Source organism: Paenibacillus gyeongsangnamensis, from assembly GCF_027533625.1.
GTDB classification, from domain to species: Bacteria; Bacillota; Bacilli; order Paenibacillales; family NBRC-103111; genus Paenibacillus_G; species Paenibacillus_G gyeongsangnamensis.
Genome location: NZ_JAQAGZ010000010.1, coordinates 115,344 through 170,834, shown reverse-complemented (window position 1 = coordinate 170,834; position 55,491 = coordinate 115,344). Strand labels below are relative to the sequence as shown.

The following is a 55,491-nucleotide window of genomic DNA, read 5'->3' as shown; positions in this document are numbered from 1 at the left end:
ACCTTGCTTCCCGCTTTTCGAAAAGTGTTGAGCTTCGCGATGATCGCGTCCGCTTTTCGGATGCCGATGCCGTGCCCGTAATAATTACCCTGCGGCAGCTTGATGACGTTCTCGCCCTGCCACTGCGGGTATCTGGGATCGATGTCCGGGTTTTTAAAATATTGCGCATCCCCCGGGAACGCCTCCTGCTTGCCGTACTCGGTTATCAGCTGCAGGTCGTTATCGTGATTCCAGGAATGCAGATACAGGTTGCCGAACACCCGGCTGAAGCTGGCCGAACCGATCGTCTCCAGCACCCCTTTATACAGCACGATAATGATGGCCGTCGCGCACTCGAACGCGTACAGCCTGCCGTTCCGGTAAATATCGTAGATCGCCGCGGACGACTCCACGCCGGGCAGAAGCATGAAGCCGCCTTCGTCCGTCCGCTTCCAGTAGCGCGGATTGCATCTGGAACTCTTGAACGACGCGAACATTACCGGTGTCCGGCTCAAATCAATGGCTGCCTCTACGATGGCCGCTCTAAGCTTCAGCTCGAACCGGAGAGCGTCCGCCGATTCATATTGATAAGGCTTGACGCTATGCATCTTCTGTTCATACACCTCACGCTCGACCGCAGACCAGGCGCTCGGATCGACCGATTCGCTGCCTTCCGGCAAGATGATCATCGCCGTAACCCCCTCCTTCGGCTGCAGCGGGCTGAACGGTTCCAGTCTAATAAGCCCTCTGCCTCCTAGGCATTATATGCGGGGGAAAAGCCTGCGCAGACCATCAATCCATTTCATAGATCGAGCCGGATTTGCTCGCGAACAGCTCGGCATAGACCTTTTCCGCATAAGCGTCCGTCATTCCGGAGATGTAATCGGCCACGAAGCGCGGCCACGTCCACTTCGTCTTATGCTGCTCGTAGCTCTCGATCCAGTCGGGCGGAAGAATCAGTCTCCCCTTGTCCTGCAGCTTGAAGCTATCCCACAGCCGCTGGATCATGATCTCGCTTCGCTTCTGCAGCCGTTGGACGCGGAAGTCCTTGATCAGCGTAACCCATGCGAGCTTCTTCAAAATTTCCATCGTGCGGAGCAGCTCTACGTCCCGCTCGCCGCCCTGGACGAAGGTGACCCGCTTCCAGCCCTTCCTATCGTCGTCGATGATGCCGACCCGCCCGGCGAACGTGCTGACCCAGCGGGCTTTCATCTCCCGGCGCGTCCGGGACGCCTCCTTACCGCATTCGGCATAGATCGTCTCCCACTGCTCGAGATAGTCCGCAAGCACCCGTTCCACCATCGCCCGGATATCGACCTGATCCCAGCCGACCTCGAGGTTGCCGTCGTCGCTGTCGATCTCATGAACAAGATTCTCCAGCAGCCGGCCGTCCTCGAAGAAGGTGCGGTTCATTTGGATTTTGCCCGCGCGGATGCCGTCTTCAATGTCGTGGGTAGAGTAGGCGATGTCATCGCAGAGGTCCATCAGCTGCGCCTCCAGCGTCGAGCAGCCTTCCGGCATGTCCCACTTGGCTCGAAGCTGCTCGATCCACTCCCACTCCATGCCGTATACGCCCTTGATCCGGCCCGGTTCGTCCAGGCAGTACGGATATTTATTTACCGCGAGCAAGGTAGCGGCCGTCAAATCCAGTCCGCTGCCGCTGCCGGCGCGTTTCTCCAGAAACATCAGAATGCGGAAATTTTGCGCATTCCCTTCATATTTAAGCCCGTGCTCATCCGCCAGGATCCGGTTCAGCACTTCCTCGCCCTTGTGCCCGAACGGCGGATGCCCGAGGTCATGCGCCAGCGAGGCGCACTCCACCACCTGCGGCACCAGCATGAGTCCGGGGTGCTCCCTCCGCCCGAGGAAGCGGTACTGCCGCCCGATGCGGCGTGCCACCTCGCGGGCGATCTGCGACACCTCCAGCGAGTGGGTCAGCCGCGTCCGGTAATAATCGCCTGTGCCGGCTCCGAACACCTGCGATTTGCCCTGCAGCCGCCGGAAGGCCGGCGACTGGATGAGCCGCGCGTAATCGCGCTCGTATTCGTCCCGCTCCGCGCCGGGCGCCGCGAGCGGTGTTTCGTTGAAGCGAAGCTTTCGCAAGTCCATGTCAGTTCCTCCCGCTCACATGCTGTCGTTGGTCATGGCGGCGGCTCATTCGCAATGAAACGGATGAAAACCGCCGGAATTTGAACCACATTGTAGCATAACCGCAGCGGGAAGAACAATGTCAATTTGTCATTTATGTAAGGAAAATTTACATGTACGTTCGATGTGCTGTCAGCGATTGGGGGGAGGTAGGATTGTATAGTTGGATATCCTTATGGGACTTAGAGCGACACCAACCACTTACTAGCGCCCCAAGTTCACTATGAGTATTACGCCTAATTCGCATTCTTTCCGGCGCAGAAATGAACCTGCTCGCATGCTTCCAAGCTCCGTAATGAACCTACGCTCACTTGTAATGAACTCCAGTTCGCTAAATGGCGCTTCCCTCTCACTTCTATGGCTGTAATGAACCTGAGCGCTCTTGCAGCGAACTTTGGTTCCTTACTAGCGTCTCCAAGTTCACTATACGCCTACTTCTCACGCTATCCAGCTCCGTAATGAACCTACGCTCACTAACATTGAACTTCAGTTCGCTAAATAGCGCTTTCCCACAGCTGCTCTTGCACTGCTCTTGTCCTGCTCTTGCCCTGCTCTTGCCCTGCCCGCACTCCTTGCCCGCACTCCCCCCATTCCTTCATTCCGCTGCGACCAGGCTCCCAGGCTTGATGCACGAAACAGCCCGGTCCCAATGACCAGGCTGTGCGCGTTCCATCTAATGCTCGCTCTAATGCTCGCTCGCGTTAAGCACCGTGTCCGCATCCGCGGGCGGCTGCTCGGCGAACTCCTGATTGTAGTTCGGCATCACATTTTGCTTCAAATACTCCGTATCGATATATTTCGCAAGGTACTGCTTGCCGAACAGTTCGTCGTACTGCATCTCCCGGTATTTCTCCACATCGCCCTTCAGCGGCGCCGGAACGGACGGATACAGCTTGCCGCTCGCGTCGACGACGAGATTGCGCAGCATTCCCGGCATCTTCTGAGCCAGCTCGCGGTTGTAGGCTAACGTAGCCGGCAGCGGCAGGCCGATCCGGTTCAACACATAAGAGCCGAGGAAAGAGTTGCTGATCGTCGGCACCTGTTCCTTCGACAGGCCGATGTTCGACCAGGTGACAAATGGAACGCTGTGCATCCGCTGCAGCTCCTCGAGCGACCACTGCTCGGATTTGGCCGTATGAATGAAGCCTGCCTGCGTATATACGTCGTAGTCGTACCCCAGCATCGGGAGATGGTCCCCGTAAAAGATGATCACTGTCGGCTTACCCGTCTGTGTGAAATGATCGATCAGCTTCTGGAGGCTCGCATCCGCATCATGCGCCCCTTGCGTGTACGTCTCCAGCGTGCTCTTCGCGTCAGGCGTAAGCGGGCCTTCGGCTTTGATCGGATTGGTCCCGTAACGGTTGTCGTCGTACGGGCCGTGATTTTGCATCGTGACCGTGTAAATAAACATCGGCCGGTCCGAGCTGTCCACTTGCTTGATAATGCTGTTCGCCACTTCATCATCCGAGATAAAATCGCCCTTGTACTGCGGATTCGTAAACTGATCCTTGCTCATAAAGCTCTCGAAGCCCATTTGCTTATACACGTTCTCCCTGTTCCAGAACCACCCCTCATAGGAGTGGATGGCCATGCTTTTGTACCCCTGCCCTTCAAAATACCCCGCAAGGCTCGAAATCGGCCTGGAGATATATTGCTGATAAGGGATTGAGCCGGCCGGGAGGAAGCTCATCGACTGGCCGGTCAGCACCTCATACTCGACGTTGCTCGTGCCGCCTCCGAACTGGGGCGAGAGCAGGTAGCCCGACGTCGATTCCTGCTGCAGCCGGTGAACGGTCGGCACCGGATCCTCGCTGAACTTCACGTTCGGCAGCAACGTCGGGTCCCAGAACGCTTCGTTCATAATGAAGATGACGTTCGGCTTCTGGCCGCCGGCGGAATCCATGTTCAGCGAAGCCGTCTGAATCCCGCTCTGCTGCGCCGTCTTCAGCGTCTCCGCGAGACTCGCCATGGCCGCTTCGTCATAGCCGGCAGGCTTCGGCACGATCGCATTTTTCACATTCATCGTAAAAGCCAGCGCCATCCCGTTACTGCCGTAGTTCTCCGATTGATTCCACGCGATTTCGCTTGCGCCCATCCGGTCCATGACATAGCTGCTCCACGGCGCATTCACGCCGAAGGAATACAGCGCGAAGATAGCCGCCAGCCCAACCCCGATCTGGGTCAAGGGCCGGAGCCGCAGCCGAGGTACGAAGAACGACAGCACAAACAAAGCCAGCACGGAGACGACCATCGTTCCGATCCGCATCAGGGCGGATTTGTTCGCGACGAGCGGCATAATGTTCATGCTTTCCTTGTTCAGGAAAATATCCCACGGAAAGAACGGCTCGCCGATCAGCTTCACCTTGAAATAGCTGACGAACGACATCGTACACAGCAGCAATAAGGCTAATGCAAAGGATGGCAGCAGCGTACCGGTTAACCCGAAAATAAGTAAAAATACGAATAAATCCAGTATGCCGTTCATAATAAACAGCTTGGGGTTATGACTCATCCATGCCCACGTTTCGTACAGGTTGCCGCGCTGGATAAACTCCACGCCAAAAACCAGCACAAGAGGCACCGCGATACATGCGAGCACAATCCAGAAGGAGCTCCGCGCACGGCTCCGTTCCACCCCTGCATGCTTCCGTCTTTTTAAGAAAAAGGGACGCACGGTCTTTCTCACACTCCTATCCCGCGTTTTCTCTTTTTATCAATGCGGATTTTCTTTTTTATTTATTAAGCTATTGTAAACACGAAATCTTAAAGAAACATGAAAAAACGGTTGAAAGGAACAAATTGGTACGATTGTCGCAGGCTCAGCCCCATTTCTGACTCGGGATTTGGGTTGATTTCACCCCATTCGAAGCCCTTCAACGATCTTTTTGTCGAAAAATGTCTCGCAGACCCTGCCGGGTCGGCTTCCACTGGTCTGCGGATTCCGGTGAATTCTCGCGAGGCGCACCTGCCGCGGCGTTCGGGGGATGAAGCCCCCATTCGGCGGCTTGAAGGGTAGGTTGGAGCGTAGGGAAGAAGCTGTTCGAGGCATTTCCGGGAGACGATACCGCAGGCAGAGCGAACGGCTGCCGGTGGAACGAGGAACCGGACCATCCGGTGGTTGGGGTGCACATCGGGGAAGGGAAAACCCCGGCGACGATGATGCTCCCGGCGGCGGGGCTATGGAGAATGGACGTCAAGGATGGACGAGGGTTGGTTCGGGAGCGTCTGCACCGGGGTACAGGACTAGGCGAGCTCCGCCTCCTTGCCCTGCACCGGACGGCGCCAGGCGAACAAGCCGCCGAGGCTGAACAGCATGAAGGCGGCGGCGAACAGACCCGCCGCAAGCCAGCCCACCGCGGCGAAGCGGCCGAAGGCGGCATACAGCAAGCCGCCCGCGTAGGAGCCGACCGCAGCCCCTGCATACATGAGCGCGTTCGACAAGCTGGCAATGGTGCCCCGGGAATCCGGAGCCAGACTCTGCAGCGTGCTCATAATCAGCGGGAACAGGACGCCTCCGGCAAAGGAGCACAGCGTGAACAGCAGCTGCGCCCCGAGGAGCACTTGAACGGCAGGGACCGCGAGGTAGACGGCAAAGACCGTCAGGAAAGCGCCACGGAATACGCGGGCCGCCCCCCAGCGCTGCACAAGGATCCCCCCGGTCAGGCTGCCCGCCAGATTGCCGGCCCCAAGCCAAATCATCGTCTGGCCGATGCCCCCGAGATCCAGCCCGTGCTCCCTGCTCAGGAAAGTGCCGATGAAGGAGAAGGCTCCGAAGCTTCCGGTATGAAACAAGAAGTAGGCGAAGAAAGATCTTGCAGTCGAAGGAACCGCAAGAACGCTGCGGTAACGATCAGCGAGGGCCGTCCTTCCTGCAGCCGCGCGGTTCTGCGCATTAAGCGGCGGCACCGTCAGGCCGATCGCCATGGTGAGGAGAAGCGAGAGTCCGCCCAAGCAGTAGAACGGCACGGGCCAGCTTACCGCTGCCAAGAAACTGCCTAGCAGCACACCGAGCAGCTGAGACACGGACAAGCCCGCCATGGCTACGCCCATCGCCTTCACGATCTGCTGCGGCTTTCCAAGCGCCGGAATGGCGGCCCATACCTGGGGAGAGACGAATGCGGCGCTGATGCCTGCCGCCGCCCGGAACAGCAGCATGCTCCAGAAGCTGTCGGCCAGCCCACAGAGCACCGTGCTGACCGAGAAAGCCAGCATACCCCATACCATGACCCGCTTGAGGTCCAGCCGTCCGAGAGCGGCCCTGCGGCCAAGGCCGTACCGGCATATCCGAGCGCGTAGGCGCCCACAAGCCACCCCAACCACGTCGCCGGGATCTGAAAACGCTCCGTCAAGGTGGGCAGCAGCGGCGAAATGATAAACGTGTCGGTTCCGATGCCGAACATTACGAGGAAAAACAAGAAGAGAATGCGCTTCATAGCTTTAGCTCCTTTCTACTTTTTTTCGTTATGTAGTTTGTTAGTTCAATAACAATTGAACTAAAGGACAAAAAAATTCGCCCTCTCCTCTTTCAGAGGGCTCCCGGCATCCCGGCAAGACCCGCGGCGGCATGACAACCGGGCGTCTTCAATTATTCAGCGTTTCCAGGAAACCGGGCAAATACCGGCTGAATGTCTCATCGTCAATCGTAATCCATTTCGTCTGAGCGTCCTTGCGGACCCGGATCAGCCCCGCCTCCCGCAGCGTCCGAAAGTGGTAAGACGCATTGGACTTGGAGGCTTCGCACTTCTCTCCTACCTCCCCGCAGTTCATTTCGATCTTGCTTCCTTGCAGCGTGCGGATAATCTCGATCCGTGTCGGATCCGCCAGCGCCTTGAAAATTTTCACGAGCTGCTCGTCATGGGCTTTAAGTTCAATAGTCATAGAACTATGATATTTCACCAGGATATTTTTGGAAATCCCCATTTTTCTTAATGGGCTTATACAATGCTGTTCTTGTTCGGAACATTATCCAGAACGTCAGAATCCAATATGATGTCCATCGGAACAAAAATCGGCGACAAGTCTCCGTTATTCTCGCCAAAGCCCATATTCTGCTTGCTCGATATGAAGACATCGATTTTCTGGCTCGGCCCGAAGCTGAGCGTGCTGTCCCGGTCCAAGACGTTAACCTTAAAGCCTAATAAATTGACCGACATTGGAGCGAATATCATCGCGGTTCCTCCCCCGGAAGCAAGAATGCGGATCGTTTCAGTGCCGGGAAATCGACTAGATCCTTGTCGTCCACGTAATGGCTGTTGCCGACGAAATCGGAATCGTCTCCGTAATTTTGGCCGTAGCCCTGGATGCGTTTATCCGAATTCGACCATTCCGCCAAAAAATTTTGGCCGACATTGATCGCCGAAGCATTTTCGATGGAATTAATTTTGAGAATAAAAATATTATTGATTACTGTAGAATGTCCCATCGGTGTCCATCACCTCTGAAGAATTGATAATTATGTATACGCCGAGGACACTGAATTATAACCTGGCGGGACCGAAAGCAGGTGGGCGGGGTTGAATAGCGATAAGATCGGCAAATGGCTGGAGATTGCCAAGCATTTCTCCGGCAGCGAGTTCTGGAACGAGATCTTTGACCAGCCCGGAGCGAAGCAAATGATGGAGACGCACCCGTACTTCCAGGGAAGCGGCGGAGACAAGCCGGCGCTGCTGCCGCTTGTGGACTTGCTTCAGGGAGACGGAGAGCTGATTGTTTTGGTCGATTTGCCCGGCGTCGCCAAGGAGGATGTGGAGCTATCCGCAGGGCCGGGGGCGCTTTACGTGAAAGGCGAGGCCAAGCCTTTGTTTCCGGGGGCGGCATTCCTGTCCAAGGAGCGGCTGAACGGTCCGTTCACGCGGACCATTCCGCTGCCCGCGGAGGCAAGCAGCCCGGCCAGCCGGATCACCGCCGCCTATCATGAAGGGGTGCTGATCGTTCGGATTACGACACCGGCTCCTCCGAAGCGAAGCATCCCAATCGATTGAGGCCGGAACACGAGGGCGCGTCGATGACATCCCGGTCGTCAATGAGGGCCTTATGTCCGACCACGGCGCAGCCATCCCCATAGTGTTGGCCGAAGCCCTGGTTCAGCCTGATTCCGGCTTGCACGCCGATTCGGACGTTGCTCCCGAAGCCTATGGCCGTTGATTTTGACAGCTGGTTTACCTTAATGAAACCGAAATTCGCTTGTGCTGGATGAAACATATGAAGGTCCCTCCTGTACGGGATGTTCGATCTAGACCAGTCTATGTGAAAAGGGGTGCGGGAATGCCGTCATTCGCAGCATGGATTCGCGGGAAGCTCGGATCTGCGCCATCCCCGGCCTTGGAACGGCGGATCGCCGAGCTGGAGGCGAGACTCCGGACTTTAACGGCAGACAAGCCCGCGGAAGCCGCTCCGGCCATCGTGATCGAGCATCTCTCCATTGAGAAGCTGGTCGTAGAGAAGCTGGAGCACAGCAACAACTTTGGGGCCTTGGGAATCAAGGAACTGAAGGGCAAGCTGAACATCGGCGTCAATCATACGGGACCGATTGCGGCGGAGACGCTGGAGGCTTTTCTTGAAGGGGCGGAAGACTTGACCGGCAAAGGCTGCGGAGGCGCAGCCGCCGGAGGAGCGCCCCGTCCGGCTGCGAAATCCGGCGTGACGGGGAACGGACCAAGCTGTCATATCCGGCCCAAAGCTCTGTAAGCCCGTACAATGTGCCGAACAAGGCCCGCGGTCCGGTCCGGTGATCGGCTTGCTTCGCCACCCTATTTGTGGTACAACGTCCATACAAAGACTGCGATGCCAAAGAGAGGAGTAAAGCCGCATGAGAAAATTCATGGTCCCCGGCGTCCTGATCGCTCTGGCCCTTTTCTTAAGCGTTTGGAGCTACCCTCATCTCCCGGATACGCTGACCATCCATTGGGGAGCCAAGGGAGAACCCAACGGATTCGCTCCGAAGAGCTCGGCCCTGCTCATCGCCCCCATTCTGATGGTTGTTCTGACCTTTCTGTTCCGGAGTCTGGCGGCCGCCGGACCTCAAAGCCAGGAAGCCGCTCACCGCCATGCCATGCAGGCGATCGAGACGATGACCTTGCTGCTGCTGCTGGCGGTGCACGCGCTGATGATCGTCCACGGGCTCGGCCATCCTCTCAACATGAGCCGTGCCGCTCTGCTGCTCGTCGGACTGATGATGATCGGCCTCGGAAGCGTCCTTCCGAAGCTCGGTCCGAACGTCTACGCGGGCATCCGTACGCCCTGGACGCTGGCGGACAAGACCGTGTGGCGCAGAACCCACCGCGCCGCCGGTCCGATCTTCACCTCGGGCGGAGCCGCCATGATCGCCGGGCTGCTCTGGCTGCCCGCCGGGACGGCCCGCTATGTGCTGTTCGGCATACTTGCCGCCACGATTCTTCTCGTCCTCGGCTTATCGTATTACTTTGCGAAGAAGCCGTAACCTGGGGCAGCAGCGCCAAGGGACCGGCTTCCGCTGACGGAAACCGGTCCCTTGGGAGATTCGACCATTTATTGCCTGGATTGTTGAATGATCACGCCGTCTTTTTTCTTATAGCGTTCATTCGCTTCTTTCAAGATTTCGTTGCCGCCTTTGGACTTATATTCCTCGATGACCTTCGGCCAGTCGGAGATCGGCTCCTTGCCGTAAATCATCTTGACCATATGGTCGATGATCAGCTTCGGACCCACGTCATCGGCTTGAGGAGCGAGGTCAGGATATTTCGCGAACGACGGCAGCGCCGGAACGAAGCGAACGCTGCCCAGTCCTTCTTTGGACAGAATCGTATCGAAATTTTTGATCATGTCCCTGCCGTCCTGGGTCTGCTCGGAACGAAGCTTGTTGTACACCACGTCGTGCACGAACCACAGGTTGCTGCGGAAGCCTTCTTCGTCGATGCCGTCCTGGTTCGTCGGGCGCTTATAGTTGATGCTGCCGTTCTCCACCGTATAGTTTTCCCCCTCGATACCGAAGCTGAAAAATTTCTCCATCTCGGGGCTCAGCATGGAATCAAAGAACTTCACGATCTGGATTGCCTTGTCCTTGCTGACGTTCTTGTTAATGTAGTAGGAGTTCACAATGCTGGAATACAGCAGATGTCCGCCCTTGTTTTCCGGCCCGCGAGGCGACGGAATGACGTCAACCTTCGCCGACGGCATCACATCCTTGAGCTTGCCGCGGAAGTTGATCAGCCCTTCGGCATTGGCCGACCAGCTGCCTGCCTTGCCGCTCTCGATATTTTTGCTGTAGTCCGTTGACGAGATCGTCGCAAAATCCTTCGGCACGAGACCTTCATCATACATCGTTTTGTATACCTGAAGCGCCTTGGTCATATTCTCGACATCAAAAAACTTCGGCACGATCTGGTCGCCCTGCACCTCGAACTGCGCCGGAAGCACGTCATAGGCGCCAAGGAACGTATCGGCGTACTTGAAATTCTCGCGCAGCTGGTACGTGTTGTCGATGCCCAGCTTCTTGAAGGCGAGGAGCATATTCAGAAACTCCTCGACGGTCTTGGGCTGTGGAAGTCCCGTCTTCTCCAGCAAATCCGTTCGGATGAATGTGGCGCGGCGCGACGTGTTGGACAGCCAGTTCGGAATGCCATAAATTTTCCCCTGGTAGGTGGTCTCGTCCCACGCTTCCTTCGGCACCGCTTTCATTAAATTCGGAGCATACTGCTTCAGCAGATCGTCCAGCGGCATGAACACACCGGCCTCCACCGAGCCCGACATTCCCTTCGACGTCGCTCCACCCACGTTCTGAACCACATCCGGTATATCGTTGCCGGCGAACATGACCGCCATCTTGGCGTCGAAATCCTTCAGCGGAATCATGCGCAGATCGATGTTCGAATTCGTCTTCTCCTCCAGCTTCTTAACCCATTTATCCTGGTTAATGTCGGGAGATTTCTCAGCATATTTGTTGCCGCTCGTCGAAATGAGCATGGAGAATTTCAGCTTGCCCCCCGGAGCCGCCGCTTCCTGCTTCTTGTCCGCACCGCCGCAGCCCGCTAAAGAGCCAAGCGCCAAAGTGCCGGCCAACGCCGTAACCACTACCTTGTTCATGCTGTCCCTCTTTTCTCTACGGAAAATTGTTAATAAACTTATCCTAGCCTGTTCTTTCCCATTCGGGGATGCAGTAATTTATTGTCGGATTGTGTTTTTTTACGATTGCCTGGGACCAGGATAAACGGCTTCGCCGTCCAGGCTGTGGAGAAACCCATGAAAAAGAAAAACAGCCATGGTACACCGGTGGGGTATCCCCCTCCGGCCGCTGTTGTTAGCCGTAAAATTTTCAATTTATTCGCTATGCAGCACCTACGGGGGATACCCCGCCTACCACCTTTTGCATTTTTCATTATATCCGGTTTTCCCATCAATCTGAACGGCAACTCCGTCCTTGTCTTACCCAAGATAAACGGCTATGCCGTCTTTGTCTTACAAGGACCAGCGCGTTATCAAAGTTGATGCGAAGCTGTAAGTTGTGAAAACTTATAAATTCTTATAAACAAAAAAACCGTAGTCCGATGGACTACGGCTGCCGACGCGAGATTAACCTTTCAGAATGGCTTCGATCTCGGCCAGCTCTTCCTGCGACAGCTCGCTGTTACCCAGCGCGCCTACTGCATCCTCGATCTGGCTTACCTTGCTTGCGCCGATCAGGGCGGAGGTTACGCGGCCTCCCCGGAGAACCCAAACCAGCGCCATCTGGGACAGCTTCTGTCCGCGGCGGTCGGCCAGCTCCTGCAGCCGCCGGGTCTTTCCGAGCAGCTCCTCGGTCAGCTCCTCCGGCTTCAAGAACTGGCTCGGGCCGGCGGCCCGGGAATCGGCCGGAATGCCGTTCAGGTAGCGGTTCGTCAGCATCCCCTTTGCCAAAGGCGAGAAAGCTATGGAGCCGATGCCTTCCTCCTGCAGCACATCCAGGAGCCGCTCTTCCGGACTGCGCACGAGCATCGAATACCTCGGCTGATGGATCAGGCAGGGCGTTCCGAGCCTCTTCAGAATCTTGGAAGCCGCCTCGGTTTGTTCCGCATTGTAGTTGGAAATGCCGACGTAAAGCGCCTTTCCTTGACGGACGATATGGTCCAAGGCACCCATCGTCTCTTCGAGAGGCGTGTTAGGATCCGGCCGGTGATGGTAATAAATATCAACATAATCAAGGCCCATCCGCTTGAGGCTTTGATCCAGACTAGCGATCATATTCTTCCTCGAGCCCCATTCGCCGTAAGGCCCCGGCCACATGTAAAAGCCTGCCTTGGTGGATACGATGATCTCATCCCGATATGGAGCGAGGTCATCCTTCAGGATACGGCCGAAGGTTTCCTCCGCGGAGCCTGGAGGCGGTCCGTAGTTGTTCGCGAGGTCGAAGTGCGTAATGCCCAGGTCAAAGGCGCGGCGTACCATCGCCCGCCCGTTCTCATAGGTGTCGATGCCTCCGAAATTGTGCCAAAGTCCCAAGGAAATTGTGGAAAGCTTCAGACCGCTGTTGCCGCAGCGGCGGTACTCCATCTCGGTATAACGATTAGCGTCTGCTGTATAAGGCATTACCCTTGTCCTCCTGTACGCTTATTTCATCCATGTCCATTGTACTCAAAGTTCCGGATCCGGCCTATATCAGCATGGCCGCAATATATGGTATAATGTCGCCAATTTAAACACTGCCATCATTCCCGGGAGGCTCCGATGTCCAGAAGCAAATACCAGTACACGGAACAATCAATTGATACAAGCACGGACTTGAGGCTGTATTACTGCGGCTCCGAGGAATGCTGCCCCGGACATGCCTGGGGACCCGGCATCAAAGACCATTACAAGATTCACTACGTGCTGGAAGGCCGGGGGCAATTCAAAATTGCCGGGAAGGAATACCGGCTCGGCGCAGGACACGGCTTCCTGATCGAGCCGGACCAGCTGGCCTGGTACCAAGCCGACAAGGAGATACCTTGGTCGTACGCCTGGGTGGCGTTCAACGGAACCGCCGCCGAGGGCTACCTGCAGCGGGCCGGCTTAACCGCAGACCGGCCTGTGTTCCGGTGCAAAGTGCCCGGACCGATGGAGGAGAGCTTCCGGCGGCTTCTGGAAGCGAGCCGCTGCCAAGACAGCCGCGACTTGATGCTGCTGAGTGCGCTGTACGGCCTCTTCGCGGTGCTGATCGGGAAGAACTCCGATCGTCCGCCCGGCGGTACGGGGCCGGCCCGCCTTTCTCTTGACCGTTACGTGCAGAAGGCGCTGGAATATATCGAAACAAACTATTCCCACAGCATGACCGTGGAAGGTATGGCCGAGCAGCTGGGTCTGAGCCGCAAATATATGGCCAAGCGCTTCAAGGAGACGGTCGGCCGGTCCCCGCAGGACTATCTGGTGGACTACCGGCTCGGCAAAGCCGCGAGGCTGCTCGGCGACGCCTCGTTATCCGTGAGCGAGATAGCCCGTTCCGTGGGCTACGATGATCCGCTCTTGTTCTCGCGCATGTTCAAGAAGCGTCAGGGAATGTCGCCGCAGCAGTTCCGCAAGGACCTCTCCCTTCCCCGCTAAACTAACTTCTCAAGCGGGTAAATGCCGGGTCCTATGTGAACGCCCGCTGCGGGATCGCCGGCTCCGGGCTTAACCCTCTTTTCCAAATCCGGAAAAAAATAAAAAGCCGCCCTTCCGGCGAAACGCCTCCGGAAGATCGGCTTGGTCTATTGTTTTATGCTATATCGGCGAGGGGGAATCCGCTGACAGCAGGATCAGGCTTCTGTCTCCTGTTGCATTTGAATAAAGCCGTTCACGTCCCGGTCCGCCTTGCTCTGGTTGCAGGCATAGCAGGAGCAGACGCAGTTCACCGGGGTCGTATGACCCCCTTTGGATTTCGGCAGGATATGGTCGATCGTATCCCCGTAACCGCCGCAGTAGTAACAAGTATGGCGATCCCGTTCCATGATCATCCGGCGGAAGTCGTCATTGCTGTACAGCCTGCGGATCAGATGGGGATTGATGATGACGGCGGCATGTTCCTCCACAAGCAGCCGCGCAAGCTCCCAGTCGATTTCTTGGATCCACCGTTTGCCGTTGTTGCTCTTCCCCTTCATCCGCACCATTCCGTCTTTATTCGGACGCAGTGCGGTGCGTCGCACGTCCTTGCGTACGGGGAACCGGGTATCGGTTTCCATCCGTACGGGCTTAGTTGCAGGATTCAAGACGACAGGCGCCGCCGGTGCCCGAAGCGGTGACTTTTCCGCAGCCGGAGGCGACTTACGGCGCTTGCGATCACAGGAGCGGCAGCAGCCTTTGCGCGAGCCCGCGCCGGAACGTCTCCCGCGGCGGGTAGGGAATTGCCGGTAATATTTCTGCTCGCCGCACAGGGCGCATTCTTTATATAAGCGGCAATGTGCCCCGATCTCAACCGTCGCCATGGTTCACCACGCATCCCGTCTGCTGTTATTCTCCTTTCCAGTATATCAAAAATTTCATGTTCATTTCATTCTTTCATGCTAAGATCGGCGACAACAAGCATCCCCCATATCATTATATGGAAAGGAAGTCCGATCGCATGAGTTACATTTTGCAAAATTTGCATTTCATCTTTATTCACTTTCCCATTGCCCTGCTTCTCGTCAGCTTTCTGTTCGATCTCCTCGGAAGCCTGCTTCGCAAGTCAGACTGGCACACCGCAGGCCTGCTCTGCCTGATCCTGGGGACGCTCGGCGCGATTGCCGCGGTCGCAACCGGGCCGGAGGACAGGAATCCGCTCCTTCCTACCCATGAGCTGTTCGGGAAGCTGACCATGATTCTATTCATTCTGCTCACCCTGGCCCGCCTGTTCTACCGGTTCCGGAAGTCCGCCGATATCGGGGGAGCGCCGGTATATTTGGCGGCGGCGCTGATCGGCATCTGTCTCGTTTCGTATACAGGCCACCTCGGCGGCCAAATGGTGCATAAACAGCGTCCCGCCGTGCCCGGCAAGCCCGGCTCCGGTCCGGTTCGCCCTCCCGGCGGCTCGCCGAGCGGGAATCCGGCTCCGAATGCGCCTGCGGTCAAGAGCTCTACATAAGTCCTTTCCGGCTGCGGCACGCATCCCTGGCGCCGGCATTTCCGGCCACTCATCCCCATAGATGAACAAGCGTTTTCCCAAAGTCGGCAAACATCTGAACAAAAGCGTATCGACCTTCTGGTCCTAGTAAGGTATGATGGGCTGAAGAAAGAGGATTTCGGATAGGAGGAATCGACATGCAGCATCTTCAACCGCCTAGAACGATAGTATACATCGGCGACAGCGTGACCGACTGCGAAAGAAACAGGGAAGACGGCAGAGACCTCGGGAACGGATATGCGCGGATCGCAGCGGAGGCCTTATCCTCCCGTCATCCCGAATTTGCGATTACCTGCTATAACCGCGGGATCAGCGGAGACCGCCTGGAATCGTTAACGGAACGGTGGGAGGACGATTGCCTCCGGCTGAAGCCGGACGTCATCTCCTTATTGATCGGCGTCAATCATACGGTACACCGGTTCAAGAGAGACCGTACTACGGATACGGACACATTCGAGGCGCTGTACCGCCGTCTGCTGGAGAAGACGGTGCCTGTAACCGATGCGAAGCTGATCCTGCTGGAGCCGTTCGTGCTGCCGGTGGAAAGAAGCGATACCCCGGAATTCGTTCCGATGCTAAGCCGGTATACGGAATGGAGAGAAGATCTCGAGCCGAAGCAAGCCGTCATCCGGAAACTGGCCAAGGAATTCGGCGCCCTGCACGTGCCGCTCGACGCGCGGTTCGCCCGCGCCGCAGACACCCGCCCCCCGGCTTACTGGATTCCGGACGGCGTACATCCATCCGCCGCCGGGCATGCTCTCATCGCCGAGGCATGGCTGGAAGACGTTCAAATCTCATAGGCCAGGATAAACGGCTACGCCGTCTTTGTCTTGCAAGGACCAGCGCGTTTATCAAGGTTGATGCGAAGCTATAAGCCCACGAAACTTATAAATTCTTATCAACCGAAAAAAAAGCACCGGTCTCCCCAAGCCGAGGAGATCGGTGCTTTCTTTATGCAGCTGCGGCTTAGCCGCGGCCTTCGTTGTTTTCCATCCCATACGTTGGGTCGAGCGGCTCGCTCATCGCGATGATCTCGTCCAGCTCCGTATACTCCTCATTCGCTAGTGCAAGAATCTCCTGATCGGTTTCATTCCTGCCCTGAATCTGTTCGGCGGCTTGCGCTTGGCGGTTCAGCTGTCTTTCGACCTGTCCGATTCCGTGAGCACCTTGATGATTGCGGCTACTTGCCATAAGTAACAGCCTCCTCCGAAGGAATGATGGATGATGGATCACTCCGTTAGAATTCGCAGCCGAAGACCGGTTTATGCTTGGCCGCCTTCCGCTCAGAAGGGGCCATATCTTTTTTTAGGTAGCGGCGCTCAAAACAAACCTTTTTGCTTCTCGCGGTGTATATGTCGGTAGAATGGAAAATCGAAGGCGGTGTTATTCATGGACGCTTCGTCCAAAATCGGCATCCTCAAAGCCCTTGAGGTGGAATGCTACAGCATTTGCTATTATGTATTACAGCAGGAGACCTTGGCGACCCAAGCGTCCAAAGAGACGATGCAGGAGCTGTGGAGCTCCGAAAGCTTCTACCTGCAGGATGCCGATCATCGGTTGAAAGCCTTGAAGCAGCTGGCGCTCCGAAGGTCTATGGGAATATACCGGACCCATCTGGCCGAGCGTATCCAAGTCCTCGTAGCCAATTAAGATGAGCGTGAGATTCCAAACGAAAGGAGTGGGCTGCGAATGGAAGACCTCCTACAGCGCTGCAAAGAAAATATGGATGCTTTCGGGGAGCTGTATCGGCTGTACAGCGCTGATGTTTTCCGAACCGCCTACTTACTCGTCCGGAATCGAAGCATGGCGGAGGATATTACCCAAGAAACGTTTATTTTGCTTTTTTCCAAAATACCTTTGTATACGAAGAACGCGGGGTCCTTCAGGAATTGGTTGTACAGCGTCACCATGAATACGACCAAGAACAGCCTGCGGAAGCAGTTGTCGCAGAGATCCTCTGTGATAGCTGCTTTTTTGGTAATCTACCTTACAGAACATTTTTCTTTTCTCCGGTAACATGAATCTAAAGCCGGAACTGAAGGGATCATTTTTTGTATGATTACCCGAATTCCGGTAATAATAATTCAAAACTTTGGAGGGAATCAAAATGAGTAAAGTAGCTATATTTTTACATGCAACAGAGAATGAAATCGGCAGAGCCATCCATTCCTTGGTTTATACACAAGAGCTGCACGAAGCAGGTCATGAAGTTAAATTGATTTTTGACGGTCAAGGTGTACTATGGATTAATAAATTGGAAGATCCAAGCCACATGGCTAATCCGCTCTTTAAGGCGGTAAAAAAGCTTGGTGTTATTGAAGCATGCGGACACTGCGCAAGTTCCTTCAACGTAACCGAGAACGTTAAACAAGCCGATGTCTCCTTCTCCAAAGATATAGACACGGAAGGTCATACTAATATTGCAACGTTAGTTACTGACGGTTGGCAAATTATTACTTTATAATTAGGAAGCCGCACCTGTTGAGAGCTAAGATTCGGATTTATGTTGCCTCGGATTGTCCTTCTTGCAAAGAAGTAATAGGTTATTTGAAACGGAAAAACACTCCTTATGAATTGTTTGATGTTTCTTTTAGTAAACAATATTTTAAAGAGATGATGCGATTGGGCGGGTTCGCAACCCCCTTTATCGTGATGGATGAACGCAGGCTTTATTATTTCGACCCCAGGGTTCTAGACCGGTTTCTTGAGGAACAGCATGGATAAATTATGGTATTTATCGCGCATTAGCCTTTTCGAGTCACTATCAACCGAGGATTTAAAGCAAATTGACCAAATGGCCCCCATGACGCATTTCAATAAACTTCCTAAGAACACAATTATTCAGCGGCCTGATCTAGCAATTGAAGGGTTGTTCATCGTTAAGGAAGGAAAAGTAAGACTGTACAAGTTGAATGATGAAGGAAAACAGTTTACGTTAGGCATATTAGGTTCAGGGAATATGTTTGGAGAAGTTCATTTTATCTCTCTCGGTACGAAAGGCGTTTACATCGAAACGGTAGAAGAAACGCTTATATGCTCTTTAACGAAAAATCAGTTCGAAAATTTTTTGCTGAAAAGACCCATGCTGGCAATTAAATTACTGCAAGTATTGAGCAAAAGGCTTCAAGAGCAGGAGGAGCTGCTTGAGATCATCGCGCTCGGCAATTTAAAGGATCAAGTGCTCTTTTTGCTGATAAAGCTAGCCGATCAATTCGGTATTGCTGCAGAAGATGGCATGATAAAAATCGATATGCCCCTTACGCATCAAGAATTAGCCAACATGCTTGGTGCTACACGTGAATCTGTTACTATTGTTTTGAATGATCTTGTTAAAGAAAATATCGTTATTACCGGCAGAAAAAGCATTTTATTGCGAGAAAATATTGTAACAGGAAAGCTCAAAGGGATGAAGGTTGAAAATACCCCGTAAAATTTGCAGTCAACTACAAAAGAGGCGCCGGCTCTTCAGCCTGCGCCTCCCGCTTTATACCGTCGTCTCCTCGAACGAGCATTCCTCCGGCTTCAACACCTTCGTCTTATACTTCCACTTATAGCCCAGCCAAAGCGCCAGGAAGAGCGGAATGCCCACATAGGAGGCGATCAAATACGCCCAGTCCACTTGGCCGTCCTTGGACGCGCCCATGCACTGCCCTATGATGACGACCGTACACAAGATCCCGGCCAAGATCGGACCGATCGGGAACAAGCGCGCGCGGTAAGGCAGCTCCCTCAGCGATTTCCCCTGCGCAATGAATACCTTGCGGAACCGGTAATGGCTGATCGCGATGCCGAGCCAAGCGATGAACCCGGACATGCCGGAGGCGTTCAGAAGCCAGGTATACACGACCCCGTCCCCGAAGAAGGAGGACAGGAACGCGAACAAGCCGAGCGCTCCGGTCACGAGCAGCGCCCATGCAGGCACGCCCCACGAGGTCAGGCGGGAAAGGAACTTTGGAGCCTTGCCTTCCTTAGCGAGCACCCACAGCATGCGCGTGGACGCATACATCCCGGAATTGCCCGCCGACAGCACGGAGGTAAGAATGACCGCGTTCATGACCGAAGCCGCGATGCTGAGCCCCGCCTTCTCGAACACCATGGTGAACGGGCTCATCATGACGCTGTCGCTGGACAAGTTCTCGTTCGTATACGGAATAAGCAGTCCGATCACCGCAATGGCAAACAAATAAAAGAGCAGAATGCGCCAGAAGACGCTACGAATCGCCTTCGGCACGTTGACGCGCGGATTCTCGCTCTCCCCGGCCGCAACGCCGACCAGCTCCGTCCCTTGGAACGAGAAGCCGGCGGCCATGAAGACGCCGAGCGCGCTCAGGAAGCCGCCGTGGAACGGGGCGTCGCCGATGCGAAGGTTGCGGAAGCCGACCGCTTCGCCGCCCCAGATGCCGACGATCATCAGAATGCCGACGGCGATAAAGACGATGACGGTGATGACCTTGATGAGAGCGAACCAATACTCCGTCTCGCCGTAGCCTTTGACCGAGAGGAGGTTCAGCCCCAGCATCAGCAGCAGGAAAAGCGCGCTCCAGAGAAACGATGAGCTGTTCGGGAACCAGAACTTCATAATCAAGGTAGCGGCGGACAGCTCGGCGGCGATCGTAATCGCCCAGTTGTACCAATAGTTCCAGCCCAGCGCGAACCCGAGGGACGGGTCGACGAAACGCGTGGCGTACGTGCTGAATGTGCCGGACACCGGCATATAGGCCGCCATTTCGCCCAAGCTAGTTACAAGAAAGTAAACCATAATGCCGATCGTTAAATAGGCCAGGAACGCCCCGCCCGGCCCGGCGGACGATATGGCGCCGCCGCTCGCGAGGAACAGCCCCGTTCCGATGGAGCCACCCAGCGAGATCATGGTCATATGACGGGCACTAAGCCCTCGTTTCAATTTGCCTTCTGTCACTTCTACAAACACTCCTTACGAGTTATGTGAGTCATGGATGCAGCGGAGCACAGCCCTGTCTCTGCCTATTCTAACCAGCCGTTCTTCTCCGCAATGCCGATCGCATCGATCCGGTTCTTGGCCTCCAGCTTCTGCAGCGCTTCCGAAATATAATTGCGGACCGTTCCGCCGGAGAGAAACAGCTGCTTCGCGATGTCGTTCACGGACAAGCCCTGAGCCACCAAGCGCAGCACCTCCCGCTCCCTCTCGGTCAGCGGATTCTCCGCTTCCCAGATCGACAGAGACAGCTCGGGGCTGATCGCCCGTCCGCCTGCCTGCACCTTCCGCAGAGCGCTGCTGAGCTCGTCAATGGGGGAATCCTTGAGCAGGAAGCCGAATACGCCCGCCCGCATAGCCCGCTGGAAGTAGCCGGCCCGCGAGAACGTCGTGAGGATCACAACGCGGCACGGGCTCCCGAGCGCCTTGAGCCGCTCCGCCACATCAAGCCCGGACAAGAGCGGCATCTCGATATCGAGCAGGCATAGGTCCGGCTCAAGCTCAAGGATCAGCTTAAGCGCCTGCTCTCCGTTCTCCGCCTGGCCGACCACCTCGATGTCATCCTCCAAGCCGAGCAGCGTGCTCAGCGCGCCGCGCAGCATGCCCTGGTCTTCCGCAATGATCACCTTCATGCTAAGCGCCTCCCCTTACCGTCTGCTTTATGACGCTTGGCACCGACAGGGTAAGTCTGGCGCCCTCCCCCGGCCGGGCTTGAAACGACAGCTTGCCTTCGACAAGCTCCAGTCGCTCCTTCATCCCGAGCAGCCCCCGCCCGGTGGAGCCGGCGTCGCATGCCGACTCGTCAAAGCCGCGGCCGTTGTCCTCCACCGTAAGGCTCAGCAGGCTGGCCTCTTCCGCGAGCACGATGCGGCACCGGGTGGCTTTGCTGTGCTTGACGACGTTCGTAACCGCTTCACGGAGACAGAGGCCGAGCAGGTTCTGGACGAGCGGGGAAGCCTTCATCTGCTCGAACGGTCCGCTCGTCTCCAGCTCCATATCGGCCGCGGCCAGAATTTGCCCCGCATGACGGATTTCATCCCGCAGCGTCACGGCATGCATACCCGATACGAGCTCGCGCACCTGCTTCAGCGCGGTCCGCGCCGTCGTCTGAATATCGTTCACTCGACCAGAGACCAAGCGCCCTGCCCGAACCGGTAAGAAGGCAGCCACTGGGCAAGCTCGCGCATCCCCTTCGGCATGGCTTCGACCGGCATCCACAATCCGCCGAGCAGCGACATGCCCATGAACAGCACTTGAGATACGACCTGTACCAGCTCGACGCTGCGGATCGTACCGAGCAGCGTGCCGAGTGCCAGGAAGGGAATCGCGCCGAGCCAAATCCAGAGGCCGCAGTAAACCCAAACCGTGAACGGCAGCGCCACGCCCTTGCCCAGCGCTCCGATAAGGAACATCAAAACGATCGTACCGAGGTTCAGCATCGATTGAGAGGCGATTTTGGAGAAAATATAAGCTCCGTCGGGTAAGGGTGTAATCCGGAGCAAGCGTACCCAGCCTTGGGAACGTTCCTGGGCGAAGCGGATGCTGACCGTACTAAGGCTTCCCCCGACCACGCCGAAGATCGTCATGGACATCAGATAATACGACTTCCAGTTGACGTTCCCGACCTGTATGTTATCTCCATAGATCCCGGTGAAGATAAAATAAAAGGCAGCCGGCATGATGACCGATGCGAACAAAAACCGCCGGTTCCGGAGCGTCCTTATAATTTCCGCTTTGCACTGCGCCATCATCGCTCTCATCGCGAATTCCCCCTTGCTTCTTCGGCTGCCGCCGATTCGTCCTGAACCAAATGCTGGAACGCTTCTTCCAGTCCGCCGCCGTGCACTTCAATATCCTTCATGTCGGCCTGTCTGCCTACCAGCTCGAACAGCAGCCGGTCCGTGTCCGCGCTGTGTAGCCTCACTCTTCTGCCGCTCCAGCTCGCCTGCGTAACGCCGGGCAGCGAATCGATCAGCTCCCGCGGGAACGAGGCGCCCGCCGTAAACGTCAGAATTCTCCCGCCCGCGGCCGACTTGATTTTCTCCGGCGTTCCGTCCGCCGCCAGCCGCCCCCGGTTGATGACGACGACCCGATCCGCGATGCTGTCCGCTTCATCGAGATAGTGCGTCGTCAGAATGATCGTCCGCCCGCTTCCCGCCAGCGCCCGCACCGTATCCCAGAACAGCAGCCGCGAGGTAATGTCCATCCCGACCGTCGGCTCGTCGAGGAACAGGACAGACGGATCGCCCGCCAACGCCAAGGCAAAATCGAGCCGGCGCTTCTGTCCGCCGGACAGCGACGTCGCCATTTTCTCCTTCTCGGCGTCGAGGCCGGAAATCTTGAGGAGCCGCTCCAGCGGCATCGGCTTGTCGTAGTAGCTGCGGAACAGGTCGATGATTTCCCGTACCTTCAGCCGGTCGATCACGTTGACCTCCTGCAGCATCGCTCCGATGCGCGCCCGGATGCTCCGGTCGCCGGGATCTCCGCTGAGCAGGCGGACCGTGCCGGACGTCGGCTTTTGCAGTCCGAGCATCATCGTGACGCTGGTCGTCTTCCCCGCGCCGTTCGGTCCGAGCAGCGCTACGACGCTGCCCTCCGCGATGTCCAGCGTCAGGTCGTCTACCGCCCGTTTTCCTTTAAACTCTTTGCTTACGCGATTCAGGGCTATCGCTGCTTTCATCATCGTTCACCTCGGATTGGATTGTTCGATGCCTTTATCGTACCTCGTTCGGCTTTGGTGCGGTATGCATGAATATCACCTTGTGCGGATGACATTTGTCATATCAGGCCGGGAAAACGAACAAGACCCCTCTTGCCGATGGCGAGAGGGGCCTTTTGTGTTTCTATTAGGTATGTAGAGGAAAACAAATGGCGAACGTGGTTCCTTTCCCCGTCTCGCTCGTTATGGACAAGCTGCCGTGATGGTTCAGGATGATCTCCTTGCTTACGGTCAACCCAAGCCCGGTCCCTTTCTCCTTGGTCGTAAAAAAAGGCTGCCCCAGCTTCCGGATGACCTCTTCGGGGATGCCGCAGCCGTTATCCGCCACTTGAATCGCGACATAGTCGCCCGACCGGGTGATATGAATGCGGACTCGGCCCGCTTGTCCCGGAGGAATCGCTTCAAACGCGTTCTTGATCAGATTGATAAAGACCTGCTTGATCTGATTCTCGTCGCAGTTAATGAGAAGCTCCTCTTCCGGCCCCTGATTTACGATTTCAATATCGTTCATCATCGCTTGGGGGGAAAGGAACAGCAGCACCTGCTCCAGAATATGACCGATGCTGCGGGGAACGAGGGTGCTTTGCTTCGGGCGGGCGATCATGAGCAGCTCGGTGATGATGTTCTCGATCCGGTTAATTTCCTCGAATACGACATCCCATAGCTCCCGCCGGTCCTGGCTGCGGGCCCGGAACAATTGAAGGAAGCCCTTCACCGAAGTCAGCGGATTGCGGATTTCGTGGGCAATGCCCGCCGCCATTTGACCAACGGACGATAGTTTCTCGGAAAATTGCAGCGCCTGCTCCGTACGAGTCTGCTCGGTGATATCGCGAATGATGATATGCTGGTAAGGAACGCGGTTGTAGATGTATAAGGGGATAATCGTTACCTCCGCGTGCTTGGACTCCCCGTCGAGAGCCGTAAACTCGCATTTGAGCTTCTCCGCAGGCCCGGCGAAGCGATGCATAGGTCCGTAAGCAGGCGCAGTCGGGAAGAAATCGGTCCAAGTGCATCCGGACAGCTCGTCCCTGGAAGAGGCTCCGAATAACTGCACGGCGGCGGCGTTGCAATAAAACCACCGGCCGCTCTTCGCAATAACGATCGCTTCCCGGGAATGCTCCAGGAGCAAGTGATACTGCATTTCGACAAACTTATAATTTTTCAGCAAATAATAACCCAGGATCCCAATAATACAAATCATGAAGAGATCCAAAATGAACTCGAACATGCGAAGATATTGCAGAAAAAATCCGAAGATGACGATCTAGTCCCCTAAAAGAACTAGCAACGCAAAAAGGATGAAAATGACGATGGCCTTTTTCCTGGACAACGTCCACAAATCATTCGTCTTCACCTAGGTTCCTCCCTGTTGGATTATCCATTATGGGGTCATCGAGTTCACCTATCCTGATCATAGCATCGGGCCGATCGGAAAAAAAGGATTTATTGCGCCAAATTCCGCGCATTTCGATAATCTTATTGTAAAAAAGCGACGATACGTTCGAATGGGTCTCCCGCCGCCCTTAGAAATAACCGTTGATTTTTAAACGGCATTATGTTTAACTTGAACTGACAACCGAATAACACGGGAGCTTGGTAAAGCCAGGCTGAGAGGGTAGCCCGATGCTATCGACCGTATAACCTGATCTGGGTAATGCCAGCGGAGGAAAAGCCTTAGCCTTTGTGTACCTGCAAAGACCGCTTCTTTTCGTTGCGGTCTTTTTTTGTTGGGCGCTAAAGGAGACTCCGCTTGATCACATTCATTCTTAGGAGGAATTGAAATGACAAGCGAAAGCAAACTGCAAACGATCCCCGATGTATCCTCTTTCCCCGGAAGCAAAAAAGTATACGTTCAAGGCTCGCGTGAGGATCTGAAGGTCCCTATGCGCGAAATCACCCTCACCCCTACGGTAAGCAGCGACGGCGAACAGATGAACCCTCCGGTTCGGGTCTATGACAGCAGCGGTCCCTATACGGATGCCGAATACGTGACCGATATCCGCCATGGCTTGCCGCTAAACCGCCGTCCTTGGATTTTGGAACGCGGCGATGTGGAAGAATACGCGGGCCGGGAAGTGAAGCCGGAGGATAACGGCTACAGCACATCTGCCGAAGTGTTCCCGCTAGACGACCGCCGGCCCTTGCGTGCGAAGGCCGGACACAATGTGACGCAAATGCATTATGCCAGGAAGGGCATCATTACGCCCGAGATGGAGTATATCGCGCTGCGCGAGAACGTCGCTCCCGAATTCGTGCGCTCGGAAGTGGCCTGCGGCCGGGCGATTATACCGTCCAATATCAACCATCCGGAAAGCGAGCCCATGATTATCGGCCGGAACTTCCTGGTCAAGATCAACGCCAACATCGGCAATTCCGCCGTCGCTTCCTCCATCGACGAAGAGGTAGAGAAGATGCGGTGGGCGACGCGATGGGGATCGGATACCATCATGGACCTATCTACAGGAAAAAATATCCATACTACCCGCGAATGGATTATCCGTAATTCTCCCGTTCCTCTCGGAACCGTACCTCTGTACCAGGCGCTCGAGAAGGTCGGCGGCCGGGCGGAGGAGCTGACTTGGGAGATTTACCGCGATACGCTGATCGAGCAGGCCGAGCAGGGCGTCGATTACTTTACGATTCATGCCGGCGTGCTCCTGCGCTATATTCCGATGACCGCTAAGCGCGTGACCGGCATCGTCTCACGCGGCGGCTCGATTATGGCCGCTTGGTGTCTGGCCCACCATCAGGAAAATTTCCTTTATACGCATTTTGAAGAAATTTGCGAGATCATGAAAGCCTATGACGTGGCCTTCTCGCTCGGCGACGGGCTGCGCCCGGGCTCGATCGCGGATGCCAACGACGAGGCTCAGTTCGCGGAGCTGGATACGCTTGGCGAGCTGACGCAAATCGCCTGGAAGCACGATGTGCAGGTGATGATTGAAGGACCCGGACATGTGCCCATGCACCTGATCAAAGAAAATGTGGACCGGCAGATGGAAGTTTGCGGGGAGGCCCCTTTTTATACCTTGGGTCCCTTAACAACGGATATCGCTCCGGGTTATGATCATATTACCTCCGCCATCGGAGCCGCCATGATCGGCTGGTTCGGCACGGCGATGCTGTGCTATGTGACGCCCAAGGAGCATCTGGGGCTGCCGAACAAGAACGACGTGCGCGAAGGGGTTATCGCTTACAAAATCGCGGCCCACGCCGCCGACCTCGCCAAAGGCCACCCGGGAGCTCAGGAGAGGGACAATGCCTTGTCGAAGGCCCGTTTTGAATTCCGCTGGCGGGATCAATTCCATCTGTCCCTGGACCCTGAACGGGCTTTGGAGTATCATGATGAGACCTTGCCCGCCGAGGGCGCCAAGACGGCTCACTTCTGCTCGATGTGCGGTCCCAAGTTCTGCAGCATGAGAATTACGCAGGACATCCGGGAATACGCGAAGCAGCACGGCCTGAATGAAGCGCAGGCGCTTGAGCAAGGAATGAAGGATAAGGCCAACCAATTTAAAGAGGCGGGTCACGCGATTTATAATTAATGATGAGGCTCGGGACCCGGCCTCGACGATAAGTTCAGAGGAGGCGGGGGAGCACATGTTTAATGAACAGGAGAAGGAAGCCCTGTACCGCATCATCCATACCCGAAGGGACGTTAGAACCTTCTTGCCGGATCCGATCCCGGAAGAAGCCGTCATGCGGCTGCTGGAGGCGGCGCATCACGGTCCGTCGGTCGGCTTCATGCAGCCCTGGAATTTCATCCTCATTACGCAGGGTGAGGTGAAGGCTCGCCTTGCCTGGGCGGCGGACAAGGAACGGCGGGCGCTGGCCATTCACTATGAAGGCAAGCGGCAGGACCAATTTCTGCAGCTGAAAGTGGAAGGCATCCAGCAGGCTCCCCTGACGATCTGCGTTACCTGCGATCCGACGCGTGGCGGCTCTCATGTACTGGGGCGCAATTCCATTCCCGAGACGGATTTGATGTCCACCGCCTGCGCCATCCAGAATATGTGGCTGGCCGCTACGGCCGAGGGCCTTGCCATGGGCTGGGTTAGCTTTTATAAAAAGAACGATGTCAGAGACATCCTCGGCATCCCGCCCCATATCGAACCGGCTGCTTTGCTGTCGGTGGGATATACGGAGCATTATCCGTCCATGCCGATTCTCGAATCGGCGAAGTGGGAGAAACGAAGAGCTCTGGACGGCCTGATTTTTAAAGAAGCATGGGGAACCAGGCCGGATATAACTCCTTGAGCTTGCTCAGGGCAGCCTGCCTTCGCCCTCTTAACAAAATCTCCATACGAGTAGGAGCAACTTTCGGGGGGCTTCCGCCGTTTAAGGTAGTGGTTTCCAAATTTACCGCTATTATGGAGGCAAACATCTATGAACCGATGGCGACAATGGCAGACGGCCTGCGCTATGCTGCTCCTGACCTTCACCCTTGCGCCGACGCTGGCCTTTGGTCAATCGAAGCAGGTACAGGCCGAGATACCCCCATTTCCGGTAAAGGTGAACGGTACCTTGGTGGATAATATCCACTCGCCGTATCCCCTGCTTCTGTATAAAAATATTACGTATTTTCCGCTGACCTGGGACATGGCTCAGGCGCTGCAGTGGCAAGTGAACTGGAGCGAGGCCGAGGGGCTGAAGGTTTATTCGGCGGTGACGACAAGAGGCGGGGGTGCGTACGGATACTCGAAGTCCCCTCTTCATCAGGACCTTACGGTCGTAAACCGGTTAAGCGTGCTCTACCGGGCTCAGCTACCCGAGTTTCCGGTATGGATCGGCAGCGATTATATCGACAATGCGAATGAGCCGTATCCGCTGCTTACGTTTCGGGACATTACGTACTTTCCGCTGACCTGGCGGTTCGCCCACGATCTGCTGCACATCGACCTGCAGTGGGACCAGGCGGAAGGCCTGAGCGTACGCTCTCCGCAGCAGCCCGTACTGGGCCGGCTCTTGTTCGACGATGCGGATTACTTGTATTTTAATCCGGCACTGGTTACCAAACCGGAGTATGCTCTGCTCAAAGTAAATAAATCGCTTGAAGAAACGCCGGCATGGGTTACGAAAGATGAGGTCAAGGCAGCATTTCCGAACCTGGACTTGAACCACTATCTCAGGCCGAACGGCGGCAGCGACGCCACAGCGGAGCTCCGGACCGAAGGAGATACGGTATATTACAAAAGCATGAAGCTGGATACCGAACCCTATCCGGCGCAGCAGCCCGTACGTAACGCCACGTGGATCCCTTTAGGAGACCAGGATAGACTGCTGTCTCTTACGACTAGAGATCCGATCATCGGCGTTCCGCTGCGCACCCCTCCTTATCGCGCGGAGCTCTTCCATGTGAAGGGAGATTCGGCGGCGAAGCTTCCGGGCTTCAAGGATGTACCGCAGGGCATCGTCTCCAATGCCGACGGGTCGCGCTGGATTTATGCCAACATCGACCGGAAAGGCGATATCCGGGACAATTACTACCGTTCCGCCCAACTCGCGCTGCTGGATAAGGACGGGAGCTTCCACCTGATTAACGATCAGGTCTCCGCGAAGTTCATCAATGTTCTTGGGGCGGATAATGTTGCATCCAACCGGCCTGTGCAGTCCGACGGTACGATCGTCTTCGAGACGGCCCAGCCCAATCCGAGCCTTGGCTTATATCTCAAGCCCGGCGGGACGATCTACTCCATCGACACGAAACGTCAAGTGAAACAGATGATCACCTACGAACAGGGGATCTCATTCTTGGACCGAAGCGGGCGCATCTTCGTGTATGATCCCGACAAGAACGCCGTCACCTCGCTCAGCGACAATAAAACGGCGTTCTGGTGGGACTATGAATTGATCGGACCTTAAGGCGGTACGATGCCAAATGAAAAACCAGTTCAACACGAAAATCAAGTGTTGAACTGGTTTTTTTGCGGATTGGGCTATAATGGAACGCCTCCTACATCGCTGTGTTGCCGAGTTGAAATTAGTTCTCCATAATGTATTTATTTAAGAAGTCGTTGCGGAATTTTCCTTGGGGGTCATAGTGAAGGAGCAGTTGTTGAAAGTCGGGCAGCTTCTCGTAGAGCGATTGCAGCCGGGCGGGCGACATGGCAAACAGCTTGCCCCAATGTGGACGAGCATGGAAGGGCTCAAGCTGCTTTTCGATGATCGGCAACACTTGCCCAACTGCCTCCCAATTAGCTTTCCACGTAAAGTGGATAGCAACCGACTCCTGCTTGTAACAGGGGCTCATCCACAGATTATCTTCTGCAATCGTGCGAACCTCGGAAACATGAAGGAGTGGCGATATGTACTCTCTTAGCCGGTCAATCGCACACAATGCATCATATGCATCTTGGCGCGTCACGAAATACTCGCTTTGCAGCTCCTCTCCGGCGCTTGGAGTGAAATCCATGCGAAAGTGCGGCAGCCGTTCGTACCATGGTCCCGGTATGCCCATCTGTTCACTACAATTCTCCGACGTGTGACCTGGCACCGGGTGCCGATGCGAGGCTGCTCGTGTCGCACCGAAAAACTCAGGTTCCACCCGATCGGAGGCTTGATCTGTTATTCTCCGTTTTAGCCAGACTTGATTGAACGTCGCATTCTTCCAATCCGTGAACAGACTGACACTATAAGCGCTGGAGAAAATATCGTCAAAGTGCTCTTTAAGATACGCCAGTGGCAGGTTATCGTATACATACTGACTCATCTGAAATGCCGGGATCACATCCAGTGTGATTTTCGTGACTACGCCCAATCCCCCAAGTCCGACGACCGCTCCGGCGAAGACCCCATCTTGTTGTTCACGGGAGAATACGACCGCCTCCCCATCCGCTTTGATGACCTCCATGGAATGAACCGCTGTAGCAAGATTGCCGTTCAGATCACCGGAACCATGCGTTGCCGTTGCGCATGCACCTGCAACGGTAATGTGCGGCAGCGATGCCAAATTGTGCAACGCATAGCCATTACTGTGGAGATATTGACACAGCTCTCCATACCGGATTCCGGCTTCGACCGTTACTTTATTGCGCGAATGGTCTAATGCTGTCACTCGGTTAAGCTTCTGAAGCGAGAGAAGGCTTTCAGTAGAATCGGCGATTCCATTAAACGAGTGGCGCGTACCAAGCACCTTCATTCGACTGCTGCGAGCCACCAATTCTTGTACTTGTCCCACGTTTTCAGGAACATACAATTCCGAAGCGCTATACCTGTAGTTACCTGCCCAGTTTCGATCATTTTCCACAATCTTCACACTCCTTATAGGACTAGTTTGGATAGAGCTTCCTACTTACGTTTTCCGTGAAGTACCCTATTAAACTCTTAATAAACCGCACTTCTTGCAGAAGCAACCACTAAATTACTAAACTCTTTCAGGTAATCAATAAAAGTGCTTACCCGAAGCGTTTTCACTTGCACCGGACTGCCCCTATTCAGTTGCGAACAAGGATTGACGGAGAGAATATTCAGTAATAACATAAAAGAATTGTAAAAATTCATACACAGCTTTGTATTTATTCGACTACGCAAGTATGGAATTACAACGAAACGGAAGGAGACCTCGCAATGTCTGAGAATCGCGAATATACAGGACCTTTCCATAGCAGCAGCCGCCTCGATCTGCAAGCGGACTGCGAGAGCTGCTTCGGCTTGTGCTGCGTTGCGCTGCCCTTCGCTGCTTCGGCGGACTTTGCGATGGACAAAACAGCCGGGCAGCCATGCCAAAACCTGCAACCGGACTTCCGCTGCGGCGTACACAACAGCCTCAGGCAGCTGGGCTTTCGGGGCTGCACGGTTTATGACTGCTTCGGCGCAGGGCAAAAGGTTTCGCGTGTTACCTTCGGCGGACGCGACTGGCGGCAAGCCCCAGGATCCGCGAAACTCATGTTTGAGGTGTTCCCGATCATGCGGCAGCTTCATGAGCTCCTCTGGTATTTAACTGAAGCGTTAACGTTTCAACCTGCCAATACAATCCATAATGAGCTCAGCTCGGCGCTCGACGAGACGGAACGCCTCACTTGCCTCGATCCCGACTCCATACTGAAGCTGGACGTGGCGGCACACCGGGCAAATGTCAATGCTCTGCTCCTCCGGGCCAGCGAACTTGTTCGAGCCGAAGCTCTTCGCTCGCAGAAGGGCCCCTCAGGCCGTCGAAAGACCTACGGGCGAGGTGCCGACCTGATCGGGGCCAAGCTGAGAGGTGCCGACCTGAGAGGCGCTAATTTGAGAGGGGCCTACTTGATTGCCGCCGACCTCAGAGGCGCCGATTTGAGAGGGGCTGACCTGATCGGAGCCGATTTCCGGGACGCCGACATCAGAGGTGCTGACCTCACCGATAGTATTTTCCTCACCCAAGCCCAGATCAACTCGGCGAAGGGAGATGCCGCTACAAAACTGCCGTCGGCTCTTACCCGCCCAACGCATTGGTCCGCCTCCGGAGCATAAAACGGGCAGGCGCGGGAACTTGAACGCAGCTTGGGGAAGATGATCAAGCACCGGTCGTCGCAAGACGCGTCCGTTCCTCCGGCAACATACAATTCGATACCGTTCCACGAAACGACCTTGCCGCTCTCGGGATCAACTCCGAGAGTGGTTCTTTTTTATCCCCGTTGATGGGATAACATCCTTTTATAAAGTTTAATGACGTTCAAATGCATCCCTTCATGGTATAAATTGAAGCTGAGGAATTGCTCCGGCGTTTCCAAAGTCATTCCGGAAGACGTGGTATAAGGGGGAGCGATCTTTTCGTTCAGTCGGTTTGCAAGCGCTTCTTGAATCCGCTCCGGCTGTTCTTTCAGCAGCGTCACTAATTCCTGCAAGGTCGGGATGCGCAATGAGTCGGCAGCGTTTAACGGCGAGGTACCGTATTCAAATTGTTCCTTGAACCCTTCAGGCAAGTACTGCGGAAGACCTATGTATTGAAAAGCGAACCGTTCCAAGACGACATAGATGTGTCCCAGGTTCCAGCGGATCGTATTTCGGAAGCCTTCGGGAATTTGGTCCGCGATTTCCTCCGTAACGCCTTCCATCAATTTTAAGGTTTGGCCCCGTACAAATCCCAGCTGCTTGAATAAAAAATGTTCCATCATCCTCAGCTCCCTATGTTTTTTCATTATTTTACCATATCATCTACGGCCTCGTCCCCGCATTTTTTAACAGAATCAGCTCCGCGGAGAACAGCAGTAAAAAATGGATAGCTGCATTGGTTCCATTTTTTTCACGAGACATATGATGTTATGAACTCATAGAAAGAAGAATGACGATTCTATGCCTGTTACTTTTAAGAGAGTGGGAAATAGAGCTATTCTATCGGTTTGTACCCAATCAGGAAAGGCGAAACGTTCTATAATGAATGCAAAGGAGATTGTTGATGCGCACGTACTATTGAGAGGTCAACCGTTTTTACCGGTTGATCTCTTTTCGTCTCTAGGGGTTCGGAGCAATCGTTTATCCGCCGGGCGTCCAGCCTAAGACCGTTTCCAGCATCCGTTTCAAATGCTTGGCCCGATCCAAATCCGGCTTGGCCCTCACCTGCTTGTACTCCTCCTCGATACGCCGGATATAATCGCTACGCAGCCGCTCCACCTGTTCCTCCGTTAATGCGTACAGCACGTTCTGCACCTCTTCGTAAGAAAAATACGATTCCTTGCTCTCCAAAAAAGGCTGCGGCGGCTGCCGGTACCACGCCTTGGCAAAAGCCTTCAAGGCGTCCGTGACCGTATCGTCATCCCCTGACATCGCATGCAGCCGGTCCGCCGAGATAAGGCTCCGGAAGCTGAAGGCATTCCCCTCCGGGTATGTATTCGGCAGAGCATAAAATTGCAGGAGCTTATCCAGGATGCCGACATACGGCTCCGGGTCTGCGAGCCTGGCATGAAACTGGCATCTCACCGCGGCATGCGCGATATCCTTCAGCAATTGAAGAGCTTCCGCCGCTTCCTTTTTGCCGGGTGTCCCTTCAAAAAACACCCCCTGCTTTCCCGTGCGAATCTCCGCCCGGTCTATCGCATCGTGGAGCTCATCCTCAAACTGATCTTTGCTGTAAGGCGCCCACCGGTCAAAGCGATCCATCAGTGCCCCTCTTATGCCGAACTCCCTGCGGAGGATGGGATGGAGGTGAATCCCGCCGCTGCCGCTGACTTGCATAACGATTTCGTGCAGCAGCTTTTCGAGTCCTTTGGCTTTTTTTACAGCCTTCATCACCTCGTCCGGGACAATATAGACGGCCGCAGCCTCTTTTTGCTCGAGCTCGGCTACAAACCGCTTCAATTCGGACAGCAGCGTTTCATGCATATTCCCTCATCCTTTCTTTCCTTATCGTCCCGCAATATAAGCGAAGCCAAGGTACATGCACAAAGAAATGCCTGCGCACATCAGCGCCGCTTTTAATTTGTAGCGGGCATAATCCACCAGCCCCATTTCCATCACCGAAGCGGTGGTGATCGTCGTATCTCCGATAGGAGACGCGAAAGCGCCGAAGGTGCCGCTTGCAAAAACAGCCCCCACGGTCATGGACAACGGCGCTCCCGTTGCAACAGCCAGCACGACGCCGAGCGGCATCATAAGCCCCCATGTCCCCCATGAGGTCCCGATAAAATAAGATACCAGCGAGCCGGCAAGAAATATAACGGCCGGTATCGTGAATCCCGGCAGCACCCCACCGAAGACGGACGAAACGAAGGCGGAAAACCCCAGATCCTTGGCTGCCATGGATAACGCCCAGACCAGGACAAGAAGGATGACCGGGGTCATCATCTCGTTCCCTCCTTGGAAAAAGTGATACATCAGCTCCCGCAACGGCTGGCGGCGCAGCAAATAGTACCCGATCGTGAGCAGCAAGGAAATAAAGACGGATAGAAGCATCACCAAAGTCGCGTCCGCATGAGACAGCGCGCTGAGTACCCCGACGGCCCCTCTCTCCCTGCCGTCCTCCCAGAGCAATAACAGCGTAAGCACGAGTAGCGCGAACAAAGGCAGAATGAAATGCCACAGCTCAGGCTGCACGAGAGACAGCTCTTTCTTGATGCCCAGTCCGTGAAGATCGTTGCCTTCCTCCTGCTTCCTTTCATCCCTATGAACCTCCGATCTGCGGCCCGGGTTCCGGAAGGTGGAGAAGAGCCCGTAAGCGAGCGCCGTCCATGCAAAGAAGTTGAAAGGAAGACTGGATAAAAACAACCGATAGGGCGCTGCGCCCAATTGGTTTTGTTCGGTCGCCCCGGCGACAACCGACGTCATGAAGCCTACAAAAGCCGTCGCGATCGGCATCAGGACGATGACCGGCTCGGTCGAGATATCCAGAATATAGGCCACTCTTTCTTTAGGCAGGCTCATTTTTTCCAGAATCGATTTCATGACGGGGGCAATAATCATAATCCGGAACATGGGAGTAAAAAAAGTAAACGGAATCGTGAGCCAAATAAACGTCATCAGAGCCCGGTTCGATTTCACGCGTTCTCCGACCCATTCTACAAATCCCTTGATGCCGCCTGAAATTTGCATGATCCCGACCAAAGCGCCGAACAAGTACAGGAAGCTCATAATTTTTACGTTATCCGGATGGGTTAAGGTTTTTAAAATATACTGGATGGACTGCTGAAGTCCGCCGAGCAGCGACGGCTGAACCGAAAAGGAGCCGACCAACAAGCCGAGCACCAGGCCGGGCATAATCTCTTTCAAGAAGATTGCCGCCGGAATCACAATCGCGAACGGCAATAACGACAGCCAAGAGCTTACCAATTCTGTCACCACCTCCCTGTTACGATATCCATCATGCCCGCAAAACATCCACAGGCAGGAGTATTCGCACGATCCCGAACAAAGAAAAATAGAGCCCCGACAAATAAAATTAGGCAATTTATCAAAAGATAGGAATTGTTAGAAAGGAGGTTGTTGCGGGATGGGAAGCTTTTCACGGATCATGAAGAACATATTCGATCGTACTCCTTCCAGCCGGCCTGTCCAACAGAATAAACCGAAACCTCTTTTAACGTTCAGCTTACAAGATAATCTCCGGACCATCACCGATGCTATGGGGCATAGCGATGACATCGTTACGAAAGAAATCCCAATCGGCAAAACCGGAAGCATCCAAGCAGGATTGATCTATACGGAAGGGTTAGCGGATACGCAAGACATATTGGAAGCCTTGATGCTGCGAATCAGAGAGGCCGATCTGGCCCCGGATATCCATTCGGGTCTGAACCCCGTGGATCTCCTAAAGGATTTCGTCATCGCCGTCGGCGACGTCAAGGATGTAACGGACTTTGATATGGTTTATATCGCGGTTTTATCCGGAGATACCGTGATCCTGATTGACGGTCATGCCAAGGGGATCATTGCCAGCCGAAGAGGCTGGAAGGACCGGGGCGTAACCGAGCCGTCCGCGCAGACCGTCGTTCGCGGTCCGAGAGAAGGGTTTACGGAAACGTTACGGACCAATACCTCGTTAATTCGGCGAAGAATCAAGGATCCGAACCTTTGGCTTGAAACCAAGCCCATCGGCCGCATTACAAGAACCGACGTGGCCGTTATGTATATCCATGGCATTGTGAGTGAATCGGTATTACAGGAAGTGAGGAACCGGCTGGCCCGGATTGACATCGACGGGATCTTGGAAAGCGGATATATCGAAGAGCTGATTCAGGATGAGACTTTCACTCCTTTCCCTACCGTTTTCAATACGGAACGTCCCGATGCGGTGGCAGCGGGGTTATTGGAAGGACGCGTAGCTATCCTCGTTGACGGTACGCCGTTCGTTCTGCTGGTGCCTGCTTTGTTCACGCAATTTTTTCAAGCAAGCGAGGATTATTATCAGCGGTGGGACTTTGCCACCCTGCTGCGCGTACTTCGTTTTTTGTCCTTATTTATCGCTTTGCTTGCGCCTTCCTTATACATAGCGGTGACCACTTTCCATCAAGAGCTGCTTCCTCCCCCGCTGCTGATCGGCCTCGCGGCCCAGCGGGAAGGCGTTCCCGTTCCCGCTTTCGTTGAAGCGGTCATGATGGAGATTACGTTTGAAATTTTGCGTGAAGCCGGAGTGCGAATGCCGAGAGCGATCGGACAATCCGTTTCCATCGTCGGAACCTTAGTCATCGGCCAAGCGGCGGTGGAAGCCGGATTGGTTTCGCCTGCAATGGTCATTGTCGTAGCCATTACGGCTATCTCTAACTTTGTGTTCCCTTCGTTTAATATGGGAATCTCAATCCGGATCATCCGTTTCGGATTAATGGGCCTGGCGGCTTCCTTCGGACTGTTCGGGATTACCATCGGACTCGTTGCCATTGTGCTTCACTTGTGCAGCCTCCGTTCCTTCGGTATCCCGTACCTTGCTCCTTTCGCACCCTTTATCGTCGAAGACCACAAGGACACGATATTTCGTTTGCCCCATTGGAGATTGTTCTCTCGTCCTCATCTAATCAGCCCAAACAACAGGATACGGGAGAAGCCGAGTCCGCCCTCCGAATCGGAAACGAGAAAGTAAGTCAAAGGAGTTTCAATTATGCTGAGAAAGGTTGCCGTGAGATTATTGCCGGCGCTCTTCCTATGCGCGGTCACTGGTTGTTGGAGCCGGACGGAATTAAACGATATCGCGATCACTTTAGCGATCGGGCTCGACAAAAAAGGGGATCAATATATGATTTCCACCCAAATGGTGAATCCCAGCGAGGTCGCAGCGAAAAAAGGGGGCGGCGGAAAAGGAGCGCCGGTGGTTACTTTTAGCGAAACGGGGGACACCGTCTTTGAAGCTTTTCGGAAAATAACGACCAAGGCGCCCAGAAGGCTGTATTTCTCCCATCTGCGCATGCTGATTATTAGCGAACCTCTAGCTAAAGAGGGTATTGCCAAGGCGTTGGATTTGCTCTTGAGAAACCATGAATTTCGATCGGATTTTTATATAGTGATTGCCAGAGGCTTGTCCGCCCAGAAAGTACTCGAAATTTATACGATGCCGCAAGAGCTCATCCCTGCCAACAACATTTATAAGACGCTTCAACATTCTAGCAAGAGCTGGGCGACCGCCGGAAAAGTCACGTTGGATGAGCTTATTAACGATATAACCGCTGAAGGAAAGCACCCTGCGTTAACCGGTATCGATGTTTTGGACGATCCGTCCGGTGAACAAGCCGGAACTCAAAAAAATGCGGCAAGCATCAAGCCGATCTCCGTTTTACGCGTTTCGGGTCTGGCGGTGTTTTACAAAGATCGATTAAAGGGCTGGCTCAATGAGCAGGAAAGCAAGGCCTATAACTATATCAAGGGGAATGTTAAAAATACGGTGGATACCGTGGCTTGCCCCAAGGGAGGAAAATTATCGGTAGAGGTCATCCGCACCAAGTCCGAAATTATAGGGAAAATTCCGAATGGGAAACCGGAAGTAAGCGTCGAACTCTACGTCGAGGGGAACGTGGCGGATGTGGAATGCAATATCGATCTGACTCAAACCGATACGATCGACGAACTGGAGAAGAGAATGGAAACGGAGATCAAAGATCACATGAAAGCAGCCATCCATAAAGCGCAAAAAACGTACCGATCGGATATTTTCGGCTTCGGCGAAGCCATCCACCGCGCCGACCCGAAGGTTTGGAATCGGCTTAAAGATCATTGGGTACAAGAATTTGTCGATCTTCCCGTAAATCTAAGAATCCATGTCAAGCTTCGCCGGGTGGGAACGATCAACAAGCCATTTTTTAAACAACTCGAGGAGTAAGCTTCTTATGTGGGCCATCATGGGAATATTGGCGGGTTCCGCGATCATTCTATGGATTGAGGTTCCCCGCTTGTTAAAAACAAAGATGATCAGGGAATTATGGGTCTTCTCGGCCCTCTTGCTCCTCGGAACGGCGTTAAGCGCGGCCCGGAGCATGAGGGTGCAGCTTTCCAATCCTTTGGACTGGATTGCAGCGGTTTATAAGCCTGTGAGCGACATTCTATTTTCTTTATTGAAATGAAAGAGGTGAGGCCGTTGAATGAGACCACAAAAATATCGGTACGCCAATTTACGGTATTGGTTATGTTTTATACCATCGGTTCAACCATATTGATCATTCCGGCCGGGCTTGCCGCCGATGCGAAGCAGGACGCATGGATTGCGGCTATTGCCGGCGTTGGCCTCGGTTTGCTTCTCGTGCTGTTATACAACCGCATAGGAAATCTTTTCCCCGATATGACTCTGGTCCAATATCATGAAAGGCTGTTAGGCAAATGGGCGGGTAAAGCTTTATCGCTGCTTTACATTTTCTTCTCGTTTATCGGTGCCGCAACCCTGTTGTTTTATATGGGGAACTTTATCACCACGCAGGTCATGCCGGATACGCCGATTCAATTCGTTAATATGCTTTTTGCTTTAATTGTCGTGATGGGACTGCGGCTCGGAATCGAAACTTTGGCCCGCGCGGCGGAGATCTTCTTCCCTTGGTTCATTCTGCTCTTCCTTGTCATGGTCATTTTGATCGTTCCCCAAATCCATGTCCAGAACATCCAGCCTGTATTCGAAACAGGAATAAAGCCTTTGTTTAAAGCGGCTTTATCCTTGGCCGGCACCGCTTCCTTAACCTATATCGTTTTTTTCATGATTTTTCCTTCCCGCGTGAGTAAACCGGAAAAAGCTGCGAAGGCCTTTATTATCGCTACACTGCTTGGGGGCATCGTTATCATCGTCATTACCTTATTAACGATTCTGGTCCTGGGTTCGGACGCCACTTCAAGACATGCTTTTCCCAGCTATGTATTGGCTCGAAAAATAAGCTTGGGCAATTTCGTGGAACGGATCGAGTCGATTATGGCCGGCATGTGGTTCTTTTCCATCTATTTCAAGACAACGCTGTACTTTTACGCCTGCGTGGTCGGACTGGCGCATATGCTGAAGCTGAAGGATTATCGTCCTTTGACCTTACCAATGGGGATGATCCTGGTTGTTTACTCGCTTGTCGTTTATCCTAACGCGGTTTATATGGCACAGTGGGACTCCACCGTGTTCATCCCGTATGTGCTGTCCTTCGGCCTGTTGATCCCGCTGTTCTTATGGGGTACGGCCCTCTTCCGAAGAAAAAAGATAAAATGATGGCTTTCCCCGGCAGTACAAAAATCGGCTCAACTCAAAAGGGAGCCTTCCGGCTCCCTTGATTCCATGCTACGTATGAGTGCTGACTTGCTGTATCCGATAGTCATAGTTGTCCTTGCACAGCTGAAGCAGATCGTATTTCAGCCCGCGCTTCGGCTGGGTAATCTTGAGCGGCTTGGCGCCTCGGACACGCAAGGCCGCCCGGACCCTGTTCGGGTCGCCGACCTTGTTGACAATGAGCTCATCAGGGCGCTCGGTCCGGTACCGGCTGATAAGGAACCGGTCGCAGGCCGTTTCCCCGCCGCTCGCATCCAGCTCCGCGAGCTGGAAGTCCCTCAGCATCCCCTCCTGTTCCTTCGCGATCATGACGCGATCTTCTCCGAAGAACAGCACATCCTGTATCAAGACGCCTTCCCGGTCCACAATCTGCTTCTCGGGCATCCGCTCCAAAATGCGGATGTGGCGGAGCATGCTGCCGGCCTTCTCGAATTCGAGCCGCTCTCATAATACTCCATCTTCGCCCGCATGGCAGCGACCAGGTCCTCCGGCCGGTTTGCGAGCAAATCCGCCGCTTCCTCAGCGGTCCGGCGGTAGTCCGGCTCGGGAATCATCCCCTCGCAGATGCCGCTGCATCGTCCCAGATGGTACAGCAGACACACCTTCTTCGGCATGGTGATGCACGCGCGCAGACGGTAATGATCCGCGACGAAGTCCATGACCGCGTTGCGGAAACGGGCGCTGACATAGGGGCCGAAGCGCTGCTCCTTCACCTGTTGCTCCGTCCGTTCGGCGCCGAAGGACGGCAAACGGCGGTCGCGGTAGAACACGTCCAGCCGCGGGAAGCGCTCGTCCGTCAGCTGCAGATAAGCGTAGCCGCTGTTGTCTCTTTTGAGGGCGCGGTTATAGGGAGGCTTGTGGATTTTAACCAAATTATTTTCCAGCAGGAGGCTCTCGGATTCGTTGTTGACGAGCACCACTTCGATGGAAGCGATCTCCTTCACCAGCTGGCGGATCCGCTTGCGCTGATCCTTCTGCTGAAAGTACGAGCGCAGGCGGCTGCGCAAATTGACCGATTTGTCGACGTACAGTATACGTCCCTCGCTGCTGCGCATGATATAGCATCCGGGGCGTTCGGGGTAATCGCCGGCTCGAAATTCAAATGACAAGGGCTCACTTCCCTCCTGCTGCCAGGTTTCGCCTTCCGGCAAAACCAGTTCGTTAAACGTGGCTGCCGAGGGCGTACAGGACTCGCGCGAACGCAGGTTCGTACAAGCTTCAGCTATATTGTACGCTGAATCGCCAGAAGGTTCAATGTGTGGGAAGCACCTCAGCGGGCGGCCCTTGCGGCATCGTCAAACCGCATGTTTTGCCGTTCCTCACATACGCTTACAGTAAGAAAGCAGGAAGCGATAAAAAGGAGAGGTGCGTCTTGGGTTATTACGTGGAAGTCGAACGGGGCGTAAAGGTGTATGTGGAGGATACGGGGTACGGCAGGCCTGTCGTCCTGATCCACGGTTGGCCGGTAAACCACCGGATGTTCGAATATCAGTTATCGCAGCTGCCGAAATACGGCTTCCGCTGCATCACACCCGACCTGCGCGGCTTCGGCCGCTCGGACTGTCCATGGGCCGGCTACGGCTATGACCGGCTCGCGGACGACATCCGGGCGGTTGTCGACGCCCTGAGGCTGCCTTCCTATGCGCTGGCCGGCTTCTCGGTCGGCGGCGCGATCGCCATCCGCTACATGAGCCGTCATCAGGACCCCCGCGTGTCGCAGCTTCTGCTGCTCGGAGCGGCGGCGCCTTCGTTCACCCAAAGGCAGGACTTTCCCTACGGAATGAAGCCTGAAGAGGTCGATGCATTTCTCGCCATGAACGACAAAGATCGGCCTCTCATGCTGGAGATGTTCGGCGAGCTCTTTTTTGCCTCCAAGGTCAGTGCCCCGTTCAAGCAATGGTTCCACGGGCTCGGCCTTGAGGCTTTCTCCCACGGCACCGCCGCCGTACTTCTCTCGCTTCGCAACGAGGACCTTCGTCCGGATTTGCCGCGCATCCGTGTGCCTGCGACGATATTCCACGGCACGCTCGACCGCATCTGCCCCTTCCCGCTTGCGCTCCTGATGAATCAAGGGATCGCCGGCTCCCGGCTCCTGCGGTTCGAGCACAGCGGGCACGGGCTCTTCTATGACGAGCTCGAGCTGTTCAACGAGCGGCTGCAGTCGGTTCTCGCCGGAAGTCCGTGAAACTGACATGCCGGCCGCCACAGGCGAATATGCTGTAGCAAGAACAAGATTTCGCTCGCTTCAGCGTAAGGAGAGGATATTCTATGCAGATCCATGTAATCCGGCCCGGCCAGACGCTCTATGGACTCTCTCAAGCCTACGGCATGCCCGTGCAAACCATTGCGGAGGCCAACCAGATTCGTCCGGAGGACACTCTCGTCGTCGGGCAGACGCTCGTGATCCCCATCGTCGGGCAATACTATTGGACGCAGCCGGGAGATACCGTGGCCCGCGTGGCGGCGGCTTTCCATCTCCCCGCAGAGCGGCTTGCCAGCGTCAACGGCATCGGCGTGGATACGCAGCTGAAGCCGGATACGCGGCTGTACATTCCTCCGCGGCCGCGCCGGACCGCAGAGATCAACGCCTATATCGAGCCGCGTCAGCCGCAGGTGCCGGAGAGCCTGACCCGGGCCGCAAGGGAGGCCGCGCCGCACCTGACCTACCTCGCTCCCTTCAGCTTCCGGATCAACCGGGACGGTACGCTGCAGCCTCCGCCGCTGGATGAATTCCGTACGATCGCCGAGCAGAACGGCGTAACCCTCATGATGGTCGTCACCAATTTGGAAAAGGATCAGTTCAGCGCCAGCCTCGGCGAAGCGATTCTGACCGATGCTTCCCTCCAAAACAAGCTGCTGGACAACATCATTCAAACCGCGCACCGTCTGAACTTCCGGGACATTCATTTCGATATGGAGCATCTTCGGCCGGAAGACAAGGACGCTTACAATGCGTTCCTGCGCCAAGCCTCCACGCGTCTTCACCACGAAGGCTTCCTCATGTCGACCGCGCTCGCGCCGAAGACCAGCGCAGCCCAGACCGGCGCTTGGTACACCGCCCATGATTACAAGGTCCACGGCGAGGTCTCCGACTTCGTCGTCATCATGACGTATGAGTGGGGCTACAGCGGAGGTCCCCCGATGCCCGTCTCCCCCATCGGCCCCGTCCGAAATGTATTGGAATATGCAATCAGCGAGATGCCCGCCTCCAAGATCATGATGGGGCAGAACCTGTACGGCTACGATTGGACGCTGCCTTACGTGCCCGGCGGCCCTTTCGCCAAGGCAATCAGCCCCCAGGAGGCGATCCGGCTGGCCCGGGAGAACAACGCCCGCATCGAGTACGATACGACCGCCCAGGCGCCCCATTACCGTTACTGGGACCGGCAGGGCAAGGAGCATATCGTCTGGTTCGAGGACGCGCGCTCCATTCAAGCGAAGTTCAACCTGATCGGCGAGCTCGGCCTGAGAGGCATCAGCTATTGGAAGCTGGGCCTGCCGTTTCCGCAGAACTGGCTTCTCATCGAAGACCATTTCAAAGTCGTCAAAAAATAAGGATGCGCCCTTCAGAGCCAAAGAAGCACGGACGCCGAATCCGTGCTTCTTACCGTTAGTCCGCCTCCGCCGGAGTAAACCGCCAGAGCAGCTCCTTCCCCTTCGTAATACCAATCCGGGGTATCGCCCGTACCTCCTTCGTCCCGGCTCCGGCAGCAAAGACCAGCGTCAGCGGCCCTTCCGGATCGGCCAGCAGATCATGGCCGTTCAGACGGAGGTCGACCCCGAGCGCCCGGGCCAGCGTGCCGGGACCGTCCAGGAGGAGTGGTCCTTGACGCCCGGCCGGTTCGCCCGGAGCAGCTCCAGCCCCTCCACGGGCTCCGCCGCCCGGAGCAGGACCGCGCCGGGCTCACCCGGTGAATGGGCGACCACGTTCATGCAGTAATGCATTCCGTAGATCAGGTACACGTACAGCCGCCCCGCTTCCCCGAACATGAGTCCGTTCCTGGGCGTTGGCCCCCGGTAAGCGTGGCTCGCGGGATCGGCCGCCCCCTTGTACGCTTCCGTCTCCGTGAGGCGGACGCGGATCACGCCTTCCGGCGTCCTTCGCACCAATTCACAGCCCAGCAGCCGCTGCGCAGCCTGTACCGTATCTCCTTTCAGCCAATCCGGTATGGCCCCGCCGGCCGGAACGGCTCCGGGTCCTTCCTCCGCCCGGCGGTTCAGCCGCTTGTCCGGCAAGCCGCCCACCGCCTGCCCCATCCGTTCTCTGGATTCTGCGATTTCGGGTACATCCCGCGAACACTCCTTTTTGAGATCAAATTGGCTTAACGCTTATCCTTAATCTTCCTTCCCGGCCGATCCGGTATTCCCGCACGCCGGGAAGCGCCGTGATAAACGGAAAAAAGCGTTGCCCCCGCTGCTAATAGCAGGTACGGCTAACGCTGATTCCGGTATTACCTATCCCGTTAACGAGCTCTTGCCTCTTGGGCCACTGTCCAATGCCTCCCGGCTCCCGGCCTTCTGCCGCTTCCGTTAGTCTTTGACCGAGCCCTGCATGAGTCCCGCAATGAACTGCCTGCTGAACAAGGAGAACACGATGATGAGCGGCACGGTCGCCATCAGCGTGGCGGCCATCACCATAGAATAATCGGTGCTGTATACCCCGTTCATCGAGGCGATCAGCATTTGGATCGTGAACTTGTCCTGCACCGATATAACGACGAGCGGCCACAAATAATCGTTCCACGAGCCTAGGAACGTAATGATCCCGAGCGTAGCCAGCGCCGGGCGAAGCACGGGAAGCGCGACGCGCCAGTACAGGTCGAACGAATGGCAGCCGTCGATGCGCCCGGCGTTGATCAGCTCGTCGTGCAGCACCGAAGCCGCGTACTGCCGCATCCAGAAGATGCCGAAGGCGCTGGCCGCTCCGGGCACGATCAAAGCCTTGAGATCGTTGATCCAGCCGAGCTTCTGCATCAGAATGAACTGCGGGATCAGACCGAGCTGCTGCGGCACCATCATCGTGGCCAGCAGGAAGAAGAACAGGAACGGCTTCCCGGGAAAGTGAAACTTGGCGAAGGCGAACCCCGCCATCGAACAGAAGAACAGCACGAGCAGCGTATGGCTCCCCGCTACGATCAGGCTGTTTCCGAAGGACCGGAAGAAGCCGACATGATCGATCACCTTGCCGATGTTGACGAGCAGCTGGTCGCCGGGGACGAACCGCGGCGGGAACCGGAACATATCCGCCGTCGTTGCCGTCGACATGACGAACAGCCAGTAGAACGGAAACAGCGACAGCACCGCCCCGATAAGCATTCCGGCGTGAATCAGGAGCGTGCTGGGGCTGCCGAATCTCCGCTTGGCCGACGGGAGGGCAAGGGCTCGGCCGCCTGCCGTTTTGGTCGAAGCCGTGCTCATCCGATCCCCTCCCCTCGGGATACGAACTTCCAATTCAGGAAGGAGAACAGCCCGATAATCAGGAACAGCATCCAGGCAATGGCGGAAGCATAACCGAACATCTGGTTGCCGAACGCCTGATTATATAAATACAGTACCAGCGTTAGCCCCCCTTTGGTCGATCCCCCGGTATTGCCGACCAGAATGAGCGGCTCCGTGAACAGCTGCATGCCGCCGATGGTCGACAGAATCACGGTGAACAGAATGATCGGCCGCAGCAGCGGCAGCGTGATGCTGAAGAACTGCTGCGTCCGGCTGGCCCCGTCAATGGTAGCGGCCTCATACAGATCGTGCGGAATGCCCTGCAGCCCGGCCAAATAGATGATTGCATTGTAGCCGGACCAGCGCCAGATAACCATCAGCGAGATCGCTACCTTCACCCAGAACGGATCGTTGATCCATTCGATTCGGGGCAGCCCGGCCGCCTGAAGCAGTCCGTTGATGAGCCCGAACTGGCTTCCGAAGAACGAGCCGAAAATGATCGCCACCGCCACGATCGACGTAATGTTCGGCAGAAAGTATACCGCGCGGTAAAAGTCCTTGAATCTCATAAACGCCGCATTCAGCAGGAAGGCGATCACCAGCGCCGCGAACAGCTGCGGCACCGTCGACAGGAACCAGATGATAAAGGTATTTCCGACCGACTTCCAGAAATCCGGATCGTCTGTCAGCAAATTGCGGAAATTGCGGAGCCCTATGAATTCCATCGGTCCAAGACCGTCCCAGGCGTGGAACGCAAGGTAGAGCGAGAACACGATCGGGAACAGGCTGAACACGAGGAACAAGACATAGAACGGGGAAATCATTACGTACGGCGCCAGATGCGTCTTTAATCCTCTCATCGGCCCACATCCTATCCTGAAAATTTCTTTGCGGCTGGCCCATGCTCCTGCGTATGCCCCGGTAAGGCTCTCTGCCGAAACATGGCGCCCGCCGCCCTTCCTACTTATTCTTCAGCTTCGTCTTCGCCTTCTCGACGAGCGCCCAGAACTCCTTCTCCGGATCCTTCGTCTTGTCCACCGCCACGGCCTGCATGCCGTCGCTGATCGTATCCTCCACCGTCTGGTAGTTCGGGCCCTTGCGCTGCACCTTCACGTCCTTGGCCACCTCGGAGAACAAGACGCCAAGCTTCTGGTTGCCCCAGAACTCATAGCCCGTTTCCGTGAACGCCTTATCCCCATAAACCGAAGGGGTGGACGGGAAGTTCCCGGAAAGCTTGAACACTTCCAGCTGCTGCGGCGGCGAGACGAGCCAGCTGATCGCCGTATACGCTTCCTTGGCATACTTCGTCTGCTTCGGAATGAGCAGGAACGAGCCGCCCATGTTGCCCGTGCCTTCCGGAATTTTGGCCGCGCGCCATTTGCCCTTCGTGTCGGGCGCCCGCGTCTCGACATGCCCGCGGCCCCAAGCCGCCGAGATGTACGTCGCGATCTTGCCGGAGTTGAGCGCCGCCGAATATTCCTGCAATGCGTTCTTCTGGTCGTAGGTACCGGCGATGCCCATTTCGCGCGCTTTTTTATAGTAGTCGAGCGCCTTCTTCACCTGCGGATTCGTCTCAATAATGAGCTTGTCGTCATTGTCGAAATACAGCTGATTGCCCTGATCGCGGATCGCGCCGTACAATTCGTAAGGGTTCGAAAGGATGCTCGCGCCGGTCTTTTCTTTTAACGTCTTGCCTGCGGCGAGGAAGTCGTCCCAGGTCTTGATCTTGGCGGCCACGTCGGCCGGCTCGGAAGGAAGTCCCGCCTGCTGGAACAAATCCTGGCGGTAGTATAGCACCATCGGCCCGATGTCCGTCGGCAGTCCGAGCTGCTTATCCCCTGCCATCGACTGCTTCCATTTCCAATCCAGATAATCCTTGGCCAAGTCCTTAGCCCCGAACGTGTTCAAATCATTGAATTTATCCGGGTACTTCAAGAACTGGTCGATCTGCGAAATGTCGATCATCGCGATATCCGGCGCTCCCGAACCCGCCGACATGGCCGTCAGCAGCTTCTTGTGCGCGTCTTCCCATTTGTAAATTTGGGGAATGATTTCAATATTCGGGTGCGTACGGTTAAACTCAGGTATAATTTTCTCGAATGTAGCCCCCTGCCAGAACCACATCTGCAGCTGAACCTTCTTGCTATCGTTTGCTTTTGCTCCCTCCGTCGCCGTACCCGGCGCCCCTCCGCCGCTGCTGCAAGCACTAAGAAGAAGGAGAGAAGCCATGAGCAAACCAACCGTCTTACGCTTCGGCACCCTTGTCATCGATTAACGCTCCCTTCTGATTTCGGACTGTCAAGAAAGCCCTTACATGTAAGTATAGGCAGCGCCCGCTGCACCGTATAGGTAACGCATCTTCGATTTCTTGGACAATTGTTAGGAATGTCCCGACGTCCGGTAATCCCCGGGAGCCATGCCCGTGAACGTTTTGAAAATGCGGCTGAAATACGCCGGATCCTTGTATCCCACCTTATCGCATACCTCATAAATCTTCAGATTCGTCTCGCGCAGCCATCGTTTCGCTTCCGTCAGCCGGTGCTGGGTCAAGTATTGGGTATACGTCATACCCGTCTCCTGGTGGAACAGATTGCTTAAGTAATTGGCATTGACCTGATATTCCTGGGCAAAATCGGACAAGACCGCCGCTCCGGCGTATTCCTTGTGCACGTAAGCCAGCAGCGCCCGGATGATCGGCGGGAACGATTCCCCGGTCTCTTTGCGCGTAATTTCCGTAAACCCGAGGCTCATCATGCTGCGGATATACATCAGCCCGAGATCTCCGATGTCCTTCGTCGCGCCTCCGTGGCCGGTCTTGACCTCTATGCGCAGCTTCGCTTCCATCCAGCGCGAGGTCTCCCGCACCTCCCGTTCCCACGCCTCCGGGTCGCAGCGCTTCGCGAACAGCACGACAGTAATGAGCCGGTCTTCCACACAGACGGCCGCCGTGCCGAGCCGGCTGAACGCCTCATGGGCGCACTCGCGTATAAAATAGCGCACCGAAGCCTCCCCGAGCGAGCGCAAATCCTTCGTAGAGAAGGAAACCAGCATCACCTTCTCGTAGGAAGGAATCAGTCCCTCGTCGAAGGTCGGGACCGGGACGCCGTGCAGCAGATCGTGCACACGCTTCTCCAGCAGCGCCCGGTTCCGGATCACGGTCACCTGCTCGGATGCCAACCGCCGGCGATGCCTCTCGTACGAAGCGCTGTATACCTCCAGCAGCTTCTCCTTGGACAACGGCTTCAGCAAGTAATCCGTCACCTGATGCTGCATGGCCTTCAGCGCATAGTCGAATTCGGCATGCCCCGTCAGCACATAGACGTCCGTCCGCGGCGAATGTCCGCGAATGTACTCCGCCAGCTGCAGCCCGTCCGCCGCGGGCATCCGGATATCCGTAATGACGAGCTGGATCTCCCGCCGCGCGAGAAGCTCCATCGCTTCCAGCCCGTTGCATGCGTTTAGCACCTCGCCAACGCCCTCGAAGCGGGAGATCGTCCGGCATACCGGCATGCGTACATTATCTTCATCGTCCACCACCAGAACGGTAAACATCGGTGTCAGCCTCCTTGATTCAATTCCCGGTAACGGCGGACGATGTCCGCCCAGACCTTGTCCGGATCCGCGCCTTCCGCTTCCACTCTCCGGAGCCCGTCCCGGATCATCCGCTCGATCCCGGCGTACTCGTAATCGTCATAAGCCGTCTTGTAACGGACCGCCGCATAAGAATAAATTTGGCCGACGGGGGCCCCGTTGAAGAAAGGATCCTTCACCTCCAGAAACTCCCGCGTCGAATAGGATTCCGGCGTCGAAGGAAAGTTCCCGCTGTCCATGAAATTTGCCAGCTGCTGCTTCGGCGCCGTCAGCCATTGCGCCAGTGCATAGGCGGCACCCGGATACCGGCTTGTCGTCGGCACCGCCAGATAAGATCCGGTCCAGCCGGACGGCAGACCCGGGGCCCGCGTCAAATCCCATTCCCCCGAAGTGGCCGGCGCATTCTTCTTGATCGCCCCATGCAGCCAGGAAGGGGCCAGGACGACCGCGAATTTGCCGTTCACCGCGCCTTCCGCCCACGCGGAAGTTTGCGATGGCAGCCCCGCGTTCAGACCGAGCCGGTGGAAGCGGACCGCACGGTCCCAGGCCTCCTTCACGTGAGGGTCCAACGACCGGTCATCCGGCGTCACATACCTGCCGTCGAATTGGTACAAATAACTCAAGAATACGTTCGACAGATTGTCGAACAGGGCGGCGCCGGTTCGCTCCTTGAGAACCATCCCCGCCTTCTCGAGCGCATCCCAGTCGGCAAGCTGACGAGCCGCCGCCTCCCGTTCGTACGGCAGTCCGGCCGCTTCGAACAGATCGTGCCGGTAGGCGAGGGCGACCGGTCCGATGTCGACCGGCATCGCGTACAGGAAGCCGCCGTCCTTGCTCTCGCCCATACGCCATTTCCAATCCAAATAGTGAACCCGCTCATCGCCGAAATCGTATAGGTTATTGAAATAAGCCTGAAACCGTTTCATCCGGTTCAGCTGCGACGACTCCAGCAGAACCAGGTCGGGGGCGTCCGACTTTGTCGCCAGCGACGTCATAAGTCCCGGCAGCACGTCATCGTACTGAAAGGTGACGACCTCGATGTCCACCTCGGGATGCTTCAATCCATAGCTCTTCAGCAGGGGCTCCAGTCCGCTGCCCGGCCATAGCCAGACGTGCAGCATCATCGGCTGTGGCGGCGTGCCAAGGCTCGGCATGGCTGTCTCCGGCGTGCACGAAACGAGCAGGCAGGCCGGCAGCAGCCATAGCAGGAGACGGGCGGCCCGTTTATTCAACCAGTTTAAGCTACGCAGCGCCGTCCCCTCCTTTCTTGGCCGTTACGGCTATCCCGCCGTCAGGCACGGCTTGAAGCGGAAGCGACAGCACCACCTGCAGCCCGCCCAAGGGGCTCTGGGACAAGCGAAGCCCGTGGCCCGGACCGAAGAACGCCTGGAGCTGCTTATGCAGGTTGCTTAGACCAATGCCTCTTCCCTGCTTCTCGAAGCCCCGCTCGCCATGAATCGCATGCTCCAGCGCCTGAAGCTCCCTGAGCGGCATCCCGACCCCGCTGTCCTCTACCGAGCACAGCACTTGCTCGTTGTCCAGGTAAATCCGGACCCGGATCCGCCACTCCCCTTCCGCAAGACGCTCCAGGCCATGATGAAAGGCATTCTCAACCAGCGGCTGCAGCACAAGCCGAATGACCCGCTGCCGTTCCAAGCCCTCCTCCACCTCGATCTGAACCTTGAATTTCTCTCCGTACCGCGCCCGCTGCAGCAGCAGGTACCGGTTCAGCTGCGCCAGATCCTCCCCCAGCGTGACCAGATCCGTGGACGGATGGACGCTGTAGCGGAGCAGCTCGCTAAGCGCCAGCGTCATTTCCTGAGCCTTCTCGGGCCGTTCGTCTTCGATCGTCCAATAAATCAGATTCAGCGAGTTGTACAAAAAATGCGGCCGGAACTGCGCCTTTAAAGCGACCAGCTGCGCCCGCTGCGCGCTGATCTGCTGCTCGGACAGCCGGCCTACGACCTCCTCCAGCTCCCGTACCATGGCATTATAATTGGCGTATAATCGCGTAATTTCCCGGCTGGCGAACGGCCTTCGGATCGTCTGAATCCCCTCCTTGCGGATGCGGTTCATGCCGTCGGCCAGTTGCCGGATCGGCTTCGTCAGCGTCCAGGTGAAGTAGGCCACCAGCGCAAGAGCAATGAGGATGCCGATGCCCATTGTAAGCAGCACATGCGCCCACATTTGAGAAGTATCGCTGTATACCGCCTCCGGCTTGAAATAAGCGATGGTCGTCCAGCCGCTATAGAACGATTTGGCATAGGCAACGAGCACCCGCTTCTGGTCCTCCCGGGTATTCCATTCGAAGAATGGCGGAGCATTCCCGTTGAATTTGGTGAAGAGGCGGACATCCGCCGCCGTCCCGATTTCGCGGGGGACGGTGGAGTAGACAATGTTGCCGATCGAATCCATCACCTGTACCTTACGCTCGATCCGCTGGCTTGTTTCTCCGATGATGCGGGTAATTTTGTCCACCGGAATGACGACGAATTCATCCCCGAGCACCGTAAGCCGGTTCGGGTCCTTCAATTTCCGCCCCCCGATGATGGCCGGGATTTCCCCGTCGCGCCAAGCCGGCCCGTACACCCATAGCATGTGCCCGTCAAGCGCTCCCATTTTGCTGTACCAGCTGACGGCGCTGACATCGTCGGCTTGCCTCCAGATCAGCTGCAGCGATTCATTGGACGAATAGGCCCTTCCTTCCCGGTCGAACAGGTGAAGCAGAATGTCTCCGGCAATGTAGCGAATTTTTTCGGCTAAATAACGATTCAGCTCCTGCGCATTTTCGGTTCCCGGCAGCGGAGGCTCCTCCTTCAAGACGCGCTGCACCTTCTCGTCGAAAGCGATCATCTGGGAAGCCTGGTCATACTGCCGCAGCAGCACGTCGATCTTGGCCGACAGCTGTTCGACCGACTCCTGCGTATAGCCGGCGGTACGGTTGAGCACCATCTGGGAGGTCATCCGGTAATTGAGTCCGTTGGTCAGCGCAATGGCGAGAGCGGCGATCAGGAACATCCCCGCCAGCAGCTGGATGAAGATCGGAATAGGTCGGCGGAGCAAAGCGCTTCACCTCCGAGGGGAGTAGATAAGCATTTCAATAGGTATCATTTCTACTCCGTGACGATGAACCCCTCCCCTAACGGCGCAAAATCCCCCTAAGGCCCTACGCAGCCGACGAATATCGCCACGATTCGGGTAAATTCCCGCCCTTCAAGCCCTTCAAGCCTTGCCGTTCACCCGGAAAAACCAAACGTAAAACAAACGCGACACCCACAGCGTCAGCATGACGCTGACGAAGGTCCAATACCAGGTCCATCCGTGATACTCGATCAGCTGTGTATACTTCTCGATGAAAAACTCCGGCACCGTGATCGCCGCGGCGAAGGCCCCGCCGTAACCCGCTTGAATCCAAGGACTTCGGCCTTGCGGAAAATAAAGGTTAAAGTAAATGCTTACCACCGGAAACGCCAGAAACTCAAAAACGAAGCTCGTCTGCGTCGCACTCTGGAATTCCCGCACGGGGTATGTCAGCCAGCCCGCCTCGACGGCGGCCAGTCCGAGGACCCACGTGACCAGGCCGAAAAAAAGAAACACCGCCTGGCTCTCTCTTCGCCTGTCATTCGGTACAAGAACCAACGCGGCCAACGAACCCCCATACGCGATGCAGAGAAGGACGGCTTCGGCGGAAATTCCCCTCATCCACTTCTCCTCCCGTCCCGGAACGCCGGCTCTGCGGAGAAAAACCAGTTCTTATAACGATGCACGGCCTGCAATACCCCAAGGAAAACTAGACCGGTTCCCGCATACCGGTACAAGGGAACGACCCGCGCCAATTCGGTATAACGGTGCATAACGGTCAGAAAAGCCATAAGGCATCCGATATAAAGAACGGTATAACCGATACGGAACGGCCTGCTTCTTGTTTTCGGGTAGAACAACGAATAGAATACCGTCACAGTAGGAAATAAAATGAAGTTGAATGTGAAATTGACCGCGGTCGCTTTCTGAAACTCGCGTACCGGGTTCTGGATCCATTTCCATTCGACGAATAATAAGCTGATCGACCACGTCAGCGTCTGGCTGGTAACGAATACGAGCACCGCTTCCCTGTACCGCCGCTTCGGCACCCCGGTCAGAAGAGCAGGGACGCATACCGTCCAGATGGCAATCAATATGCTTTTCTCTATGGACATGCTGGTCGGGTCCCCCTTTTCCACCGGCTCCTTAATCCTTTACGATGCCCTGTCTTGCCGCTGCTTATCCGGGCGTCCTTGCCTTGCAGGCATGCTCCCATTCATCGGCAAAAAGCGCCCATCCAGGGCCGGATGGGCGCTTCTTGACGTATGCAGCTAGGTAGCTCGCTTATTTCGCTTGCGTTTCTGAATGTGCTCCGTCACAATATAAGCCAGCTCGTCATTGCCGAACAGGGACAGCACGCCCAACAAGGTCTCGTCCGGAATATCCCCGGCCTCCTCCTTGGAGACGGTTAACGCCAAAGCCTGCTGGAGAGCGGCATTGGCCTCCTGCTGCGGATAGGCCTCGCGGTATACCGCTTCCGGGTCCAGATCGCAGTTGATGCACCACTGGGCGAATACAAGAATCATCATATGCTCATCCTGCTGGTAATTCTTAATCAGCTGTTCTTCAAATTCCTTACGGTTCAACCTGTCGCGCCCCTTTATGGTCCATTGCTTGGCCGGAATGAAAACTACCCCATTATAACGAAAGATCAGGTGGATGCACAAATGATCATGAACGAGAAAATCAAGGCTTCCGAGGTTCGGCTGACCGGTATGGACAGTGAAGACCTTGGCATTGTAACGACCGCGGAAGCACTGGCCATGGCCAAGCAGCTGAAGGCCGACCTCGTCTGCGACTCGTTGATGCAGAGCCCGCCGCCCTGCCGTCTGGCCGCGCGGGGGGCCGCGAAGCAGCAGGCGCTGCAGCAGAAGCATGGCGCGCGCAAGCAGGCGCAGCCGCTCAAGGTGAAGGAGCTCCGGCTGACGCCGCATATCGAAGAGCATGATTACGAGACGAAGAAGAACCAGGCGGAGCGCATGCTCTCCGGCGGCGACGCCGTACTGCTTGTGGTGAAGGTCCAAGGCAAGGAAGGCGTACTGGCCAAGCAGCTGCTAGAGCGTCTCGTAAGCGATCTCGCCCATTGCGGCCATAAGAATAGCGGGATTCAGCTGAGCGGCAAGCAGGCGGCGGTGCAGTTGAACCCGGGGGCTCGGTAAAGCGGCGTGCGGCCCTAAAGCGCCGGATCCCTCGGCGCACTTCAGTTCATGTGGATGATCCCCGCTGACGCGATTTGTGGATATCCCCCTCTGTGGATATGTTCATATCCTCACACTCACTTATGCACAATACGGGATTTTAGGGTGTTATTTATGTGGATAATCCTGTGGATAGCTTCCGTTTAAGGTCTGCTTTGCCGCAGCCCTTTCTCATGCGGTCCCGATTGACACCCTTAGCTTCAGGTGTTATCTTGAAGGAAGGTTAGGCATTCCGCGATTCATGCGGGGTGCCTTCCTGTCTTTTTCCTTATTTTTTACATTTAATGTAACTTCGGCCTGACAGGAGGCGGTGCGATGCCGGTCTGACCGCAAACGGTTTCATCTCGCTTCAGCAAGTCCCCTACATTACCCAATCCAACGAAAAGGAAGATGATCCATGATTCAAGTGAAAGAATTCGTCGATACGAACAGCTCGCTCGCCGTTAAGCAGGCCAACGATTTCCTGGCGCAGCTGGCGGAAGATCAGGTTGTGAACGTGAGCTACGGCTCCATTACGAGATCCTCCGCTTCCGGGAACGAATATCAGCGAAGCACCATTCTCATCACGTACAGAACGAACGGGAAACTGTAGACATGCCGCATGAGGACCATTCGAAAACGACGGGCACCGGGAACCCGGAACATTTGGAGAAGCGCTGCGCTGCTGTTTTCAAGCTGCTCTCCATTGGTGCAACAGGCATCATTGTCCTATTAGCCGTCGGATATGCTTTACATTACCTGCTCTAAGAGCTTAAAGGAGGAACCCCTATGCATTCGGGCAAGCCCCGCCAACCGATTCTCGTACGAAGCGCAATCTATAACGAACCGTAGTCTCACCCTTAAAATGAAACGCAGCCCCGGGCCGATGAAGAAACATCGTCCCGGGGCTGCTTCGCCCTTCCACTTAAAAGATCATAAATCGCTGCAATGGTAATATTTCAGCTTGGCGATCTGCACCTTCATGGCACCTGAAGGAACGTCGAGCGAATACGTTCCGTTGTGACGCGCCATGAGCAGCTGGGAGCCGATCGGCGACAGGAACGAAATCCAATTGTTATACGGATCGGCCTGATGAGGGAATACGATCGTGTATTCCTCGGCCGAGCCGTCGTCCAGATAATCCAGCCTCATCCGGCTGCCGATCAGCACCGTCCCGTTCAAGCTGTCCGGCGTATTCTCGTGAAGAATCCTCTCCAGCGTCTCGGAATAAGCTCCGAGCAGCTGCTCCGTTTGCGTCCGATCTTTAGAGTAATTGGGGAAATACTGATCCAGGAAGGCTGATCGTTTCTCGTCAAAATAAACCAGCTGCCGAATCAGCTGATGCCGGGAATTCTCATACGCGATACTACGGTTCATAGTAGATTTCCCCTCCCTCGCGAAGCCTTTCCACATCGAAATGCATTGCTTTCTTGCTCATCTGCCTCATCCTCCGTATAAAAAATAGAGACCCCCAGCATAAGGGGGCCTACCGTTAGTTTAACAAATCGTGCCAATAAATCAATGCCTCCTTCCGGTCAAATGATATCGAGAGGCACCTTCCTGAGCGGCTTAGGGTAAGCGGCCTCCAGCACGGCGATGTCCTCCGCCGTCAGCCGAATCGCGCCGGCACCGGCATTCTGCGCTGCATGCTCTTCCGAGGAGGCCTTCGGTATGGCGAGTATACCGCCTCCCCGGATACACCATGCGAGCAGGATTTGAAACGGCGATGCCTCATGCCGCTCCGCAACCTCCCTGACCGCAGCGCTGCGGATCAGTCCGTTCCTCAGCATCCCGGCCTGCGCGAGAGGGCTGTACGCCATCACCGGTATCCGATGCTCCCGCTGCCAAGGCAGCAGATCGTATTCGATGCCGCGGGAGCCCAGATGATAGAGCACCTGATTGATGCTGCAGGACGATCCGCCTTCCAGCCCGAGCAGCTCCTCCATATCGTCCGTATCGAAGTTGGAAACGCCCCACCGCACAATCTTACCCGCATCCATCAGGCGCTGCATGCCGCGGATCGTCTCGCTCAGAGGCACGCTGCCTCTCCAGTGGAGAAGGTACAGATCCAATCGGTCCGTCCCAAGCCGCTTCAGGCTGTCCTCGCAGCTTCGTTCGATCCGCGCCAACCCCGCGTTATGCGGGTATACCTTGGATACGAGGAACACGTCATCCCTCATACCTCGGATCGCTTCCCCGACAAGCGCTTCGCTCCTT

61 protein-coding genes and 1 pseudogene (2 of these 62 running past the window's edge) are annotated in these 55,491 nt (G+C 55.7%); 25 read left to right on the top strand and 37 right to left on the bottom strand.

Annotated elements, in window-relative coordinates; translation table 11 throughout:
- From O9H85_RS16835 to O9H85_RS16800, 8 genes are all read right to left on the bottom strand, one after another.
- Positions 1-668, bottom strand: the 5' portion of a protein-coding gene (locus O9H85_RS16835; protein WP_269882576.1) for a protein-glutamine gamma-glutamyltransferase. 154 nt of this gene lie to the left of the window's left edge; 668 of the gene's 822 nt are visible here — the first part of the coding sequence; it begins with the start codon at positions 666-668; its stop codon lies off the left edge, out of view.
- A 103-nt stretch (positions 669-771) separates the two neighbouring features.
- Positions 772-2,088: a deoxyguanosinetriphosphate triphosphohydrolase family protein gene (locus tag O9H85_RS16830; RefSeq protein ID WP_269882575.1), complete on the bottom strand. Its 1,317-nt coding sequence runs from the start codon at positions 2,086-2,088 to the stop codon at positions 772-774.
- Positions 2,089-2,812: 724 nt separating this feature from the next.
- Positions 2,813-4,762: an LTA synthase family protein gene (locus O9H85_RS16825; RefSeq protein WP_269882574.1), complete on the bottom strand. Its 1,950-nt coding sequence runs from the start codon at positions 4,760-4,762 to the stop codon at positions 2,813-2,815.
- A gap of 238 nt (positions 4,763-5,000) precedes the next feature.
- Entirely contained in the window at positions 5,001-5,258 is a 258-nt protein-coding gene (locus tag O9H85_RS16820) for a hypothetical protein (protein ID WP_269882573.1), read from the bottom strand.
- Between the two features lie 112 nt (positions 5,259-5,370).
- Positions 5,371-6,438, bottom strand: a complete 1,068-nt coding sequence (locus O9H85_RS16815; RefSeq protein ID WP_269882572.1) for an MFS transporter — start codon at positions 6,436-6,438, stop codon at positions 5,371-5,373.
- Between the two features lie 270 nt (positions 6,439-6,708).
- Positions 6,709-7,005 carry an ArsR/SmtB family transcription factor gene (locus tag O9H85_RS16810; RefSeq protein WP_269882571.1) on the bottom strand — a complete coding sequence of 99 codons (297 nt, stop codon included), beginning with the start codon at positions 7,003-7,005 and terminating at the stop codon, positions 6,709-6,711.
- 56 nt (positions 7,006-7,061) lie between these two features.
- Positions 7,062-7,295 (bottom strand): hypothetical protein, encoded by a 234-nt coding sequence (locus tag O9H85_RS16805; RefSeq protein WP_269882570.1) that lies wholly within the window; start codon positions 7,293-7,295, stop codon positions 7,062-7,064.
- Complete coding sequence (locus tag O9H85_RS16800) at positions 7,292-7,549, bottom strand: hypothetical protein (RefSeq protein WP_269882569.1); 258 nt, start codon at positions 7,547-7,549, stop codon at positions 7,292-7,294. The genes O9H85_RS16805 and O9H85_RS16800 overlap by 4 nt, the downstream gene beginning before the upstream one ends.
- A gap of 91 nt (positions 7,550-7,640) precedes the next feature.
- Between O9H85_RS16800 and O9H85_RS16795 the strand changes: the two genes are divergently transcribed.
- Positions 7,641-8,108, top strand: coding sequence for an Hsp20/alpha crystallin family protein (locus O9H85_RS16795; protein ID WP_269882568.1), 468 nt, complete (start codon positions 7,641-7,643; stop codon positions 8,106-8,108).
- On the opposite strand, the gene O9H85_RS16790 is transcribed toward O9H85_RS16795, so the two are convergent.
- Positions 8,065-8,328, bottom strand: coding sequence for a hypothetical protein (locus O9H85_RS16790; RefSeq protein ID WP_269882567.1), 264 nt, complete (start codon positions 8,326-8,328; stop codon positions 8,065-8,067). The genes O9H85_RS16795 and O9H85_RS16790 overlap by 44 nt on opposite strands.
- A gap of 63 nt (positions 8,329-8,391) precedes the next feature.
- On the opposite strand from O9H85_RS16790, the gene O9H85_RS16785 reads away from it, so the two are divergent.
- Both O9H85_RS16785 and O9H85_RS16780 read left to right on the top strand, forming a co-directional pair.
- Entirely contained in the window at positions 8,392-8,814 is a 423-nt protein-coding gene (locus O9H85_RS16785) for a hypothetical protein (RefSeq protein WP_269882566.1), read from the top strand.
- A 121-nt stretch (positions 8,815-8,935) separates the two neighbouring features.
- Entirely contained in the window at positions 8,936-9,565 is a 630-nt protein-coding gene (locus O9H85_RS16780) for an SdpI family protein (protein ID WP_269882565.1), read from the top strand.
- Between the two features lie 68 nt (positions 9,566-9,633).
- Here O9H85_RS16780 and O9H85_RS16775 read toward each other — a convergent pair whose 3' ends face one another.
- Complete coding sequence (locus O9H85_RS16775) at positions 9,634-11,187, bottom strand: type 2 periplasmic-binding domain-containing protein (RefSeq protein ID WP_269882564.1); 1,554 nt, start codon at positions 11,185-11,187, stop codon at positions 9,634-9,636.
- A gap of 156 nt (positions 11,188-11,343) precedes the next feature.
- Between O9H85_RS16775 and O9H85_RS16770 the strand changes: the two genes are divergently transcribed.
- Positions 11,344-11,589 carry a hypothetical protein gene (locus O9H85_RS16770; RefSeq protein ID WP_269882563.1) on the top strand — a complete coding sequence of 82 codons (246 nt, stop codon included), beginning with the start codon at positions 11,344-11,346 and terminating at the stop codon, positions 11,587-11,589.
- A gap of 84 nt (positions 11,590-11,673) precedes the next feature.
- On the opposite strand, the gene O9H85_RS16765 is transcribed toward O9H85_RS16770, so the two are convergent.
- Complete coding sequence (locus O9H85_RS16765; protein WP_269882562.1) at positions 11,674-12,666, bottom strand: aldo/keto reductase; 993 nt, start codon at positions 12,664-12,666, stop codon at positions 11,674-11,676.
- Between the two features lie 138 nt (positions 12,667-12,804).
- On the opposite strand from O9H85_RS16765, the gene O9H85_RS16760 reads away from it, so the two are divergent.
- Positions 12,805-13,656: an AraC family transcriptional regulator gene (locus O9H85_RS16760; protein WP_269882561.1), complete on the top strand. Its 852-nt coding sequence runs from the start codon at positions 12,805-12,807 to the stop codon at positions 13,654-13,656.
- Positions 13,657-13,850: 194 nt separating this feature from the next.
- Here the strand turns inward: O9H85_RS16760 and O9H85_RS16755 are convergent, their stop codons facing one another.
- On the bottom strand, positions 13,851-14,516 hold the full coding sequence (locus tag O9H85_RS16755; protein WP_269882560.1) for an HNH endonuclease: 666 nt from the start codon (positions 14,514-14,516) through the stop codon (positions 13,851-13,853).
- A gap of 137 nt (positions 14,517-14,653) precedes the next feature.
- Between O9H85_RS16755 and O9H85_RS16750 the strand changes: the two genes are divergently transcribed.
- Together O9H85_RS16750 and O9H85_RS16745 are read left to right on the top strand one after the other, a co-directional pair.
- On the top strand, positions 14,654-15,154 hold the full coding sequence (locus O9H85_RS16750) for a DUF2231 domain-containing protein (RefSeq protein WP_269882559.1): 501 nt from the start codon (positions 14,654-14,656) through the stop codon (positions 15,152-15,154).
- A gap of 176 nt (positions 15,155-15,330) precedes the next feature.
- A complete protein-coding gene (locus tag O9H85_RS16745) occupies positions 15,331-15,993 on the top strand; it encodes an SGNH/GDSL hydrolase family protein (RefSeq protein ID WP_269882557.1) in 663 nt (220 codons plus the stop codon).
- Between the two features lie 166 nt (positions 15,994-16,159).
- Here O9H85_RS16745 and O9H85_RS16740 read toward each other — a convergent pair whose 3' ends face one another.
- Positions 16,160-16,384: a hypothetical protein gene (locus tag O9H85_RS16740; RefSeq protein ID WP_269882556.1), complete on the bottom strand. Its 225-nt coding sequence runs from the start codon at positions 16,382-16,384 to the stop codon at positions 16,160-16,162.
- Between the two features lie 198 nt (positions 16,385-16,582).
- On the opposite strand from O9H85_RS16740, the gene O9H85_RS16735 reads away from it, so the two are divergent.
- The 5 genes from O9H85_RS16735 (at position 16,583) to O9H85_RS16715 (ending at position 18,623) form a co-directional block, all read left to right on the top strand.
- On the top strand, positions 16,583-16,843 hold the full coding sequence (locus O9H85_RS16735) for a hypothetical protein (RefSeq protein ID WP_269882555.1): 261 nt from the start codon (positions 16,583-16,585) through the stop codon (positions 16,841-16,843).
- A 39-nt stretch (positions 16,844-16,882) separates the two neighbouring features.
- The gene (locus O9H85_RS16730) at positions 16,883-17,209 is read left to right on the top strand and encodes an RNA polymerase sigma factor (RefSeq protein WP_269882554.1); all 327 of its coding nucleotides are present in this window, start codon (positions 16,883-16,885) and stop codon (positions 17,207-17,209) included.
- Between the two features lie 91 nt (positions 17,210-17,300).
- A complete protein-coding gene (locus O9H85_RS16725) occupies positions 17,301-17,657 on the top strand; it encodes a DsrE family protein (protein WP_269882553.1) in 357 nt (118 codons plus the stop codon).
- A 17-nt stretch (positions 17,658-17,674) separates the two neighbouring features.
- The gene (locus O9H85_RS16720; RefSeq protein ID WP_269882552.1) at positions 17,675-17,917 is read left to right on the top strand and encodes a glutaredoxin family protein; all 243 of its coding nucleotides are present in this window, start codon (positions 17,675-17,677) and stop codon (positions 17,915-17,917) included.
- Entirely contained in the window at positions 17,910-18,623 is a 714-nt protein-coding gene (locus tag O9H85_RS16715) for a Crp/Fnr family transcriptional regulator (RefSeq protein WP_269882551.1), read from the top strand. The genes O9H85_RS16720 and O9H85_RS16715 overlap by 8 nt, the downstream gene beginning before the upstream one ends.
- 54 nt (positions 18,624-18,677) lie before the next feature.
- On the opposite strand, the gene O9H85_RS16710 is transcribed toward O9H85_RS16715, so the two are convergent.
- The 6 genes from O9H85_RS16710 to O9H85_RS16685 all read right to left on the bottom strand — a co-directional run bounded on the left by O9H85_RS16710 (position 18,678) and on the right by O9H85_RS16685 (position 24,067).
- Positions 18,678-20,069: an amino acid permease gene (locus O9H85_RS16710; RefSeq protein WP_269882679.1), complete on the bottom strand. Its 1,392-nt coding sequence runs from the start codon at positions 20,067-20,069 to the stop codon at positions 18,678-18,680.
- A gap of 107 nt (positions 20,070-20,176) precedes the next feature.
- Entirely contained in the window at positions 20,177-20,779 is a 603-nt protein-coding gene (locus O9H85_RS16705) for a response regulator transcription factor (protein ID WP_269882550.1), read from the bottom strand.
- Between the two features lies 1 nt (position 20,780).
- Entirely contained in the window at positions 20,781-21,284 is a 504-nt protein-coding gene (locus O9H85_RS16700; protein WP_269882549.1) for a sensor histidine kinase, read from the bottom strand.
- Positions 21,266-21,907, bottom strand: coding sequence for an ABC transporter permease (locus O9H85_RS16695; protein WP_269882548.1), 642 nt, complete (start codon positions 21,905-21,907; stop codon positions 21,266-21,268). The genes O9H85_RS16700 and O9H85_RS16695 overlap by 19 nt, the downstream gene beginning before the upstream one ends.
- Positions 21,904-22,827 (bottom strand): ABC transporter ATP-binding protein, encoded by a 924-nt coding sequence (locus O9H85_RS16690; protein ID WP_269882678.1) that lies wholly within the window; start codon positions 22,825-22,827, stop codon positions 21,904-21,906. The genes O9H85_RS16695 and O9H85_RS16690 overlap by 4 nt, the downstream gene beginning before the upstream one ends.
- Positions 22,828-22,993: 166 nt before the next feature.
- Complete coding sequence (locus tag O9H85_RS16685; protein WP_269882547.1) at positions 22,994-24,067, bottom strand: ATP-binding protein; 1,074 nt, start codon at positions 24,065-24,067, stop codon at positions 22,994-22,996.
- 580 nt (positions 24,068-24,647) lie between these two features.
- Here O9H85_RS16685 and thiC point away from each other — a divergent pair.
- From thiC to O9H85_RS16670, 3 genes are all read left to right on the top strand, one after another.
- Entirely contained in the window at positions 24,648-26,411 is a 1,764-nt protein-coding gene (thiC, locus tag O9H85_RS16680; protein WP_269882546.1) for a phosphomethylpyrimidine synthase ThiC, read from the top strand.
- Positions 26,412-26,466: 55 nt separating this feature from the next.
- Positions 26,467-27,123, top strand: coding sequence for a 5,6-dimethylbenzimidazole synthase (bluB, locus tag O9H85_RS16675; RefSeq protein ID WP_269882545.1), 657 nt, complete (start codon positions 26,467-26,469; stop codon positions 27,121-27,123).
- A 129-nt stretch (positions 27,124-27,252) separates the two neighbouring features.
- Positions 27,253-28,728 carry a hypothetical protein gene (locus O9H85_RS16670; protein ID WP_269882544.1) on the top strand — a complete coding sequence of 492 codons (1,476 nt, stop codon included), beginning with the start codon at positions 27,253-27,255 and terminating at the stop codon, positions 28,726-28,728.
- A gap of 118 nt (positions 28,729-28,846) precedes the next feature.
- Here O9H85_RS16670 and O9H85_RS16665 read toward each other — a convergent pair whose 3' ends face one another.
- On the bottom strand, positions 28,847-30,112 hold the full coding sequence (locus O9H85_RS16665; protein ID WP_269882543.1) for an FAD-binding protein: 1,266 nt from the start codon (positions 30,110-30,112) through the stop codon (positions 28,847-28,849).
- A gap of 320 nt (positions 30,113-30,432) precedes the next feature.
- Between O9H85_RS16665 and O9H85_RS16660 the strand changes: the two genes are divergently transcribed.
- The gene (locus O9H85_RS16660; protein ID WP_269882542.1) at positions 30,433-31,311 is read left to right on the top strand and encodes a pentapeptide repeat-containing protein; all 879 of its coding nucleotides are present in this window, start codon (positions 30,433-30,435) and stop codon (positions 31,309-31,311) included.
- A 155-nt stretch (positions 31,312-31,466) separates the two neighbouring features.
- On the opposite strand, the gene O9H85_RS16655 is transcribed toward O9H85_RS16660, so the two are convergent.
- The 3 genes from O9H85_RS16655 to O9H85_RS16645 all read right to left on the bottom strand — a co-directional run bounded on the left by O9H85_RS16655 (position 31,467) and on the right by O9H85_RS16645 (position 34,602).
- Positions 31,467-31,952: a DinB family protein gene (locus tag O9H85_RS16655; RefSeq protein ID WP_269882541.1), complete on the bottom strand. Its 486-nt coding sequence runs from the start codon at positions 31,950-31,952 to the stop codon at positions 31,467-31,469.
- Positions 31,953-32,313: 361 nt separating this feature from the next.
- Positions 32,314-33,159 (bottom strand): hypothetical protein, encoded by an 846-nt coding sequence (locus O9H85_RS16650; protein WP_269882540.1) that lies wholly within the window; start codon positions 33,157-33,159, stop codon positions 32,314-32,316.
- Between the two features lie 21 nt (positions 33,160-33,180).
- Positions 33,181-34,602, bottom strand: a complete 1,422-nt coding sequence (locus O9H85_RS16645; protein ID WP_269882677.1) for a Na+/H+ antiporter NhaC family protein — start codon at positions 34,600-34,602, stop codon at positions 33,181-33,183.
- A gap of 160 nt (positions 34,603-34,762) precedes the next feature.
- Here O9H85_RS16645 and O9H85_RS16640 point away from each other — a divergent pair, with 160 nt between their 5' ends.
- The 4 genes from O9H85_RS16640 to O9H85_RS16625 are packed head-to-tail and all read left to right on the top strand — an operon-like array spanning position 34,763 to position 38,929.
- Positions 34,763-36,346 carry a spore germination protein gene (locus O9H85_RS16640; RefSeq protein WP_269882539.1) on the top strand — a complete coding sequence of 528 codons (1,584 nt, stop codon included), beginning with the start codon at positions 34,763-34,765 and terminating at the stop codon, positions 36,344-36,346.
- Between the two features lie 18 nt (positions 36,347-36,364).
- Entirely contained in the window at positions 36,365-37,576 is a 1,212-nt protein-coding gene (locus tag O9H85_RS16635) for a Ger(x)C family spore germination protein (protein ID WP_269882538.1), read from the top strand.
- A 7-nt stretch (positions 37,577-37,583) separates the two neighbouring features.
- Positions 37,584-37,817 carry a hypothetical protein gene (locus tag O9H85_RS16630; protein WP_269882537.1) on the top strand — a complete coding sequence of 78 codons (234 nt, stop codon included), beginning with the start codon at positions 37,584-37,586 and terminating at the stop codon, positions 37,815-37,817.
- Between the two features lie 5 nt (positions 37,818-37,822).
- Positions 37,823-38,929 carry a GerAB/ArcD/ProY family transporter gene (locus tag O9H85_RS16625; RefSeq protein WP_409348155.1) on the top strand — a complete coding sequence of 369 codons (1,107 nt, stop codon included), beginning with the start codon at positions 37,823-37,825 and terminating at the stop codon, positions 38,927-38,929.
- Positions 38,930-38,998: 69 nt separating this feature from the next.
- Here the strand turns inward: O9H85_RS16625 and O9H85_RS16620 are convergent, their stop codons facing one another.
- Positions 38,999-39,400, bottom strand: coding sequence for a hypothetical protein (locus O9H85_RS16620; protein WP_269882535.1), 402 nt, complete (start codon positions 39,398-39,400; stop codon positions 38,999-39,001).
- Positions 39,331-40,095, bottom strand: coding sequence for a GIY-YIG nuclease family protein (locus O9H85_RS16615; protein WP_269882534.1), 765 nt, complete (start codon positions 40,093-40,095; stop codon positions 39,331-39,333). The genes O9H85_RS16620 and O9H85_RS16615 overlap by 70 nt, the downstream gene beginning before the upstream one ends.
- A 263-nt stretch (positions 40,096-40,358) precedes the next feature.
- Between O9H85_RS16615 and O9H85_RS16610 the strand changes: the two genes are divergently transcribed.
- Both O9H85_RS16610 and O9H85_RS16605 read left to right on the top strand, forming a co-directional pair.
- Positions 40,359-41,171 (top strand): alpha/beta fold hydrolase, encoded by an 813-nt coding sequence (locus tag O9H85_RS16610; RefSeq protein ID WP_269882533.1) that lies wholly within the window; start codon positions 40,359-40,361, stop codon positions 41,169-41,171.
- A gap of 83 nt (positions 41,172-41,254) precedes the next feature.
- On the top strand, positions 41,255-42,541 hold the full coding sequence (locus O9H85_RS16605; protein WP_269882532.1) for a glycosyl hydrolase family 18 protein: 1,287 nt from the start codon (positions 41,255-41,257) through the stop codon (positions 42,539-42,541).
- A 55-nt stretch (positions 42,542-42,596) separates the two neighbouring features.
- Here the strand turns inward: O9H85_RS16605 and O9H85_RS16600 are convergent.
- From O9H85_RS16600 to O9H85_RS16555, 10 genes and pseudogenes are all read right to left on the bottom strand, one after another.
- Positions 42,597-43,243, bottom strand: a pseudogene (locus O9H85_RS16600) (DNA-3-methyladenine glycosylase).
- A gap of 273 nt (positions 43,244-43,516) precedes the next feature.
- Positions 43,517-44,404 (bottom strand): carbohydrate ABC transporter permease, encoded by an 888-nt coding sequence (locus O9H85_RS16595; protein ID WP_409348154.1) that lies wholly within the window; start codon positions 44,402-44,404, stop codon positions 43,517-43,519.
- Complete coding sequence (locus tag O9H85_RS16590; RefSeq protein ID WP_269882531.1) at positions 44,401-45,285, bottom strand: carbohydrate ABC transporter permease; 885 nt, start codon at positions 45,283-45,285, stop codon at positions 44,401-44,403. The genes O9H85_RS16595 and O9H85_RS16590 overlap by 4 nt, the downstream gene beginning before the upstream one ends.
- A 100-nt stretch (positions 45,286-45,385) precedes the next feature.
- Entirely contained in the window at positions 45,386-46,693 is a 1,308-nt protein-coding gene (locus O9H85_RS16585) for an ABC transporter substrate-binding protein (protein ID WP_269882530.1), read from the bottom strand.
- 111 nt (positions 46,694-46,804) lie between these two features.
- Positions 46,805-47,977: a response regulator transcription factor gene (locus O9H85_RS16580; protein ID WP_269882529.1), complete on the bottom strand. Its 1,173-nt coding sequence runs from the start codon at positions 47,975-47,977 to the stop codon at positions 46,805-46,807.
- Between the two features lie 5 nt (positions 47,978-47,982).
- Positions 47,983-49,248 carry an ABC transporter substrate-binding protein gene (locus O9H85_RS16575; RefSeq protein ID WP_269882528.1) on the bottom strand — a complete coding sequence of 422 codons (1,266 nt, stop codon included), beginning with the start codon at positions 49,246-49,248 and terminating at the stop codon, positions 47,983-47,985.
- Positions 49,249-49,258: 10 nt separating this feature from the next.
- The gene (locus O9H85_RS16570) at positions 49,259-51,079 is read right to left on the bottom strand and encodes a cache domain-containing sensor histidine kinase (RefSeq protein WP_269882527.1); all 1,821 of its coding nucleotides are present in this window, start codon (positions 51,077-51,079) and stop codon (positions 49,259-49,261) included.
- A gap of 159 nt (positions 51,080-51,238) precedes the next feature.
- Complete coding sequence (locus tag O9H85_RS16565; protein ID WP_269882526.1) at positions 51,239-51,718, bottom strand: CBO0543 family protein; 480 nt, start codon at positions 51,716-51,718, stop codon at positions 51,239-51,241.
- Positions 51,715-52,212, bottom strand: coding sequence for a CBO0543 family protein (locus O9H85_RS16560; RefSeq protein ID WP_269882525.1), 498 nt, complete (start codon positions 52,210-52,212; stop codon positions 51,715-51,717). The genes O9H85_RS16565 and O9H85_RS16560 overlap by 4 nt, the downstream gene beginning before the upstream one ends.
- Before the next feature lie 156 nt (positions 52,213-52,368).
- Entirely contained in the window at positions 52,369-52,683 is a 315-nt protein-coding gene (locus O9H85_RS16555) for a hypothetical protein (protein WP_269882524.1), read from the bottom strand.
- Between the two features lie 81 nt (positions 52,684-52,764).
- Here O9H85_RS16555 and infC point away from each other — a divergent pair, with 81 nt between their 5' ends.
- The 3 genes from infC to O9H85_RS16540 all read left to right on the top strand — a co-directional run bounded on the left by infC (position 52,765) and on the right by O9H85_RS16540 (position 54,042).
- Entirely contained in the window at positions 52,765-53,256 is a 492-nt protein-coding gene (gene infC, locus O9H85_RS16550) for a translation initiation factor IF-3 (RefSeq protein ID WP_269882523.1), read from the top strand.
- A gap of 436 nt (positions 53,257-53,692) precedes the next feature.
- Positions 53,693-53,887, top strand: a complete 195-nt coding sequence (locus O9H85_RS16545) for a hypothetical protein (protein WP_269882522.1) — start codon at positions 53,693-53,695, stop codon at positions 53,885-53,887.
- 2 nt (positions 53,888-53,889) lie between these two features.
- Positions 53,890-54,042, top strand: coding sequence for a hypothetical protein (locus O9H85_RS16540; RefSeq protein ID WP_269882521.1), 153 nt, complete (start codon positions 53,890-53,892; stop codon positions 54,040-54,042).
- Between the two features lie 165 nt (positions 54,043-54,207).
- Here the strand turns inward: O9H85_RS16540 and O9H85_RS16535 are convergent, their stop codons facing one another.
- Both O9H85_RS16535 and O9H85_RS16530 read right to left on the bottom strand, forming a co-directional pair.
- Positions 54,208-54,651 (bottom strand): GreA/GreB family elongation factor, encoded by a 444-nt coding sequence (locus tag O9H85_RS16535; RefSeq protein ID WP_269882520.1) that lies wholly within the window; start codon positions 54,649-54,651, stop codon positions 54,208-54,210.
- A gap of 158 nt (positions 54,652-54,809) precedes the next feature.
- Positions 54,810-55,491, bottom strand: the 3' portion of a protein-coding gene (locus O9H85_RS16530) for an aldo/keto reductase (protein ID WP_269882519.1). Its footprint extends 182 nt past the window's final position; the window shows 682 of its 864 coding nt (coding positions 183-864); its start codon lies off the right edge, out of view — the gene reads right to left on this strand; it ends in the stop codon at positions 54,810-54,812.

Coding starts and splice junctions, on each gene's coding strand:
- O9H85_RS16805 (WP_269882570.1), bottom strand. CDS start 7,295: ATGATATTCGCTCCAATGTCGGTCAATTTATTAGGCTTTAAGGTTAAC.
- O9H85_RS16750 (WP_269882559.1), top strand. CDS start 14,654: ATGAGTTACATTTTGCAAAATTTGCATTTCATCTTTATTCACTTTCCC.
- thiC (WP_269882546.1), top strand. CDS start 24,648: ATGACAAGCGAAAGCAAACTGCAAACGATCCCCGATGTATCCTCTTTC.
- O9H85_RS16630 (WP_269882537.1), top strand. CDS start 37,584: ATGTGGGCCATCATGGGAATATTGGCGGGTTCCGCGATCATTCTATGG.
- O9H85_RS16790 (WP_269882567.1), bottom strand. CDS start 8,328: ATGTTTCATCCAGCACAAGCGAATTTCGGTTTCATTAAGGTAAACCAG.
- O9H85_RS16640 (WP_269882539.1), top strand. CDS start 34,763: ATGGGAAGCTTTTCACGGATCATGAAGAACATATTCGATCGTACTCCT.
- O9H85_RS16635 (WP_269882538.1), top strand. CDS start 36,365: ATGCTGAGAAAGGTTGCCGTGAGATTATTGCCGGCGCTCTTCCTATGC.
- O9H85_RS16715 (WP_269882551.1), top strand. CDS start 17,910: ATGGATAAATTATGGTATTTATCGCGCATTAGCCTTTTCGAGTCACTA.
- O9H85_RS16810 (WP_269882571.1), bottom strand. CDS start 7,005: ATGACTATTGAACTTAAAGCCCATGACGAGCAGCTCGTGAAAATTTTC.
- O9H85_RS16800 (WP_269882569.1), bottom strand. CDS start 7,549: ATGGGACATTCTACAGTAATCAATAATATTTTTATTCTCAAAATTAAT.
- O9H85_RS16605 (WP_269882532.1), top strand. CDS start 41,255: ATGCAGATCCATGTAATCCGGCCCGGCCAGACGCTCTATGGACTCTCT.
- O9H85_RS16685 (WP_269882547.1), bottom strand. CDS start 24,067: ATGATTTGTATTATTGGGATCCTGGGTTATTATTTGCTGAAAAATTAT.
- O9H85_RS16580 (WP_269882529.1), bottom strand. CDS start 47,977: ATGTTTACCGTTCTGGTGGTGGACGATGAAGATAATGTACGCATGCCG.
- O9H85_RS16785 (WP_269882566.1), top strand. CDS start 8,392: ATGCCGTCATTCGCAGCATGGATTCGCGGGAAGCTCGGATCTGCGCCA.
- O9H85_RS16830 (WP_269882575.1), bottom strand. CDS start 2,088: ATGGACTTGCGAAAGCTTCGCTTCAACGAAACACCGCTCGCGGCGCCC.
- O9H85_RS16565 (WP_269882526.1), bottom strand. CDS start 51,718: ATGAGGGGAATTTCCGCCGAAGCCGTCCTTCTCTGCATCGCGTATGGG.
- O9H85_RS16650 (WP_269882540.1), bottom strand. CDS start 33,159: ATGCATGAAACGCTGCTGTCCGAATTGAAGCGGTTTGTAGCCGAGCTC.
- O9H85_RS16775 (WP_269882564.1), bottom strand. CDS start 11,187: ATGAACAAGGTAGTGGTTACGGCGTTGGCCGGCACTTTGGCGCTTGGC.
- infC (WP_269882523.1), top strand. CDS start 52,765: ATGATCATGAACGAGAAAATCAAGGCTTCCGAGGTTCGGCTGACCGGT.
- O9H85_RS16820 (WP_269882573.1), bottom strand. CDS start 5,258: ATGTGCACCCCAACCACCGGATGGTCCGGTTCCTCGTTCCACCGGCAG.
- O9H85_RS16710 (WP_269882679.1), bottom strand. CDS start 20,069: ATGACCATGATCTCGCTGGGTGGCTCCATCGGAACGGGGCTGTTCCTC.
- O9H85_RS16585 (WP_269882530.1), bottom strand. CDS start 46,693: ATGACAAGGGTGCCGAAGCGTAAGACGGTTGGTTTGCTCATGGCTTCT.
- O9H85_RS16730 (WP_269882554.1), top strand. CDS start 16,883: ATGGAAGACCTCCTACAGCGCTGCAAAGAAAATATGGATGCTTTCGGG.
- O9H85_RS16745 (WP_269882557.1), top strand. CDS start 15,331: ATGCAGCATCTTCAACCGCCTAGAACGATAGTATACATCGGCGACAGC.
- O9H85_RS16760 (WP_269882561.1), top strand. CDS start 12,805: ATGTCCAGAAGCAAATACCAGTACACGGAACAATCAATTGATACAAGC.
- bluB (WP_269882545.1), top strand. CDS start 26,467: ATGTTTAATGAACAGGAGAAGGAAGCCCTGTACCGCATCATCCATACC.
- O9H85_RS16735 (WP_269882555.1), top strand. CDS start 16,583: ATGGACGCTTCGTCCAAAATCGGCATCCTCAAAGCCCTTGAGGTGGAA.
- O9H85_RS16780 (WP_269882565.1), top strand. CDS start 8,936: ATGAGAAAATTCATGGTCCCCGGCGTCCTGATCGCTCTGGCCCTTTTC.
- O9H85_RS16560 (WP_269882525.1), bottom strand. CDS start 52,212: ATGTCCATAGAGAAAAGCATATTGATTGCCATCTGGACGGTATGCGTC.
- O9H85_RS16690 (WP_269882678.1), bottom strand. CDS start 22,827: ATGAAAGCAGCGATAGCCCTGAATCGCGTAAGCAAAGAGTTTAAAGGA.
- O9H85_RS16705 (WP_269882550.1), bottom strand. CDS start 20,779: ATGAAGGTGATCATTGCGGAAGACCAGGGCATGCTGCGCGGCGCGCTG.
- O9H85_RS16620 (WP_269882535.1), bottom strand. CDS start 39,400: ATGCTCCGCCACATCCGCATTTTGGAGCGGATGCCCGAGAAGCAGATT.
- O9H85_RS16545 (WP_269882522.1), top strand. CDS start 53,693: ATGATTCAAGTGAAAGAATTCGTCGATACGAACAGCTCGCTCGCCGTT.
- O9H85_RS16670 (WP_269882544.1), top strand. CDS start 27,253: ATGAACCGATGGCGACAATGGCAGACGGCCTGCGCTATGCTGCTCCTG.
- O9H85_RS16765 (WP_269882562.1), bottom strand. CDS start 12,666: ATGCCTTATACAGCAGACGCTAATCGTTATACCGAGATGGAGTACCGC.
- O9H85_RS16595 (WP_409348154.1), bottom strand. CDS start 44,404: ATGAGCACGGCTTCGACCAAAACGGCAGGCGGCCGAGCCCTTGCCCTC.
- O9H85_RS16725 (WP_269882553.1), top strand. CDS start 17,301: ATGAGTAAAGTAGCTATATTTTTACATGCAACAGAGAATGAAATCGGC.
- O9H85_RS16740 (WP_269882556.1), bottom strand. CDS start 16,384: ATGGCAAGTAGCCGCAATCATCAAGGTGCTCACGGAATCGGACAGGTC.
- O9H85_RS16695 (WP_269882548.1), bottom strand. CDS start 21,907: ATGAGAGCGATGATGGCGCAGTGCAAAGCGGAAATTATAAGGACGCTC.
- O9H85_RS16755 (WP_269882560.1), bottom strand. CDS start 14,516: ATGGCGACGGTTGAGATCGGGGCACATTGCCGCTTATATAAAGAATGC.
- O9H85_RS16770 (WP_269882563.1), top strand. CDS start 11,344: ATGAAAAAGAAAAACAGCCATGGTACACCGGTGGGGTATCCCCCTCCG.
- O9H85_RS16660 (WP_269882542.1), top strand. CDS start 30,433: ATGTCTGAGAATCGCGAATATACAGGACCTTTCCATAGCAGCAGCCGC.
- O9H85_RS16540 (WP_269882521.1), top strand. CDS start 53,890: ATGCCGCATGAGGACCATTCGAAAACGACGGGCACCGGGAACCCGGAA.
- O9H85_RS16655 (WP_269882541.1), bottom strand. CDS start 31,952: ATGGAACATTTTTTATTCAAGCAGCTGGGATTTGTACGGGGCCAAACC.
- O9H85_RS16590 (WP_269882531.1), bottom strand. CDS start 45,285: ATGAGAGGATTAAAGACGCATCTGGCGCCGTACGTAATGATTTCCCCG.
- O9H85_RS16535 (WP_269882520.1), bottom strand. CDS start 54,651: ATGAACCGTAGTATCGCGTATGAGAATTCCCGGCATCAGCTGATTCGG.